Raw genomic sequence first — 57,671 nt, forward strand, 5'->3', positions numbered from 1 at the left:
ATGAGAGATGGCTGAACGTGTTGAATGATTCTTTTAGCAGAGCATCTATTAAGTCATCGTCATAGGAACGCTGAGTTAAGTTTTGAACAGGTTTGCCCTTGCCAGTAATAAATTCATTCTTCAAATAATCCCGAATATCTTTATCATCTTTATATACGGTTAACGCATAGCCTAATGTATCGTAATCGAGACTTGTAAATGTAGTTGGCGCCTTTTTCACCAGGGATTTTTCGATCGCTTTACTAATTTTGTATTGATCCTCTAGTGATACGAAAGTTTTGCTCTCATTTTTAGCATTTGTTTCTTTTTCATCATAGTAAAGTTCGTTAAAACGTTCCTGATCATCTAGCTTTAATGTTTTCCTGATGTCCTTATATTTCACTTCTTTTTTGGCAAAAAACTGTTTAAGGACTTGTTCTCGCTCTTCTTTTGTGAGTTCTCTTATATTTTTGTCTAGCGTAATGATTCTTAAGCGATTAAGCTTGTCTAGGGAACGAAATCGTTGGAAACGATAGGAGGCTTTTGGAGCTCTTTTCTCTCCTTTTTCGAGTGAACACGTTCCAATTTTGCTAAAGATATCGTCTTTTGAAGCAAAAGGACGCTGCGATCCCCATGTCGTTATGTAATGTTCTTTATGTTTTTCTGTTGCAAAGGGATGTCCTAGTTCCTGTTGTTTATCAAAAATAGCCTCAATCTCTTTTTGGATATCAGATCGTAATAATACACCAGAGTAGTCTCCGCCTTTATTACGAAGTGGTTTATTCTCTTCAATAAGCATATGTGAAATGGAACGATAGCCTTTTTCGATCATGAGGTTGTGATTTTCTTTGACGGCAGATAAAACAGCGCGCCCTTCCTCATCGCTGCCTTCTTCACTTTTACGATTGGAGCGATAGCCGCGGTGTTTGGCACAGTGGATGAGCATGCGGGCAAATTCGCGATTGGTCAGAAGTCGTTCGGTTCCTTGTTTGCGGACTTCCCATACATCAAGGTCTTCACTCGTTAGCGGAGACAACTCGTCAAGTTCTTCTTTAATAAGAAGGTTTTTTTCTAACATTAGATTATGTATACGATCGACTCGGTGTCTTCGTCTTCTTAGACGTCGGCTCACTGAACGTGCTTCACGGCGTGGGGCAGCCAGGGAGGAGCCGTCCTTAGGGTGCTCGGCCACTTCAAATAGCCTTACGCCCCAATCTTCCAGACGCTTCTTATCCAAATTAATAACAGCCCAGCCAACGGAGGTGACGCCAATATCCAGTCCAATATCGTATTTCATATAGTATCCGCTCCCTCTTAAGGATAAAAATTACAATTAGATATGAAAAAAATGACTAAATTGCTTTAGTCATTTTGACGGGGAGAAGCCGGCTGAACCGGCAAGGCGATCCCCAACGCCTCGGCTTATAAAGCCTTACCATAATAACTTCCTGTAAACCTTGGTATGATACGATAAGTGGGTTCCCCAACCCACACGTATATTTTATCTCAAATATAGGACTTTGCAAACAATTTGTTGGAATTTTTTAAAAATATAAGTTAGCGAGGCATTATATTCCATCATATCCCTATCGTTGCCCCATCGATCCGCTTCGCCCCTCTAATTTTCGCTACATCTTCAACTAACTGCAGAACAGCCCTATCCTTCTTTTTCGCCTCGATCATAAAATCAACATCCACCTGTTGAGACTTCAACACTTTAATCAAAGGTTTAATAAATTCAATATCAACAAAATCAGCATGGCTGCGATAGGCTTTTTCCGATTTTGGTGAAGAAACATGCATTTTAGGAGGAAAAGGATTGTTCGACCATGTCTGATAGAAGCGTGGGAGTATATCTTCCAGCTCCTCCTCCTTCTCATGGTTGGCCATATAATGATGATAATCAAACATCATTGGGACTTTTTCTTTTTCACAGATGGATAACGTCTCTGTAGTTGTGTAGGTTTTATCGTCATTTTCAAGAGTCATTTGTCCTTTAATAGGGGGTGGCAGCTGCTTAAGGTTATCGTGAAACCGTTCTATAGCCGAGGGTTTATCCCCATATGCCCCTCCCACATGAAGGTTGATATGCGATTCTTTTTCAAGTCCCATCGCCTCAAGTAATGCATAATGGTAGTCCATGTCCTTAACTGCATTCGTCGTCACATGTGCTTTATCACTTGTAAAAAGGGTGAATTGATTAGGATGGAAACTTGTCCGCATTTGATGCTTTTTTACAAGTTTTCCAATTTCCTTATACTTTTCTTGAAAGGGTGTAATGTAATCCCACTCGGCTTCCTCGTGAGTGGCAAGTGGGACGAGTGATGAGGAAAATCGATAGAGATGAATTTCATGGGCAATATTATAATGAAGCGCACGTATTGTATGTTCTAAATTTGCTCTGGTAATTTCTCTAAGTTGCTCGGCCCGCTCTTCTTTGCCAAGTTGTTTGTACCGGGAAAAGGTCATCGTTTTAGATGGGCTTGCATCATATAGTGAAGTGGCCATTGCTACATAGCCAAAACGAATAATCATAAGTAAAACTCCTTTTATTAACCAGCTATTCCCCAATTTTTAAAAAAGAATCCCAATAAACTGTCCGACTCCTCTTTCTAACAGAAGCACATCGCCATCTATCATGCAAGCATCCTATTTTTTCACGAATACCTAGCTCCTGTATTATGCAAAGCAATACTTTTCCTATTTTCAACTAAAATTCCTGCAGTTAATGTCCAGTAGCCTTCCTGTTCCGAAATTTGGATTAACTTTTTAAGCAGTAGCCCCCCTACTCCCTTGCCCATGCTTTCACCCCATTGGAAGTGGTATTTCATATTCTCTATCTTTATTGGCCCCTATTTTCTTACCCCCTAATTTGACTAACAAACGTTTGACCGTGTCTCCCGATCTAATACCTAAGTACTTTCTGGCTTGTTTGTTTGATATTTGGGGGTGACAGAGATAAGCATAATCCTGTAATGCTTGAATATGAGAATCAGTGAATCTCATTCCACATGACGAACACTGCCATTTTCTTTTCACCCAAACCATTTGCGCAGAGCACGTGGAGCAATATACCCCGAGCAGTAATTCAGACTCCCTTATGCCAAACGACTCCAATAAATTTTGTTGTAAGTCTTGATGAGACTGGATTAACCGATAAGCCATTGAATTTAGTTGATCCGCAGTGAGCTGAGATGTGTCATGTCTTAGTTCTATCTTATTTAATCGATTCGTTAATCCTTCACTTTTCATAACGCTCGCTGAATCTTTATCATTCTTTAAATGGAGAATAGCATGTTTATTCGTGAACAAAACTAGTGCTTCAACAGGGATAGTAGTTGAGAAGCGATCTTCTATCCACTTAGTTAGTTGTTGCTGTTGACGTTCAATCTGGAGGATGGGATCTGGAAAAGACTCTTCTTTTCCATTAGAGTTGTGAATTAATTGGTGAATATCACTGTTTAAATATAGAGAACCTGAAATATTTTTCACTTCTAGGATGAGAATGAATTTCTTTGAGAGAAGAACGGTATCCAATTGAAAAAAGTGCTGACCGTCAAATATGCGGAGATCATTAATAATGAGGTAGTCTTTAGGAGGGATAAAATTCAGATGGAAATCTAATGACCTTTCCCCCTGATAACCAGCACGCGTGCGAGCAATTGCATCCTGAACAAGGGTTTTCTTGGGATGGTGCAGAGGAAGTCTTCTCAGAAGAGCTTCTAACTTTCTCAATCTCAAAGGATAGATCCGGGGTTTAATAATCATGCGTTTCTCCTTTTTATTTGTAATTATAATCCTTTCCTTGAAAAAGTAAATGTGTGACCTGCTTTTATCAGCGCTCTCTCCCCTTTTATCGGCGCTCACTCCGCTTTTATCGGCGCTCACTCCGCTTTTATCGGCGCTCACTCCGCTTTTATCGGCGCTCACTCCGCTTTTATCGGCGCTCACTCCGCTTTTATCGGCGCTCACTCCGCTTTTATCGGCGCTCACTCCGCTTTTATCGGCGCTCACTCCGCTTTTATCGGCGCTCACAATAAAAGGACGCGCACGGCGCGTCCTTTTATTCGTTATTCTAAGCTAGCATCTACTTCATCAACCATTGCCGACACGGATTGCAGTCCTCCTCCGGACAAGTACCAATATTCAGGATCAAGGTAGGTGATCTTGTCATTTTGATAGGCGTTCGTCTTCATGACCAACTCATTTTCCACTACTTGTTTCACCGAAGATTCCCCGCCAACGACGGCTCCACGGTCAATTACAAATAGATGGTCCGGATTTTTCTCAGTAATGTATTCGAAGGAGATGCTTTGTCCGTGGGTCGATGCTTCTATGGTGTCGTCCACTGGCTTGACTCCAAATACGTCATGAATAATCCCGAAGCGTGAGAAGGACCCGTATGCGCTCACTTTTCCATCGTTTGCTAGGATGATTAATGCTTCCTCATCCATGTTTGAAGCTTTATCGTTTACTTTTTCGATATCAGCTTTAATGCTAGCTACTTCTTCTTCTACTGCATCTTTTTTGTCAAAAATTTCACCAAGTGTCATCATATTTTGCTCAAATGATTCCATGTAATTGGTTGTGTCCACCCCTAAGTGGACAGTTGGGGCAATTTCGCTAAGCTGCTCATATACAGAGGCTTGGCGGCCGGAAATAATGATCAATCCCGGCTCCATTTGACTGATTTTCTCAAAGTCAGGCTCCTTCAATGACCCAGCATTTTCATATTCATCACTATCATAATGACTTAAGTATTCTGGAAGTGAGTTCTTTGCGACAGCTGCAATATCTACACCTAATTGATCAAGACTATCTACGATACCGTAATCGAACACAACAACATTGTCCGGATTCTTAGGCACCTCTGTTTCGCCTAATTCATGTTCAACTGTAATCGTCTCGCCCTCTTGAGCAGCGGAGGTTTCCTCGGATTCTCCACACGCTGATAAAACCACCAAAACCAATGCTGCACTCATCAACAATAACCATTTTTTCATAAAAAATCACCTCATCCTTTTCATTAAAAATAGACGCAAATTCTGTTGTCATTAATCGTTCGAATAGCAATATCCATATCATAGATTTCATGCAAGACATTGGACTGGATCATCTCTTCGGTGGAACCCTCCCGGACAATTTCGCCATTTTTTAGAGCCACAATGTAGTCGGAGTAGACTGAGGCGAAATTGATGTCATGAACGACAAGGACAACGGTTTTCCCGAGTTCGTGAACAAGTCCCTTCAATGTTTTCATTACTTGCACGGAATGGTTCATATCTAAGTTATTTAATGGCTCATCAAGTAACACATAATCAGTATCCTGGGCGATCACCATGGCGATATAAGCTCGTTGCCGCTGCCCGCCGCTTAAATGTTCAAGGTATTGATCTTCCCTATCTTGTAGGGCCACAAATTCCAAGGCCTCATCGACCTTTTCCTCATCCTCTTTTGTCAATCGCCCTTTTGAATAAGGAAACCGGCCAAATGAAACGAGCTCCCTGACTGTTAATCTTAAATGGATGTGATTGCTTTGCTTTAGAATGGCTAGTTTTCTTGACAAATATTGGGTTTTCCAATTACCAATCTCACTTTCTTCGATATACACCTCTCCTTCGTCTCTAGTAATGAGCCGGCTGATCATCGATAACAAAGTACTTTTCCCAGCACCATTTGGACCGATGAAAGTGGTGATCTTCCCCTTAGGAATTGAAACAGAGACATTGTCTACCACAGGTTTATCACCATATCTTTTAAATAAATTTTTTAGTTTGATCATGCCTTATTCTCCCTTAGTAATAGATAAATAAAGTAGATTCCACCAACAAAATTAATCAGCACGCTAATCGTCGTTGAAAAAGTGAATACGCGTTCCACGATAAGCTGACCGCCAACGAGTGCTACGATGCTGAAGAAAATCGATACGAGAAATAAATAACGATGCTTATACGTTTTCATAAATTCATGGGCTAGGTTGACCACGAGCAAGCCTAAGAACGTAACTGGGCCAACGAGTGCTGTCGCCACCGAAATAAGAACCGCTACAATAATTAACAGCCTTTGCACGACCTTGTCGTAAGGGACACCTAAGTTAACAGCCTGGTCCTTGCCGAGTGCCATCACATCGATGTATTTATGCAATGGCAAATAACTAACGAAAGCTATGAGCATGAGCAGAATGGAAATCCACAGTAAATTGGTATTGATATTATTGAAGCTTGCAAACATACGGTCTCTGACCATCATAAACTCATTAGGGTCAATCAACACTTGCATAAAAGAAGACAGACTCGAGAAAAATGTGCCGAGAATGATACCAACTAATAGTAAAAGGTAGACATTTTCTCCTCTCCTAAATAGCCATTTGAACAACAAGAAGGAAAAGATTATCATGGCTCCGACAGAAAGCAAGTAGTTATATTGGCTGTCCATCATTACGATGGAGCCAGATCCAAACCAAAAGATCACACCTGCTTGAACGAGCAAGTACATACTATCTAAACCTAGAATGCTCGGAGTTAAGATTCGATTCGTGGTGATAGTTTGGAAAATGACCGTTGAGAAGGCAATCGCCCCTCCTGTAACAATAATCGCCAGAACCTTCATCCCTCTACTAGGCAGGATATAATCCCAGTTGCTGCTTATTCCCGTGAACAAATAGATGGCAATGAGCAGAAGTGCAAGCACACCAATCGCTATGGTCTTTCTCCTAAGCTGCATACGACCGCCTCCTCATCAGTAGGTAAATAAAGATTCCGCTACCGATGACGCCAACGGTTACACTGATTGAAATCTCATAAGGATAAATGATCACTCGACCTAAGACATCACAGGCCAGGACGAATGCAGCACCGATAATCGCTGTTTGAATGATACTCTTCTTCAAATGATCCCCGTAGTAGTACGTTACGATATTTGGAACGATTAAGCCTAAGAACGGGATCATGCCTACTGTCAAGACAACAGATGCCGTCACCATCGCAACAATAGCTAATCCAATGTTCACGACCTGCTTATAGTTCAATCCCACATTTTTGGCAAAATCCTCCCCTACTCCCGCTATGGTAAATTGATTTGCGTATAGATAGGCAATCACCAGAAAAGGGATCGAAATGAACATCATTTCATAACGACCTTCCATAATCATCGAGAAATCACCATGCAACCAGGACGACATGTTTTGAACAAGGTTGTATTTCAACGCGAAAAATGTAGAAATTGAACTGATCACATTCCCAAACATTAAACCAACGAGAGGGATGAAAATTGTGTCCTTGAAGGGAATCCGCTCTAAGATTTGCATGAAAATAAACGTGCCTAAAAGAGCAAAGCCAAACGCCACCATCATTTTCACCAAAGGACTTGCCGATGTAAAAACAAGTAACGATACCAATACACCAAGTCGTGCTGAATCAAAAGTACCCGCCGTTGTGGGTGAGACGAATTTGTTCCTTGTCAGCTGCTGCATAATCAGTCCGCAAATACTTATGCTGGCTCCAGCAATAAGTATGCTCACTAATCTTGGAAAACGGCTGATCAGTAAAATATCAATCTGTTCCGGGGTTAGTTGAAAAGCATCCAAGATCGACACATCCGACACGCCAACGAACAGGGAAACAATACTTAAAATGATAAGAATGGAAAGTGTGTACCTAAATTTCATGCCTATATTCCCCTTAACTCTGTCCCATTTGCATTTTTCTTGTTATAATGAAATTGAAAATCATTATCATTTAGTGAGATCATACTTATTGTATCAAGGGAAAAAATAACTTCAATAGCATTCAGAGATAATAAACAGATTTCTGCCCGATGTTGCTTAACTTTATAACAAGGAAAGGATGAGTGGGTTTTGGTGAGAAGAAAAGATGCTCGTATTTTACGCACTCAAAAGTGGATTAAGGAAGCCTATTTGCGATTACTTGAAGAGGTCCCTCATGAGGAGATATTGGTTAAGGAGATTACTGCTGAAGCTGACATTAACCGTGCTACTTTTTATAAACATTTTCATGATAAACACCATTTGCTGCGTGAAATGGTGGATGAATTGTTTGCGCAATTGATGGTTGAAATTCAATCGTGTGATACTGAGGTTGACTTTGTGTCATCTAAACAGCCACACCCAAGGTTTGTCCAGCTACTCACTTCCATTAAACAACGTGCTCTATTTTTCTCAGTGATGTTAACGAAACAGAACAACATTCATTTTCAGCAGAGATTTGAAGCATTCATCAAGGATTCCTCTTCCTCCATCCTTGATATCGCACTGAATTACAATCATAAAATTAAATGTACTGAACAAATCACCCGTACGTTTATATCGATGAGCATTATCGGCACAATTAAATGGTGGATTGAGGAAGACTTTCCAGGTGAACCAGAGGAACTTGCTCGGTATTTAACTGAGATGATCGACGGCGGAATCTATACTTAATAAATATGGAAACGCCCTCCTAAGTGCACTCGACTGAGAACGGCACGTCGTCCTATACTCTAATACAAACGAGGTCACACATAAGTGTTTGCCTCCATGATTGGTTCCTTCCTTACGAAGGCAAATCGGTATTTTTTGCAGGTTTTTATTGCCTCACTGCCATAAAAGTTCAGGATTTATATTCTCTTAACACATAAAAAGGACGCAATGTGGGCGCCCTTTTCCATAATCATACCGTCTCTTCAGTTGTTACATAGTCAACCTCAAATCCCAAATCCTCGAGCATCTGGTGATCTTTTGTTCCTTCTTGACCAGCTGTAGTCAGGTAATCTCCTACAAAAATCGAGTTGGCAGGGTATAGCCCGAGTGGCTGGAGACTCCTTAAGTTGACCTCTCTTCCGCCGGAAACGCGGATTTCTTTTGTAGGGTTAATAAAGCGAAATAGACTAAGTACTTTTAAACAATAGATCGGCGTTAGTTCATTCGTTCCTTCTAATAATGTTCCATCAATGGCATGCAGAAAATTAACGGGAAGGGAATCCGCATCAAGTTCTTTTAACGCGCGTGCCATATCAACGACATCCTGCTTGGATTCCTTCATTCCAACGATGACACCCGAACATGGTGAAATGCCGGCTTCTTTTGCATGATTAACAGTGGCGACCCGATCATGGTACGTGTGACTTGTAGTGATGTTATCATGATGCTGTTCAGAGGTATTGATATTATTGTTGTAGCGATCCACTCCAGCTTCTTTTAACTGTCGTGCTTGTTCAGGCTTCAGTAAACCAAGACATGCACAAACCTTCATATCATATTTATCTTTAATTTCTTCGACAGCTGAGGTGACGATATCGAGTTCCCGTTTCGATGGTCCACGGCCACTCGCAACAATGCAATAGGTGCCTGACCTTAGACGATGGGCTTGCTCTGCCCCTTCAATGATCGTGTCCTTGTCCATCATACGATATTTTTGAATAGGTGCGGCAGAATCCCTTGATTGTGCACAATAGCCGCAATTCTCTGGGCAAAATCCTGATTTTGTATTGATGATCATGTTCAACTTCACCCGGTTCCCATAATAACGCTTACGAACCTGGTACGCACTATGTAACAGTTCCAATAATTCTTCATTAGAACATTCTAGAACAGCGAGTGCCTCCTGATCAGTTACTTCCTCACCTTGAAGAACCTTATCCGCTAACAGTTTCCAATTCTGCATACAATCCCACCTTTAAGCAGCCTTTTTCTGATTTCGAAAAGCACTTTTTGAAACGATGCTTGTCTCAAGACGATGAGCCATGACTCCTGCAAATATTGATAGGACGATATCTTTTGGCAAAGGAAAAACCATCCAGTACCAGGCCATTTTGTAGGTAAACCCCTCTGGGGCATCAAACCAGAGAACATAGGCTGCATACATCCAGTTGGTACCGAAAATATAATTGGTAGCCATTGCAAGGAGTGCTGCCGAAATGTACACAGCCAAGCTGCGTTTATGTTCTGCCATTTTACCAGCTATGTAGGCAATCAAGATAAACGATACGATGAACCCGAAAGTCGGAGATAAAAGGATAGCAAAGCCCCCTTTAAACTGGGCGAATATTGGCGCACCAGCCAACCCTAGCAGCATGTATGTAAACATGGATAGAGCTCCTAATCGACTCCCAAGAATCAATCCAGCTAATATTGCAAAAAACGTCTGTAGTGTAATGGGGACACCGCCAACCACCATAAACGGAGCAATAGACGTAATATTAGCGCCGACTGCCATCATTGCCACAAATAAACTCCCCATCGTTAAATCTAATGGACTCCACCTGTTCTTAGGGTTCCATGATTTACCTCCTCTCTAATTATAGAATAAGCATAGAAGATAAGTTCATTATATGTCAACCATTAAATTATAAGGTTAACATATTAAATATAAAAAAGGACGCTCGGTTAAGCGTCCCTACTTATACCTTATCGTACATTCATCTCACTTGGTTCAGGGCCTTTACGTTCTCCGCGATCGAGTTCATTGATTTCCTTCATTTCCTCATTACTAAGTTCGAAATCGAAAACATCGAAGTTTTCCTCAATACGAGAAGGTGTGATGGACTTCGGAATAACAACCGTTCCATTTTCTAAATGCCAGCGGATGATCACTTGAGCAGAAGTCTTGCTATGCTTACGCGCGATTGCTTGAACAACATCATCAGTTAGCACATCTCCTCCCTGCATTAATGGACTCCACGCCTCAAGCAGGATCCCATTTTTACGGCAAAATTCCTTTAATTCATTTTGTGCTAAATAAGGGTGGCATTCCACCTGATTGACGGCAGGCTTAACATCACACTCATCAAGTAGGCGCTGCAAATGATCAATGTTAAAGTTACAGACACCAATGGCCTTCACCTTACCATCCTTCTGCAGTTGTTCAAGTGCTTTATACGTTTCTACGTAATCATCAAACTCCGGCGTCGGCCAGTGAATCAAGTACATGTCTACGTAATCAAGACCCAACTTCTCTAAACTCACGTCAAAGGCTTTTAGTGTGTTGTCATAGCCTTGATCTGTATTCCATACTTTTGTTGTGATGAACAACTCTTCACGTGGCACATTGCTGTTCGCAATTGCCTCCCCCACTTGGCGCTCATTTCCATAAATTGCAGCGGTATCAATTGAGCGATAGCCTGTCTCAATCGCTTTTGACACAGCAGGTACAGCATCTTTTTCCTCAACTTGCCATACACCAAATCCCAACTGAGGCATGTCGACCTTATCATGTAGTTGTACTGTTTTCATTTGGATCTCTTCCTTTCCAATAAAGGGATACAATGGTAGTGTAGCACAGAATGAGTTGCTGAAGCGTATCGTTTGCTTGAAGGAGTAGTACACACTGTTGGTGCTGAGCGATTAGGAGGGGATTGGGAGCGCCTAGCAAAGAATCCGAGCGCTTGGTCTAAAATTTCGAACGTTCATGACAAAACCTGGAGCGTTCAGAATGAAATCTGAGCGCCTAGACATGATTAGAACATATTTAACGTATTTTATAGAGCATACCAGTCTCATTCAAGGGATAAGCTTTAAGTATACGCTTCATGGCGTGGCGTGAACTGATATGGAGAAAATTCCGTGCTTCCTGATTTGAAATGAGAGGGGATATTAAGTAGCCATAATCTTTGAGGGTTCGGTGGTGGGCTTCTCGACAATAGGTATCACAATTTTGACAATACCACCTTCTAGGCAAGCGTTTCATTGGTATGGTTTGACAACGTGGGCATTGAACGCCACTTATGATATCGGACTTCTTAACACCATAAAGTTTTAATAAATCAGAGTCCAACTCAACATGATGATGCAATAATTTCAGAGAGGTTCGCTTGAGATCACCCGTTTCGTAAAATCGCCTTGTGTATTTCTCAGCAAACCCATTTATAATTCGGGGCATAGCATTTTTCCTCACAACTCTCTCTAGAACCATTTCGTCATAATGCCCGTACGTTTTAATAACAGCTCGCTCATTGGCGAAAACAACCAAACCTTCAATAGGAATGTATTGGTCGACGTGTTCTTGAATCCACTTTTTCAATAATTCGACTTGTCTCTCTACCTGGTCAGTAGGGTCTGGAAAAGCTTCCTCCACGCCATCTTTCATCCGTATTAATTGGTGAAATCGTCGGTCAAAAGTTAGCACACCAGAATAATTTTTAACTTCAATAATTAAGATATAACAGGCGGTTAGCACCAGCGTATCTATCTGGAAGTAATGTTTTCCATCAAATAGACGCAGATCATGCAATATATAATGTTCCCCTTTTAAGTAATTTAGGGGGAATTCAATAGATTTTTCTCCTTTATACCCTGCTTCCATTAAACTATAGTCTTCGTTTATGCGCTTGTACTTAGGATTTGTATGTGAGAGTCTTCGCGAGAATCCCATCAAACCCCTCATTCTTGCAGATATTTCCCTTTCTTTGATAACCATTGATTCAACTCCTTATTTAATTGGAATAAAATATTATTCGACATGATCCTCTTTCAATCCTTCTTTTCTATAAATATCCCCGACCACAAATAGCGGAAATGGTCAGCGCCTAGTTTCTATCAAGAACGATCCAGTTTCACAGCCTTTCACTCACTTTTTGCCACAAGCGCTTCACTCATTTGCGCTAAACGACCAGTTCAGCTACTCAAACGCTCTGCGCTTACTTCTCCTTTTGGTCGCTTCAGTTTTCAGACCATGCACTCTACTTTTCTTTCCGAACGCTCCCCTTCTTTAACTAACCGCTCACTTATGCCCCTTAACCGCTCACCCACAACAAAAAAGAGGCCGTTCATCCTCACGGCCTCTACTCAGCGAAAAGCGCTAACTCCTCTTCAATTTTCTCCCTGATTTTATCTAAAGCCTCTTCAGGCGTTTTGCCAAAAATACGAGATCCATTGACGATCGCATAAGGCTTAATGGCACATAGCCCGCAGAACGATAAACATTCATTTATCAGCACAGCGACATCCGGATACTCTGATTCTATAATGGTTTCGACGTCGAGTTCGTTAATCAAATTTCCATCACAAATTTCAACTACGACTACCCCATGATGATTACCCCTTTATAATTAAATGACCGGCATTCCTAAAATGGCTCGTGCATCCCGTTCATCTTGTTTCATTTGTTCAACGAGAACATTGATCCCGTCAAAATTCTCTTCATCGCGCATATGGCGCAAGTAACTGACAGTCACCTTCTCCCCATATAAATCACCTGAAAAGTTCATTAAATAAGCTTCCACTTTAAATGTCTGGCCATTCACGGTTGGACGGTACCCAGCACTAATCAATGTGTAATAATAGGCCGGTGTCTCACCATGAACTTCTACAATGCCCAGATAAACACCAGGTTTTGGCTCGGCATATTCTTCGATACCACCAAGGTTAAGGGTTGGAAAGCCAAGCTGTCGTCCAAGTGCATCCCCACGGACAACGGTGCCTGTCGTCTGAAATGGACGCCCCAAATGTGCTTGGGCGGCTTCCATTTGCCCTTTTTGCACAAAAGCCTGAATGTCGGCAGCATGAATCCTTTCATGATTTAGGGTGGTGTGCGGTAAAATGGTAACAGGGAGGTGATGTGGATCGCAATGGTTAGCTAACACTTGTTCCATATCTTCTTCGATGACGATTCGCTTACAATGTAATTTTTGCACCTGTACATCACTATAATAATATCGGTCTGTCCCGAGTCCTTCCAGAATACGTAGTTTATCATCAAGGGAGGTGATGACTGGTTGCTCATCTGACAGATCCCATACGGCTAGTTGGTCGCCTGAGGTAACATAGGATTTAGCTTGTTGAATAAGCTGTTGATGCCCTCGATGAAGACCGTCGAATTTTCCTGCGACTAAAATGATTGGCTGATCGTCCATGTGATCGATTTTCATTATTTGCGACTCCTCCGCTCCGTTCGTATTTCACCTATTCCTATGGTATCTGCAAAGGATATATCGAGACAACTTTTACGCTTAAGAAGGAGTGTTGTTTATGATCGAAAAGGCGAAAGCTTTTGCTACAAAAGCCCACCAAGGGCAGAAGCGGAAGAATTCAGATGTTGATTATATTGTTCACCCCGTCCGTGTGGCTCATACGTTAGAAGCGGCAGGTTGTGATGCTGTGGTTATTTGTGCCGGCTACTTGCACGATGTAGTTGAGGATACAGCTTATGAGCTTGAAGATATCGAACGTGAATTTAACCAAGAAGTGCGTGATCTTGTGGCAGCCCATAGTGAAGATAAATCGAAGTCGTGGCAGGAACGCAAACAGCATACGATTGACACAATTCGAACGGGTAATTTAGAAGTAAAAAGTTTAATTGTTGCTGACAAATTGGATAATTTACTTTCACTGGAAAAAGATTTTGAGCGTGATGGCGATGCGTTGTGGAAACAATTTAACGCTGGGTTTGAACATCAGAGCTGGTACAATCAAGCGATTGCGGCCAATATGACCTCAGGAGTTGCCCGCAACTGTATTCCAGACTTCTTCTATACGTATCAAAACGCTGTAGACCGTTTTTTCCGTAACTAAGACCAGAAGCAGCAAGACTTCTGGTCTTCTATTGTAATCTATTGGGACTGAAAAAAGTGCTCTTGAATAATGGCTTCATCCGAATGTGGGATTTGCTCCCCCTTTACAATTTGCGCATTATTAATGCACCCGCTCGTTAACACAACAATATCACCAGCTTGTCCAAGGCCGAGGGAACGCCTGACTCCTTCCCCCGAGTTAAGGCGGAGTGGATATTGCTTGCTCGAGGTTCATTAAATCCCTTCATGACTTGATTTATGATGATTTGTGGATCATGGTAGCCTGGGTGATCAACGGTGACGATGACTTCATCTGCCTTCCCTTCAATTGTCGCTGCCATCTTTGGCATTTTATTAAAATCCCGGATTCCAATGCCTGCGATCATGACAATCAGACGTCGATGCTGCATTTTCTTCACTTCGTCAACAAGCTTCGTTAATGCAACAGGTGTATGGGCATAGTCGAGAATAACCTTCGTATCATTTGGGGCTTGTACAACCTGGAAACGTCCTTCTGGGCTTTCCAGATGCGGTAATACAGCAGCAATCGCATCCATTGTGTAACCGCACATTAAAGAAGCGGCTATGGCTGACAGCACATTAGCTACATTATATGCTCCGAACACCGGTGTAAATACTTGGATGCTTTTGCCCTTATAGTGAATCGTAAACATCGACCCTGTGTCCATTACTTCAATACCTGTTCCAATCAGGTCAGCTTCACTTGATGGAGATAAGCTATACGTAAGTTTTGGTCCTTTAAAACAATTGAAAAGGTCCATGCCCATCCCATCATCATCCAGATTGATAACGGCTTGTCTCGATTGTTCAAATAACTTCAGCTTACATGCTTTGTAATGGTCAATCGTTTTGTGATATTCAAGGTGTTCTTCTGAAAAGTTTGTGTGAATACCTATATCAAACACCATTCCGTCCACTCGTTTTTGATCTAAAGCAATTGAAGAAACTTCCATTGCAGCCGCTTCATCTCCCGCCTCCTTTAAATCATGAAAAACTTGATGGAGGTCAATGGCTTCAGGAGTCGTTGGTGTACTCTTTACGTAATTGAGTTTTTCTTTAGAAGACCATATACCTGTCGTTCCAATGGACCCGCTTCGAATTCCTAGCAGATTCAGCAAAGAACGCACATAGGCGGCAACGGTCGTTTTACCATTCGTTCCCGTTATCCCAATGGTTTTAATTTTCTCATCTGCATTGTTGAAGAAGTGTTTAGACATGTAAGCCATGACGCTCCTTACATCTTGGACAGCTACAAATGAACAAGATTTATAGCGCTCGCTTAGCCTTGAGAGCTGAACCTCATCTTCTCCAACTATTGCAGAAGCCCCATTTTGAATCGCTTCTTCGATATATTGATGGCCGTCTTCATTCTCCCCCTTCACACTAAAGAAAAGCGAGGAAAAAACAACACGTCTGGAATGGAATGCTAGACTAGATACAGCTTGTGCATTCGGACCAAATATTTGTTTTATTGCAATGCCTTTGATTTGATCGAAATTTATCATCATGGTTATTCCTCACTCATGTGTGTTTTTAGTCGTCTTCGCAATGATTATAAGTACCGACCTTTTCTTCCGTATATTATTTGCACTTTCTAAAATATTATTAAACCTTTGGATCATATAAAAAACTGAATATTTCCGGTATATTTCCATAATCCATTTACTATACAATAAGAGGAAAAGGAGGGGTTACGTGACACGAATAGTAAAAGATATCTTACTGATCATTATCGGTTCACTAATTTTTGCAATCGGTGTCAACTATTTCGCCATTCCTAACCGCTTATCTGAGGGTGGGGTCATCGGGATCACGATTGTTACTTATTATTTATTTGAGTGGTCACCCGGTATTGTCAACTTTGTATTGAATACGTTACTGGTAGCCGTCGGATATAAATTTTTCAATAAGCGCGTGATCATCTATACAATAGTCGCTATCATTTTTTCTTCACTTTTCTTACACTTCACGGTCGATTGGGGCAAAGAAATTAATGATGATACGCTGCTTGCTGCTCTCTTCGCTGGGCTGGCAGTTGGGCTGGGTCTTGGACTTATATTCCGTTCTGGCGGTACATCAGGTGGATCCGCAATCCTCGCTCGGCTTGGAAACCAGTATCTAGGCTGGAGCATCGGGAAAGGAATGCTTGTGATTGATATTGCGGTTATCGTCGGTTCCGCCTTTATCATTGGCCAAGAAAAAGCTATGTACACTCTAATCTCTGTCTACGTCGGTGCAAAAGTCATCGATGTCGTAGTGGAAGGAGCCAATGAACGTACTGCCGTTATGATCATTTCAAACCACCCGAATGAAGTATTGGATGCTGTTACCAACAAAATGGCTCGCGGTATTACAGTGCTTGACGGAAAAGGTGGCTACACAGGGTCGCAAAGAGAGGTCTTATATCTTGTTATTAACAAACACGAAATCGTACCATTCAGAAAAATCATCCTGAATATTGACCCAGATGCCTATGTCACGGTACATGGGGTTCAAGAGATCTTCCGTAAAGGATATAAAGGGAGATAGTTTTCATTAACAAAACCACACCATTATATTTCCAATTGAGAGGAATATTTTTATAAACATCCTATTCCCTCTTTATGGCTTATTTATGAATCGTTTAGCTTATTTTTTGTTTTTATAACATAGACTGCTTCTTATTTGGTAAAATTAGCATTAAAACTCTTCTTAATTTTAAACATAAAAAAGGTGTGCACAATATAAATGAAACTTGACCAACTATTACAAGACGTACCCCTTCAATATAAGGACAGGCTTGAATCAAATGACTTAGACATTCGTGGATTGACCGATTCTTCTAACGAGGTAGAGCCAGGGTTCCTTTTTGTTGCCATTTCAGGTTATCAATTTGATGGACATACGTATATTCAAGACGCCATTAGAAAAGGGGCCACAGTGGTTGTAGGCGATCAGGATTATCTAAGCTCGGACGTTCCTTATATACAAGTTCCAAACAGCAAACAGGCATTAGGAATTCTCGCACGCAATTACTACCATGATCCTGCCTCAAGCAAAATTATGGTTGGCATCACAGGTACAAATGGGAAGACGACAACCAGCTACTTAATGAAACATCTTCTTGAGGATATGGGTTACACTTGTTCCCTTTTAGGCACCATACAAAACGTCATCAATGGGCAATATTCAAAGACACTTAATACCACCCCAAACGCGCTGACATTAAATCAGTTAATTGACAAAAGCAGAGATGAAGTCGTAATTATGGAAGCTTCCTCGCACGGGTTAGCCGAATATCGATTAGAAGGTCTCCACTTTGATCTGTGCCTCTTCACAAACCTAACTCATGAACACTTGGATTACCATGGAACCATCGATCAGTACTATGAAGTAAAAAAAGCATTATTCCGTAAACTTAAGTCAAACGGTACCGCCGTCATCAATTCAGATGATGTATATGGTGAGAAACTAGCTAAGGAACTGAGTCAAAAAGGAATACGAACGTACACAGTCGGCCGATCAGCTGCAAACGACCTGCAGATCCTGGACCAGCTCTCTATTGACCCGCCATCCGTGAAAATAAAAGGCCATGAAATACATACCTTGCAGTCTCCGATGGCCGGCATGCATAACTTGTATAACACCCTTCAAGCTTATGCTGCAGCAAAACAGCTAGATGGAAAGACAACCACAGATATTTTCGAATCCATCCGTAATTTTTCAGGTGTACCTGGTCGTTTTACTACGTACCCTTTAAAAAGTGGCGCCACTGTAGTGATTGATTATGCCCACACAGCAGATGCCGTTATGAATTGTTTACAAACTGTTCATGACGCAAAAGCAAAGAAAATCACCCACATTTTCGGTTTTCGAGGCAATCGCGATCTCACAAAAAGGCAGGAAATGATGAACATTACTGCCGAGATGAGTGATCAATATTTCTTGACGTTGGATGATTTAAATGGAGTATCTGAAGATGATATGCTTCAAAGCCTTACTTTTCACCTCAGCCAAACAAAAATTGGAAAAGGTGAAATTATCCCCGATCGCACACTCGCTATTAAAAAGGCTATAAACAACAGTGAACCTGGCGAGTGGATCGTGATTACCGGCAAGGGGCATGAACAATACAAACAACAGTTTTCACTGCCTACCGATTCAGATGAAAGCACGGTAAACTATATAAGCAACAGTGAAATCATCGAATTCAATTAAAAGGAGCAGCTCATCAGGGCTGCTCCTTTTTACTACCTTTCCTTAAAATACCTGTATTTTTCATGTTTCGTAAATTCCAAGCTGCGGGAACAGTTAAATGTAGTTGGAAAGTTCAAATCGACGGTGATTTTTTCACTAATAGGAGGAAATTTAAATGCCTAAAAAAATACTTATGGTAGTGACAAACCATGAGAAAATTGCTGAAAACAAACCGACAGGAATTTGGTTGTCAGAATTTGGGGAGGCCTTTAATGAATTTAAAAACCATGGATATGATGTAACTGTAGCAAGCCCTAAGGGCGGAAAAGCGCCCGTTGATCCTGGAAGTGTCAGTGAGAATGAACCTCAGGAAATTCTCGACACGAAGCCTCACCTTGAAGATACCGTTGCCATCAATCAGTTATCTGCTGATTCCTTCGATGCTATCTTTTTACCTGGCGGGCATGGAACCATGTTCGACTTTCCGGACGATCAAAAACTTCAAGAACTCATTCGTGAAATGTATGAGTCAGATAAGCTTGTTGCTGCTGTCTGCCACGGTCCTGCCGGGTTAGTTGGAGTGAGATTGACAAGTGGCGAACTACTTGTCAAAGGAAAGCAGATCAATTCATTCACAGATGCCGAAGAGGCCGATACTGCTCTAGATCAATATATGCCCTTTTTACTGGAGAGTAAGTTGCGTGAACTCGGGGCACACTTCATTAAAAAAGGCAATTGGGCTAAACATGTTGAGGTCGATGGCAACTTAATCACAGGTCAAAACCCTCAATCTACTTTGGTCGTTTCTAAAGAACTTATGAATCAATTGAATGAATCATAGAGGGATATTAGGGTCCTGCTGTTTTGTAACAGGGCCCTTATCATTCATCTGTAATTTTTTTGATTTTAAATCAAGTTACAGAAATGTTACAATAACGCTAACAAAAATGTTAGTGTAGAAACTTACTAATACTTATTAACTACCACTCTTCTGACGTCCTAAGTAAACATAATTGGAATAGAGGTATGAAGCAATGTACAATCACTCTAATGACCTTAACTATCTTTCCGTAAAAGAAGCGGCAAACGAAATCCTTAAACATGTCAGCCAAATTCTAGATGTAAACACTGTTTACATTGCTAAAAAAGAAGATGGTTACGTGGATGTAATCGAGGCGTATAACCGTGATGAACACCTTCTCGATGCAAATGTGAAAATCAATTACGAGGAGACTTATTGTCAATTCGTCATTGAAACAGGTGGAAAAATTTTCACATCAACTAATATGTCCCAAGACCCCGTTGCAAAAAACCTAAATCTCTACCCTAGTGTTCAGGTTCAAGCATTCATGGGTGCGAAAATCTTTGATAAGGATAATAAGGAATTCGGTACGCTTTGTGTAATGGATCAAAAACCAAGAGAGTTCACAGAAAAAGATACCGACTTCCTCCGTTCCGTTGCGAAAGTCTTTGGTTATATTATCAGCTTGGACCAGATGCAGCAACGTGTTGATATGTTGTCCGTCCCGATTGTTCCTGTTACAGAAGGAGTTGTCGTCCTCCCACTGATCGGTATTGTGAATGAAGACCGCTCCAACCATCTGCTGGAAACGATCCTTCACCGCATTTATCAAAAGAATGTCGATTATTTTATCCTTGATCTCTCAGGCTTAGTAAGTTTTGATGATTTATTCACCAACCATTTATCCGATATTATCAAGGCTCTTGAGCTTATGGGTGTAACACCTGTTCTCACCGGAGTACGGCCTGATATGGCCATGAGCCACTTGAGTCAAGATCCCATCTATAAAAACCTGCGTATTACCCGGAATCTTGAACAAGCCTTAAAAAAAGTCGGTCTAAGCTTAATAAAGAACAATTAAAGCACAACCTAAAAAAGGTTGTGCTTTAATTGTTCTTATCCGCCTTACTTTCCTATGGCAAACGCAATTTTATAATCATCAGCATTCAGTTCCGTCGGTTCATCGAGAGCGAGCCTTGCTAATTCAGCCCCCATGTATGGCCCTGTCGTGAGGCCTGAAGCCCCCAGGCCGTTAGCCAACAATAGGCCTTTAAAGTTTGGCACAGCTCCAAAAACCGGAAGGGAGTCAGGTGTAAATGGTCTAAACCCTACCCTCGTTTCAAGCATCGTACCACGAGCCAATCCAGGAGCTATCGCCAACACTTTATTAAAAATTTCATGGAGTCCTCCTGCTGTGATACGCGAATCAAATTTTTCCTTCGTTTCATGGGTGGCGCCAACAACTACCCTTCCCCCATCAAAGCTGAGCAAATATTTATTCGTCGGCGGCATCACAACCGGCCAATCACTCGTGTTCGTCTCCGGCATTTCCAAATGGGCAATTTGAGCCTTTTGCGGATGAACGAGCAAATCAATCCCTAATGGCTTGATGAGTTCTTTTGCCCAGGCTCCTGCTGCTACGATCACTTGATCTGCATACAACGTCTCCGATTCTGTTTTCACACCAATAACCTGAGCCCCTTCGACCAATAGTGAAGCATCCCCTTTTACAAAAGCAGCTCCTTTTCGTTTGGCTGCACGTAACAATGCATCTCTTAGTGCACGTCCATCGACACGGGCCGCTCCGCTCATATGGACGGCTCCATATTCTTCGGCAAGCGGCGGAAACATCACCTGCGTTTCAGACGGCGAAAGACGGGTGATCTCGCCCATTTCTGGGGCATCCTTGCTTCGTTCAAGCGCTCGTTCCATCATTTCATCCAGTTTTTCTTCATCTGTATGCAGGCGAAGCGCACCGACACGCTTATAGCCTGTCTCTTTTTCCCCATCAGCTTCAAGCTCTTCAACTAATGCCGGATAATACCTCGCTCCCTCCATAGCTAATCGATACCAAGCTTTATTTTTTCGTTTAGTCAACCACGGACAAATAATCCCCGCTGCTGCATCTGTTGCCTGTCCCACATCCTTGCGGTCAACAACGGTCACATCCGCTCCCGCTTTTGCCAAATGATAGGCTGTAGAAGCACCCAGTACCCCTGAACCAATAACAAGATAACTTTTCACAAAAAACACCTTTTCCCGTTTGAAATTTAATCTATCCCTCATTCTACAGGATGCGAGGGCATGGCACAAAGTGTTCCACGTGAAACGCCTTGAACTTCTATTACACAAAAAGAACCCAAAGCCAATTTGGGTTTGGGTTCTTGTAAAATTAATTAGTCATTCAATCCTTCGATGACCATCTCTTCAACAGTCGCAGTTCCATTTTCCCTCGTCTTCACTTGCATTTGAACGTTATCTCCCTCACGTAAGAAGATCGATAACGGTTCTTGACTTACCGTCACGGTGTAAATTGTCGTTTCCCCTTTAAGTAAAAATTGTACAGCCTGCCTGGATTCTGTTGACGTGACGAGCACACGGTTGACTACCCCATTTTTTGCGGTCGCCTCAACACCTTCACTGCCTTCAACATTGCTTGGATCTTGTGCTAGCTGTAATCGGTAGGCATTTAGCGTTTCTTTAGCTGTTTCTCCAAAAACGGCAAAGTCAGAGTCGTTTGCTTTAATATAGGCGTATCGCTTAAATAAACCATTGGGATCCAACACGTTTACAATCCACGTAGGACTGCCGTCAACGTTGTACAAAACAGGCATCGATCCGGTCCAATTTTTCTCAGGGAATTGCTTATTAACAATTTGTCTGGCACCCTTACTGTCCATTATCCCATTGTTCTGTGCGCCATTATAATAAGTCAGTTCCCCTGTTCTGGCATCAATCAATGTATACCCTAGAGCTGAGTCAATATTTTCCTTCGGTGAAGCCATGTCTGTAAAATAATACATCTCACCCTGTTCTCCAAAAATCGGTGTCACACTGTTTTCCGTCCCTGATTCATTCGGGATTTTGACATCCTTTTTACCAAAAATGGAGTTGAGCAATCCATGAACATACTTCCCGAAATATTCGTTTTCATCCGTTGCAAGTTCAGAACTAATCGATCCTTCAATGAAGTCAGGTGCTTCTTTTGCGTCAAAAGCTTCAAGTTCACCCGTGACTGGATCCACAACGGCCACTTTTACTTCATCTAGGTCAGGGCGGTTCGTCAATGGAATCGGTTTGTAAATCGTTTGCACATACCATGGCTTGCCTTCATCATCCACTTCTATTTGCGCTTCCCCGCTCTGGATATAATTCGGAAAGCTTCCATAGACTTTTCGTTGAATATTGTGATGGAAATAGCTTGTGTTCGTATAGCGCATTTTACTTTCGATAAATTCAGGCTGAGCATTTATGTTCGTTGCCGGAATCGTAAAATACCCCTCTGTTTCCTTGCCGCGAAAGTATCTCCAAAAGCTAGTAAATTCTACAGGAGCCACATAAGAAATTTCACCATTGATCTCCTGAACCTGAAGTTTCCCCAAGTCATAAAATTGAGTGTTAGGCACAACACTCATTGATTTTTGCACTTTGTTCCGGGCCGATTCTGGTGCCACAGAAATCGGTGTATTCTCTTCATTTAGAGGCTTTGCTTCCCCTTCTTCTTGTTTAGAAATTGAATCATATGTTTGATTCACTGAGAAAATACCAACTACAAAAACCGCTACAATCGCAAGAGCTGTTATGAAAAATACAATGGCAGGCGTTGATTTGTAGGCCGTTTTTTTGTCAAAAACAGCCCCTGACCCTATATACATAGCAGGACCTAAAATAATCGCAACGAGTGCGTTCATCAGCAGCATATTCGGAACGGTAATTGCTGGCATCCACACGTAAGTAATGATAAGAACAATGATGTATCCAATAATAAATAATCCAAATGAACCTTGAAGAATTCCCTTTGACTTCGTCTTATTTTGGATGGCGGCAATGATGGTTAATAACAAAAACAATATAAATGAAAGTAAGGCAGTTAAAAATATTCCTGTCATCACATTCTCTCCTAAGTATGAATTTTTGTTGCCCCCTTTACTACGGGGCTGCCACCCATTTCGTTTCAAAAAAATAACAGAAGGCCTTTTTCATAAATATTTTCTGAATACTGTGATAATATGAAAACAACCTATACATACAGGAGGCATTCTCATTGAATTATAGTTATATTTCTCATCTATACTGTCCGAAATGCTTGCAAACCTATGCCAAGGAGGCGATCCATCACCTATGTGATTGTGGGGCACCACTGCTTGTTGAATATAACCTGGATCAATTGGCGAAAGACTGGAAGCCTACCGACCTGGTCCAGAGAAAACCAGACCTTTGGCGCTACCACGAGCTGCTTCCCGTTCAGTCAGAGGAACACGTCACAACGATGGGCGAAGGCATGACGCCGCTCCTTCCTATGCCAGCTCTTGGTGAAGATATGGATCTACCTCACCTTTTAATGAAAGATGAAGGCATTATCCCAACCGGCGCATTTAAAGCAAGAGGAGCTGCCGTTGGCGTGTCAAAAGCAAAAGAATTAGGTGTCACGTCCCTTGCAATGCCAACGAACGGGAATGCAGGAGCAGCTTGGTCCCTCTATGCAGCAAGGGCCAACATAAGCTCAACCATCGTCATGCCTGTCGACGCCCCATCGATCACAAGAAGTGAATGTGCCTTATCCGGAGCGAATCTTTTTCTAGTAAACGGCTTGATCAGTGATGCTGGAAAAATGGTGGGCGAAGCTGTACAAAAGCACGGCTTGTACGATGTCTCTACATTGAAAGAACCTTACCGTATTGAAGGTAAAAAGACGATGGGGCTTGAAATCGCCGAACAGCTCAACTGGCAACTCCCTGATGTGATCCTTTACCCAACAGGAGGTGGCGTTGGACTCATCGGTATTTATAAAGCATTACAGGAACTGCAGGCCCTCGGTTGGTTAGAAGGCCAAAAGCTGCCCCGGCTTGTCGCTGTACAAGCAGAAGGCTGTGCACCGATTGTCGAGGCCTGGAAACAAGGGAAAACTGAATCCATCTTTTGGGAAAATTCACGAACACAAGCCTTTGGCATTAATGTACCAAAAGCTATTGGTGACTTTCTCATTCTGCACGCAATCTATGAAACAAAGGGATGTGCGATCGCGGTTGAAGAAGAAGCGATCCTTGAAGAACAGAAGCGGGTCGCCCGCCTTGAGGGGTCCTTCGTATGCCCGGAAGGTGCCGCTACCTTTCTTGCCGCTCGCAAGCTAAGGGAGGAAAATTGGATTAAGAAAGATGAACAAGTCGTCGTCCTTAACACAGGGGCTGGAATTAAGTATCCTGATACCGCTGAGGTGGAGGTCCCTGTCCTTGAGCCCGGTGACTCGCTTCCCTTAGACGCCTCTTTTGTTAAATAACTGGACGAAAAGCCACAGGGCGGGATGATGGCCTGTGGCTTTTCTAGTTATTTACACGTAATTTGGATTAATTGCACGATATCTGAATTAATTGCACATAATTTCCGATTATTGCACGAAATTTAGATTAATTGCACATAATCCACAATTTATGCACGAAATCCAATTTTGACGGTACTCACAGGCCTAATTTTGCCAGAAAAAATCGAGATTTCGCCACTATAAATTTATATTAGCCGCTATTTTTGAGAATTAGCCGCTAACATGCCGATTCCCCGCGAAACCCCACTTTTTCACATAAACACACTTTTCTCAATCTGCTTCATCTCATAAAAGTACCCCTGCTTCTCCATCAGCTTATCAAAAGTGCCCTCTTCCATAATCTTCCCATGCTCCATGACAACAATGTTGTCCATTTTTTCAAGACCTGTGAGACGATGGCTGACAAGGATAAGCGTATCGTCCTTCGCTTGCTTAAACAAATGCCGATAAATCGCTTTTTCTGTTAGTGCATCGACAGAAGAAGTTGGTTCATCTAAGATCCACAGACGCTCCCCCTTGAGCATTGCCCGTGCCATGGCTAAGCGCTGTTTCTCACCGCCAGAGAGGTTCGCACCTTTTTCCAACACAGGATCTAATAAATTAAAATGATCTAAATCTACTTGAGCAAGAGCCGCCTCTAATTGTTCATCTGCCAAATCGTCTCGTGCAATCAGCAGATTTTCTCTAATCGTACCGTAGAAAAAATGGTTCTCCTGCAGAATGGCATTCGTGTTATGCCAAAGACTTTCTTGTTCAAGCGATGCAAGAGGTGTCTTTCCTATCCTGATCTCCCCAGTGTCGACGGTCTGCACTTTTAACAAGAGCTGCAGCAATGTCGATTTGCCTGATCCACTTGGACCGACGATCGCCGTTTTTGACCCCGCAGATAAGTGCAGGTTCACACATTCGAGGGCCAGTCTAGCTTCCCCAGGAAACGTGAAGTTTACATGTCGCAAGTCGATAGAATAAGCTTGTCCCCTTTGAAGCTGATTAGAAGACTTTACCTGTTCGGCCACTCCATCATGATCTCGAACAACTGAGAAAAGGCGATTCGATGCGCGGCGGCTATCTTCTAAGTGGAGCGGAAATACAGCCATTGGTGTCGTATTTTCAAAGACAGTTAACGAAATCATAACGAGCATCGCAAGAAAAACCCCATCCAATTTTCCTTCTGTGACGAGGTAAACGCCTAGGGCCAGCACAACCCAGGATACTATCAATGACACCATTGTATTGATTGCATGACTAAATGAGGCATGAATTCCCTCTTTTTCTTGCTCCTGAATGTAATGATCTGAAGATTGCTTCAACTGTGCCTTTTTCCCCGCAAGCTTTTGATAAATTTTCAAATCTCGAAAACCATACAAGAGCTCTGTCGTTTCTGTTGATAGGCTTCCGCGTTCTTCACGAACTTGCGCGTCTATTCCCCTCTGCCTAAGGGCAAATAAATATGGCACTACAAACCCTGTAATCAGCAGCCCGCCAAGGAGAACAAGCGCGATGGAAATAGAATAAAAAACGGTAAATACGATCGTACTTAGGAAGACAATCACGAGCACGATCGGCGGGTAAAATACGCGCAGAAAGAAGTTTTGCAGGCTCTCTACATCTCCTACAATCCTGGCAAGCAAATCTCCGCTTCGATACTTCTGAAAAATACCCGGCGCTAGTGGTTCCAATTTTTCATAAAAAGAAACTCTCAAATGGCTTAGAATCGTAAACGTAGCCCGGTGGGAGAAGTAGCGTTCGGCGTAACGACTGATTGCTCTAACGAATCCTAGCAATTTGACGATGGAGACGACAACAATAAGGGTATAGAGCGGTGGAATGAGGGCGGCTTTTGACACTAAATAGCCACTGGCTCCAAACAACCCGACAGCCGTGATTCCAGCCAGAAATCCGAACAGGATGGAGAGAAGAATGTCTCTTTTCTCCCTAACCACGAGCTTCATGACAATAGCTAAATCCTTCATGACGCGTCACTTCCTTGTTGAGCAGATACCATGTTCCGATATTCTGAAACGGACTGAATTAATTCATCATGCGTTCCTTGACCAATCAATTTTCCATGATCTAACAATAGGATGTTGTCCGCCCGTTTAATCGTGTGCAGCCTGTGTGCTACTGTAATTACTGTTGAGGTTTCCGACAATTCTTTAATCGATTCTTGTAAAATTCGCTCCGTTTGTAGGTCGAGACCTGTTGTTGGCTCATCAAATAAAATCACAGATGGGCGTTTCAGGAAGGCTCTCGCAATCGCAACCCGTTGCTGCTCACCCCCAGAAAGTCCACGGCCCGCTTCACCAACAGAGGTATCGAGCCCATTTGCAAGCGTCTCAACCAAACCAGAAAGTCCGGCTTTGCTGGCGGCTGCTTCAATTTCAGCTCGTGAAGCCCCGCTTTTACCGCCAACCGCAATATTCTCAGCAATCGATCCGGAAAATAAATAGGGATGCTGGGAAATATAACTCAACTGGTCAAACCACTCTTGCTCTTTGTAACTTGACAGAGGCTTACCTTCAACAAGCATCTCGCCTTCCGTTGGGTTCACAAGTCCAGCCATCATATGAAGCAAGGTTGTCTTCCCCGCCCCGCTCCTTCCAACAATAGCAATTTGACTGTAAGGAGGAATGCTCGTCTGAATATGATTTAACGTAAAACCGTCTTCCCCATAGCTAAAAGCTAAATTCCGTAATTCAATTACAGGGGGCTTTCCATCGCTTTGCAACTCTTGCTCGCCCCATTGCACCGCCTGTTCAGGTTCTTCCAATTCATCTGACACTTTCTTCGCTGCTCCCGCACTTCCTCGCCCTGTATGGAAGGCACTGCCTAAATCCTTTAATGCCGCAAAAAACTCAGGAGCCAACACTAATATAAAGAACGCCGTAAAAAAACTGATACTTTCATAGACAACAAGCTGAATGGCCACTTCAAGAGCAATCAATCCGATACTCAACATCGAAATTAGCTCGAGCATAAAAGAAGAAACGAACGCGATCTTCAGCACTTCCATCGTCGCTTCCCGAAAGTCGATACTACTTTCGCGTATTTTCCCCTTTTGACGTACGGAACGTCCAAACAACTTTAATGTCGTTAACCCCTGTAATGTATCCAAAAATCGTCCTGAAAAAGCGGCAAGCTTATCCATTTGCTCCTCTGATTTATCCTTTGTTTTCATACCAATGACAATCATAAAAAAAGGAATAAACGGGGCAGTCACAATAATAATTAATCCTGAATTAAGATGTTGGATAAACACAACGATTAAAATCATTAGCGGAACAATCGTTGACTGAATGATCTGGGGAATATAGCTGCTAAAGTATGGATCCACTTCATCCACCGCGTCCATGAGCACGCTTACCTTCTGCCCAGACTGACCCTTCAGTGATGCCTGAACAGGGTTTCTAGAAAACTTACTTAATAGCGATGCTCTGAAATCGCGCTTTGCCTTAGAAGCTATTTTTACACCTGTACGCCCGTTCATATGTGTAAGCCACGTTCTTACAATGATCACTAGTAATAATCCGACTAATAGTGGGATTATCCCTGCAAACGACTGACCCTCTAGGTAAATCCGATCGACAATAGCCACAAAGAAATAGGCTTGTCCAATAATCATCGCACCGATACATACAGCGGAGACGACTAGCAGTGTAATCATGTTTCTTTGTCCGAAAGCCATTTTACTCAGATGTTTCATAGCCCTCACTATCTCCCAACTCAAAGTAATTAGTGAAACATTTCACAATACCTTTATTATAATAGACTTTCTGCCAAAGATCTAAAGTTGAGACTGACCTTTTTATGACAGTTTAGCACGTTAAATTTACTTTACCTACTTTAAAAAACCTATCAATTGAACGATAAAGTAAATATAGTGTTCATTATAATCCGCTAAACGGTTTTAGCCTGATCCATGGGTCAATCAATAGGAGTGTATGTGTCCGTGCTCCCAACATTCAACCAAGAACTTTTTATATCACGTTACAAAAATAATTAAGAGGTGAAAAAATGGATAAATCAACGATTATCGGCATCATCTTAAGCATAATCGCGATTAGTGCAGGAATGGTATTAAAAGGGGTCAGTTTAGTCGCCCTCATTAACCCAGCAGCTTTGCTCATTATCTTTTTAGGAACAGCTGCGGCTGTGTTGATTGCTTTCCCCATGAGCACGATTAAGCGTATCCCTGCCCTTTTCAAAATTTTATTTAAAGAAACGAAAGCACATGACTTCAACCAGTTGATTCAGATATTCACGGAATTAGCCGACTTCACTCGAAGGGAGGGTTTGCTCGCCCTGGAGCAGCGAATCGACGAAATCGACGATCTTTTTCTAAAATCAGGTCTGCAATTAACCATTGATGGACAAACACCTGACTTCATTCGGGATGTACTAATTGAAAAAATTGATGCTATGGAATACAGGCACCAAAAAGGAGCAGCTATCTTCACCCAGGCTGGTACCTATGCTCCAACACTAGGGGTGCTTGGGGCAGTCATCGGCTTGATCGCTGCGCTGGGAAATATGAACGACACAGAAGCTTTAGGACACGCCATTTCAGCAGCTTTTATTGCCACACTATTTGGTATCTTCTCAGGGTATGTCCTATGGCACCCTTTTGCAAATAAACTTAAAGAAAAATCTAAAAGCGAAATTCAATATAAATACGTAATGATCGAAGGGGTTCTGTCAGTTACAGAAGGCGAATCTCCCCTCGTTGTCAAAGATAAATTAAGTGCCTACCTGTCTCCATCTGAGCTCGTTAAATTAAATAAAAATGAGGGAGCAGAACAGGAGGATATCGATGAGAAAAAAGAAACGGCAGGATGAAAACCATGTAGATGAATCTTGGCTCATCCCTTACGCTGACATGTTAACATTACTTTTGGCTCTGTTCATTGTTTTATTTGCCTCAAGTGAAATTGATGCACAAAAATTCAAAGAGTTCTCTGAAGTGTTCCGTAACGAATTTAGCGGCGGGCAAGGCATTATGGAGCATCAAGAAAGTCCGATTGAGCCATTAAGCGTGACGAATGAAGAGGAAGAGAAAAATGAGGAAGAATCCAAAGAAGAATCTCAAACAAAAAACGGAGCGCTTTTACCTTTAGAATCGTTGCAGAAAGAGATAGAAGGTTATATCGCCGAAAATCAATTGACTGGCGAATTAACAACCAACTTATCTGAGAGAGGCCTCCTAGTCGTCATTCTCGACAATGTATTTTTCGATTCCGGCAGTGCGCAAGTGAAAAGCGGGGGCGTCAATATCGCCAAGGACATATCGGAAATTCTACACACAAGGTCACCACATGAGATTGTCATCAGCGGGCATACCGACAACCGCCCCATTAATAATAGTGAATTCCAGTCCAACTGGGAATTAAGTGTAATGCGCGCCGTCAACTTTATGAGCTTACTTTTAAATAATGATAGGCTAGATCCGCTGCTCTTCAGCGCAAAAGGTTACGGCGAACACCGTCCAGTCGCCCCGAATGATACATCACAAAATCGACAGAAGAACAGACGAGTGGAAGTGTTAATTCTTCCAAACTCAAATCCATAACAACTTTATTCTGCCCAAAATGAAAAGGATTCCTACCTAAACGAGAAAGGATTCTACCCAAATAGCCGATGATTCTATTCAATTTCCGGTGGATTCTCACCAAATGGAAAAACATTCTACCCAAATGCTTATGCAGGCAAAATGGATCTGTCCATCCAGGACAGATCCATTTTAAATAGTAAGACATATTTCAGTTACAAACAAGCGCACCTAGACTTTATATTATCGCGACTACATACAGTGGTTTAAAGAAGAGGGCACTCGTTTTTCAATGCCCTCGTTTATCAGGGGAGTCCTTTAGAGGTTATACCACTGCCTTTTGTTGATTTGAATTCTTAGATAAGATTTGATCGACCGAAAATAATGTACTCCCATTTATCATGAGATAGATGGACATTGCCAGAAGGGTAAGGTCTAACTCAAAACCAGCTGCTTGTCCAGTTCCAAGTAATCCATTCGTAAATTTAACTTTAATGATAGCAACGGTCATAATCACCGCGAGCAGTAGAGATAAAAACCTCGTCCCTAAACCAAGGACTAATGCGACTCCTCCAATGAGTTCAGTAAAGGCGACTACATACGCTAAAAACCCTGTTAAACCTAAATCAGCAAACATAGTATTGGTATTTTCAATCCCCCCTTGAAACTTTGCCAATCCATGAAAAAAGAAAATAACCCCTAGCGTAAGTCGTAGGATTAATGCTCCTGCTTCATGCTTCTCTACCATAGTTAAGCCCCCTAATCGATCTTTTTTAAGATAAAACGCTTGTTAACCCATTTATATGGTACAAGGAATAAATTATACGAATAAGAACATACATTCCCATTTCAGGTAGGCTTGGCTCACCAAATATGGTATAATAATGAACAGATAATATTCCTTTTAGGGCGGTCGGCTAACCCCACGGCAGCGAGGGGGTGAGGCCTATTAGCATGTATGAAGTTCTGATGGTTTTATTTTCATTTGGGACGTTTTTAATTGCATTGCTCGCATTGATCATAAAAATGATCAATAAAAAATAGACCTCCCTATTAGCCTGACAAGTTAATCGGGAGAGGTCTATTTCTGCAAGAATGGCTGATCCCCTGGGGGAATCATTATCCAAGAGGTCGCAGTTCCAGCTGCGACCTTATTTTATTATATGTCTTCCTATATCTTATCATACCATGCTTATTACCTTTATACCACTATCCAAGATCATACAAACCCTATTTATACTCCTTCTTCAGCAAATGTTTGCATGCACTATTTGATCTCATACTCCTTGAAATCCTATCCCTTTTTCCCTAATGGATGCTAATGAAATGTTAACTATTTATTCTTGCTTAAATAGTCCATCAACCCCATCGCACACACTTCAAAATCAAGCTTGAGTACTTCGTAAACAGGGTGATCATCAGGAATACCCTGTTCCTTCAGATAGCCTGATACTTTTTCAAGTAAACGAAGTTGTGTACCTTCCATTCCATTTCCATTCTTACTGGATTCTTCAGCCGCCTCAACAAAAACAGGAATCCATTCAGACACTTGCATAAATACCTTCTCAGGTTCCTTCGATTCACCAAAGTGGCCAAAATAAATGCGATCTACCTTCATATCTTTAATCCGATCCATCGACTGCTGCATCGCCTCTGGATCAAATTGGTTAGGAGACGTAGATGGCAAATAAAAGGTTAAACCGTGATCCTCTGTTTGATGATAGCGAATGCCAATGGTATCACCTGTAAATATGCCATTGCTCACTGGATCATAAATGCCCAGATGGTGCTTGGCATGGCCAGGTGTATCAAAGAATCTCAATGTACAATCCGCTCCTATCTTCAGCGTATCGCCATCTTCCTTAATTAGTAAACGGTCTTCAGGGATCGGCAGAATTGGATCAAATAAGTCGTTAAATGACTCTCCGTAAACTGCTCGGGCACCCGTGATCAGCCGTGAAGGATCAGCCAGATGACGACTTCCACGCCTGTGGACAATCACTTGTGCTTGCGGGCATTCATTCAACAGCAAACCTGCTCCCCCAGCATGATCAAGGTGAATATGTGTCAAAATAATATACTTCACGTCAGCAGGATCTAAATTTAGATCCTTCAGTCCCTCAAGCACATGTGGAACAGACGGACTCGGGCCCGTCTCGACAAGCGTCAATTGTTCCTCTTGCAATACGTATGTACCTGTTCGCCCAGGAAGACCCAAGTCGAATCCATCAATTAAATGTATGCGGTTATCAAGATCAATCGGTGCTTTCTTTCCCAACAAAATCACCTCACCTTTATTGATACTTATTAGTTTACTAAAAATTGGATTAAATTTTAAGGATTAAGACTTCACGGAACATTTTGTAACACTTTAAAACTAGGTGCGTATCATGTTTTTGTAAAGGGAGGATGACAAATGGCCGAGGATCGAAGCATGTATGGGTATGGCTATGGGCACGGTCACGAAAAACCTACCTATAGCAAATGTGAGCAGTATAAGTACTATCACGTGTTAATTACACTTTCGGACGGTGCTTCTATTGATGGAATTATTGTGAATGTAAACGATGATGGGATAACGATATTAGTTGGTGAAGATGTCATGGTCGATGACAATGGCAATGAGGTCGAAAGCAGACAGTTCGATGATTACGGATATGGCTACGGTTATGGACGGCGAAGAGCACGCCGCTTTAGAAGACTTGCTTTTCCACTAGCGGCTCTGGCGGGGTTAGCTCTTTATCCTTACTATCGACCGTACTCCCCTTATTATCCTTATTACTAACGGAGAGAGCCATGCGCTTCTCTCCTTTTTTATGGAAGGGAATTTGATTGTAGGTGATTATGATGATAGAAGCATCGGAAAATTTACAATCGGATTAAATAGATTACAAAAATATTAAGATAGGTATTTTAAAGTTTCAAGGTACGTATACCCCGGGTAGTGTTATTGTACAAGCTAATAGAGAGCTTGAAAATATTACCGAGGAGGCATGATCAAATCATGTTAAACAAATTAGCTACTACTGGATTAGCACTTACATTGGGACTTGGAATAGCTGGAGCAGGATCTGTTTCAGCGGAGGAAGACGAAAGTACAAAGGTAAACGCTGGAACTAACGTAGATGCCGTTGTTCAAAGTGAAGAGGATTCTTCAAGCGTGAACCTTGACGCAGGTCTTGGTGTATTACTAGAAGGTGGTCTTGACCTAGACAATCTTCTAGAAGAAGATGAGTCTGAGGACTTTGAAGAACATGAAGAGGAAGATGGCCTTCTAGGCGGACTTCTATAAGATTACCGATGCTTGTGAATGATGAATAAAATGAAAAAGGCTCTCCTAGTTTAGGAGGGCCTTTTTCATTTTGAATAAGCTGCTAGAATTTTTCTAAACAGCAGAAGCCCGGAATTATCTGGTTCCGGGCTTCTCTTCTAGTGAACCCTAATATCTCACGGCATCTAGTGAATTAATTCGACCATGTTCAAAATAATACCCTGTTCCGCTGATCGGATCAGCAGTATTTTCGATCGCTGCACGGATTTGATCATTACTTCTTCCTTGACCAGCTAACAGTCCTGCAAGTCCAGCTACATGCGGAGAAGCCATAGATGTTCCAGACTTGTAAGCGTATCCATTATTCGGAACAGTTGAAGCAATTTGAACCCCGGGAGCTGTTACATCTACCCATGTACCATAGTTAGAGAAAGAGGCTTTACGATCGTTACTGTCAACAGCGCCGACTGCGATAACATTCGCATAAGAAGCCGGTTCAAAAGTTGTGGACACCCCATCGTTACCAGCCGCGGCAATCACTACGGAACCACTATTCCAAGCATAATTCACTGCGTTTTCTAATGTTTGCGTATCACAATTACAACCTAATGATAGATTAATAACCTCAGCACCGACATCTGCTGAATAACGAATAGCATCAGCGATATCTGCCAGAGAACCGCTTCCATTCGCGCCCAATGCACGAACGGCTAGGATACTAGTATTTGGGGCCATACCTGCAATACCTGTTGAATTATTCGTTTCAGCAGCAGCCGTTCCAGCAACATGTGTGCCATGACCACTCTCATCCATTGGGTAATAATCGTTATCTACAAAGTCATAACCTCTGATTGTTTTATTATTCAAATCGGGGTGAGTATAATCGACGCCTGAATCTATGATTGCAATTTCCTGATTGCTGCTCCCCCTCGCATAATCCCATGCTGATGGAGTATAAGTATTTTGTGGTCCATATTGTACACTGCTATAATAATAATCATTCGGTGTCCAAGTTGCACTGAAATTATAGTTTGGCTCGGCATATTCTACATTTGGATTATTGTTTAATGCTTTAACGACAGCTTCTACATTGCCAACTTCCAAGACTTTAAATTTAGAATCGACAGCATCCTCATCTGGAACGACCTTTGCACTCATTCCTTTTAATGCTTTCTGCTGGGCACTCTTCCCTTTGTCCTTGAACTTGACGATAACTTCACCTTTAACATAACTCCCCTTTTCAACTTGGGTGTTCACTTCCTTCGACTTCTCCGGTGCCTTGATCTGGCTTTCCGCAGATACATCCCCAATATTCGGCAAAATGGTCAAGGAAACGGCAAGCGACAATGTTGCTAAAGCTTTGAACTTCATAAAAATTCCTCCTTTTTTAGGGTTATATAATAAATTCCCTTAAAAACGAGGAAATCCTGCCATCCCGGGTTGGGAAACATTATATGAATATAGTACCTTTAAGGGAGGATTTAGTGACGGTGTTGTGCAGATTTGATAGATGCCCAAGACAAAAGCTCAGGAACCTAAGCCCTGAGCTCTTATTTGCCTTCTTAACTATTTTTTACTTTTACGGGACAATCTTAGTTCATCTATTCTATTTCAGATAATGTACCTCAGCCTCTTTTCCCGTAGAATGAAGTGAAAATTTACTTATAAGGCTCCCCGTAAATGAGGCCAATACTTGTTGAAACAACATTCCTACAATCACTGGAACAGCTGCAGCTGCAGGAAAATAGGTGATCGCAATAACTGCTCCCCCACTAATATTTCTCATCCCGCTATTAAACGTGAGTGATACGACAGTACCTTGATCTAATTTAATCAACTTCCCTGAAAAATAACCAATGGTATAGGCCATAACTGCTAGAACAAACACGATTACAGCGATTAATAGTAACTTTCCGTCAATATTTTTTAAAAGAGGGGCAACGGCTGAACTATTGATGGCAACAACTGTTCCTATCCCTAATTTAGTAAAAGGAGCCAAGTTAGACTCAAGCGTTCTCGTTATCTCTTTTTTCGCAAATTGGTTAACAAACATTCCTAATACTGAGGGAATAACGATCATCCACAACAACCCTGTCATAATCTCTCTGCTGTCTATCTCCACTGCATTGCCAACTAATAACTGCAGCATCAATGGAATAATGAAGGGAGCTAGTAACGTGTCCACTAGAATAATAGACAGTGTTAACACGACATTGCCTTTATAAATGGAAACCCAAATTAAACTGGTAATCCCCGTTGGAATAACAAATGATAGCACAAGCCCCATTGTTGTGTAGGTATCGTCCGGAAAAACGAGCGATCCTACCCCTAGAGCAAGGAGTGGCATAACGAGATGTAAAACAATTAAGCACACAAACATCGCCATAGGATTGCGCAGTACATTCTTCAAATCGCGAAAATTAGAACCGAGGCTTCCTGAAAAAGTCATAAATGTAAAGATCCATGGCACAAGAAAGACATACAAGCTAAGCCACTCAGCAAAAATCACACCAATCAAGACAGAGGTTGGTGTGATGTACGGCATTATTTTTTGTAGGTGTGTATTAAATGTTTGCAGCATTGGACCTTGCTCCCTTATGTTAATTCTATTTCCCGTATAGTAAAAAGCGCCTCCACCTCGGTTCTTCCGAAATAAAGAACGCCTTTTACTTAAAAAGGCGGGGCAAACCCTTTTAAAAATATTTGTTTATTGAAAGGCAACAATTGCTCCCATTGAAACATCGGAGTTAATACTATTATAAATACCAGTCAATCTGCAACACAAATTAAGTACTTGAGATGCTCTGTAATTTAAAGTCGATTAGTCCATTTGAGAAGTAATCAAGGGGGATTGCTATTCCTGCAATATAGATGAGGCAGAAGGAGAACGTAAACAGCCGTTAAGTACATTAGCAAAGTTTAAATAAATTTTCTATATATAGCGCAGTCTATGGTTAGGACCATTGATTGCGCTTTTCAATTGCAAGCACATTTATTGATTAGTGGAATAAAGAATTTTATCATTCGTTGTGTAACCGATGAAAGGAAGGGTGTTAACCGTGACCTATAGTCACTTATTTTCAGATATAAAACTAGCTGGCCATTCTTTGGATAATCGCTTTGTTGTAGCACCTATGACACGGATTAGTGCAAAAAGTGACGGTCGTGCGGATGATCGAATGAAACGCTATTATGAGCGTTTTGCAAAAGGCGGATTCAGTACAGTCATAACAGAGGGAATTTATCCTGACGACAAATACAGTCAAGGTTATTATAACCAACCTGGTCTTGCGAATGATGATCATACAGCTTCATGGAAGCCTGTCGTTGAATCCGTGCAGAAACACGGTGCCACATTTATCGCACAGTTGATGCATGCGGGCGGGCAAAGCCAAGGTAACGCTTATACAGACCAAACTGTAGGACCGTCAGAAATCGAACCTAAAGGCGAACAACTGGGATTCTACGGTGGCACCGGTCCATTCAAAACACCGAAGTCTATGACAGAACAAGACATTAAGGACGTTAAAGAAGCCTTTGTTCAAAGTGCTCTTCGCGCCAGAGAAGCAGGATTTGATGGTGTAGAACTGCATGGTGCAAACGGATATTTATTAGATCAATTCCTAACCGACTATTTAAATTCACGTGAGGATCAATATGGTGGTTCCCTAGAAAACCGCGTCCGCCTCATGTTAGAAGTCATTCAAGATGTACGTAAAGCAGTTGGCGAAGACTACACGGTAGGCATTCGTATTTCCCAAGGAAAAGTAGCAGATGCCGCACACAAGTGGGCAGATGGGGAAAAGGAAGCCGAATATATCTTCTCAAAACTCGGCGCAACGTCATTAAACTATATTCACGTGACAGATGGAGATGCTACAGAACCATCATTCGGAGAAGGAACACGTACCCTTGCAAAGGCAGCTAAAGACTTTGGAAAGCTACCTGTCATCGCAAACGGAAAATTAGGCGATCCGGACAAGGCCGAGAAGTTTCTTGAAGAGGAGCAGGCTGATCTAGTATCACTCGGTACAAGTGCACTTGCTAACCCAGACTTCCCTCACAAAGTCCAGCAAGAAAAAAGGCTTTTGGAATTTGATTTTGAGAATACTTTACTTCCTCAGGCTGAGATTAAAGATCACGAAATTAATATGGAGCTAGTGAAGTAAATGATAAAAGTCACTCCTGCACCTTAGGTGGGAGTGACCTTTTTCACTTGAATATTAAGGAGTATATTCTCCGAGAATCTCCACTGCTTTTTCCGTTATCGACGTATCGATGGCTTTTTCGAAATCAAACTCACCGCTGATCGCCCCATTATCCTTATACATCTCATATTGGCTCTTAATATCATCGATGAACATCTCGCCATTAGGATTTAATCCAGTAACAGCGACATCCTCCCACAACTTCGGATCCTCCAATGCTGTGTATTCAGTCATGATCTGAATCACTTCATCCGTGCCTTCCCCTTTGATGAAGGCATCATTATAATCGCGAACCCCTTTTAAATAAGCAGCCATGAATCGCAAGGAAATGTCCTTTTCTTCCGTTATAAATTTTGGCGATCCAAGTACCATGGCGATCTGAGCCTCTGGTGCATAGTCCGTCGTATCACCAAAGCGGGTATGGATTCCTTGTTGACTACCTTGCGTAATTAATGGCTCAATTTGAAGAGCAGCGTCAACCGAACCGTTGCCAACTGATGCTAACATGTTTCCAAAATCCGACATGAGCACAAACTCGACATCATCTTCTGTTAAGCCTGCATGGTCTAACATTTTGTGAAAAATATAATCATCAACCGCGTTCTTGGTAGAAACTGCTATGCTTTTACCTTTAAAATCAGCATACTCTTTTATTTCGCCCTCTAACTCTTTACTAATGACAAAAGAGAAGTAAGAATCCCCTTTTATATTGTGTCCTTTATCAGCAATAATTTTGACGTCAATTCCTTGAGCGATCGCATTGAAAAAGGATGCTGTCGAAATCCCTCCTGCAATATCCACTTCGCCAGACGCTAACGCAGGGAGCATATCATCACTGTTGGCAAATTGAGCGAACTCCACTTCAATATTGTAATCCTCAAAGTAACCTTTTTCTTTAGCAATATAAAAACCCGCTCCTGATGCCGATCCATCTTCAGCAATAACAACGGATGCCTTTTCCTCAAGTGGTGCCAAATCACCTGAAGGATTATCCTCACTTACTTCATTGATCCCCTCATCACCAGCATTACCTTTATCGTCCGATTCATCTGACTGACCTGATGAACAACCACCTATTACAAGAATGAACAATAACAACGGAATGAAATATAAGATATTCAATTTCCTCATAGTGGAACCCCTCTCTTACCTGCCTAAATTCTCGAACCTTGCACCTCATCGTGCAGGTGATTCCAAATCTCCACAAAGTTGTCTGCCATAGTTTGATCTGCACGTACTTGTTCCATATTTCTTGGACGCGGTAAATCTATAACCTTTTCATCGATAATTTTCCCGGGTTGGGAGCTCATCAATAAAATTCTGTCACTGAGCAACAAGGCTTCATCAATGCTGTGCGTAATAAAAAGAACTGTCTTCTTTGTTTCTGACCAAATATTTAATAATTCTTCCTGAAGAATAAATTTATTTTGCTCATCAAGCGCACCAAAGGGTTCATCCATTAATAAAATTTCGGGATCATTTGCAAAAGCCCGCGCAATACTTACCCGCTGTTTCATCCCTCCGGACAACTCCTTTGGATAAAGTTTTGCAAATTTATCAAGGCCGACTTTTGTTAAATAATAAGCGGTTCGTTCCTTTACAACAGGCTTCGGTAAATGCCTCATCTTGAGACCAAAGGCCACATTCTCTTCTACCGTTAACCAGGGGATAACCCCCCGCTCCTGAAACACCATCGATTGTAACGGCCGGTCCTTTTTCCCTTGTGCAATCTTAAATTCACCAATACTTGGATTTTCCAACCCTGCAAGAATACGGAGTAACGTCGTCTTTCCGCATCCACTCGGTCCGATCAAACATACGAATTCGCCATCCTTAATGTCTATGTTTATATCCTCTAGAGCTGTGACACTACTCCCTTTCTTATAAAAGGCTTTCGTCAAATTCTGAATCGAAATTTTAGGCTTCTCATTCATTGAATAACCCCCTCCCATCAGCTATCTCCACGGCAGCAGCTTCTTCTGAAGTCCTCTTAAAGCAAGCGAGAACAGGTAGCCGAAAAACGAAATGAGCACAAGCCCTACATACATTTCTTTTAGTAAAAAGGCACTGTATGAGGTCCAAATTAAGTAGCCTATACCTGAATTAGCCCCCATCATTTCCGCTGCGACAATCGTCAGAAGTGCAATGGCCTGCCCCATTTGAATTCCTTCAATCATTACAGGAAGGGATCCAGGCAAAGCAATTTTAAAGAAAAAGTCCTTAGAATTTGCCCCATAGTTTTTTGCCACATCCAAATAAATTCGATCTATATTGATGACCCCAGCTACCGTATTAATCACAACTGGAAAAAACACACTTCCCGCAATCGTTACAATTTTGGAAGTTTCACCAATCCCAAATATGATTAAAATAATGGGTAATAGTGCCAACGTTGGAATAGGCATGAGCGCCATCACAAGCGGAGAAAAGAAATGCCGTAGTGGTGAATATAAGCCCATTAACAAACCGAGTACGACTCCAGGGATCACACCTAACAAAAACCCGGCAAATATTCGAAATAACGAAATTCCAATATGGTTAAATAACTCGCCACTCGTTGCCATAGCTACAAACGTTCCGACTATTTCCGTTGGCGGTGGAAAAAACCTCGCATCGACTAAGCCAGTTCTAGATAAAAACTCCCATAAAATTAAGATAAAAATCGGCGATGATATGGTAAGTATTTGTTTAAACCGACCTCTTATTTGTCTTTTTTTCCATTCTTCTTGTTCGATTGCAAAAGGATCGTGTTCTATATTCACATCTTTTTCCTTCATCCTTCACCACCTCTTTATGCAAATAATATGTATTTTCGCCTATAAGTGTGAAAGATGTTAGAGGAATACTTTTACACGAGCCATTAAAGAAAGCACGTAGGCCGAACCTTCAATTGAATAAAGGTTCTGCTACGTGCTTACTGTCTTCTATGTCCACACCTCATCTGGTTCTGAGTACTAAATTTCATTCCCTTTAATGGAAGCTATCTACTATGAATAAGAGTTCTTCTCTAGTTAAAGGTTTCAGAAGTTCGATACTCACCCTCCAATTGGTTGTGTATTTTTTCAAACTCTAAGGAGTTAACTCTCCTACTGGGGAGCTAAAAGATGTTCTTCGTTGCCCAGTGAGATGAATTGGATCACCTTCATTACTTTTAATACTTAGATTTGCAGGGGGAGAGCCTTCATACCATATTTCACCATTACTTTTTTGAAGTTCTTCAGCACCTAAAAAATATACCTCAAACTATTTTCATTGTAAAATTCCACTAATTCCCTTTACACTTTTTATTTATGTATGGGTAATCTAGCTAGTTCACGTGATCCAATGGTGTTACACACTGTAATTAATATTCAAGTTTAGACACACTTACACATTTACCCGCGGAGGGTAAATGATGATTTTATTATCAAAATCTGATTAAGTCAAAATAATTTATTGTTAAGTCAGAATCCAGACGAAAATGGGAAGAATAACTCCAATTTTAGGGAGAATCTTTTACCATCTGGACAGAATCCCTTGAATTAGGGGAAGAATCTTTGGCTATTGCACCTGCCCCCTAGTACGTTAGCAAATTATCGCACCGGGGGCAGGCGACTTTATCATTCCTTTTGAGCGATTCTAATGTACTCGTGAATACGATGGTTGACTGATAGAATGGGTGGTTGTGATCAAACGCTGTAGCAGTCGCCGTGATTAATTCCTAGCGGATGCCGTTCTTTTTTTCTTACTGAGACGGGCTGGCCTGTATCCAGAAGGGAAAATGGCGCCATTAGTCGTTTTTGTTTTATCGAGTAGTTCATTTATATTCGACGCTGCGTGATATTCACAGGCTTTTAATAGTACAATAGCTGATGCCTCGGCATCTTCCAGGGCATGATGGTGATCAAGCTGAATATTTAAGTACTGCGAGAGGGTTTTTAAATTATAGCTAGTCAGATTTAACCAGGTTTTCTTTGCAATGTTTACTGTGCAATTGTATGTCAAGGTTGGATATGGTAATTGGTAGTCATCCAATACATTGCGAAGGACGCTCATGTCAAAGCTGGCATTATGGGCAACAACCAGTTTACCGTCCAGCTTTCCTCTTATTTCCTCTTCCCATAGTTGGTTAAATTCCTTCTCGTTTGCAACATCTTCTTCTGTTATTCCGTGGATTCCCGTGTTGATGCCATTAAAAAAGTTTTGTTGTGGTTTGACTAACGTATAATACTCATCAACAAGCTCCCCATTTACGTATTCTACTAGGCCGATCGAACAAACACTTGACCTAGAGGAGTTCGCTGTTTCAAAATCTATTGCTACAAAGTTCATTCTCCCACTCCCTATGTATCTTTCATCTGTAACGATTATTGATTATATTGTAAGGGAGAAGGTTTAAAACAACAAGGATGCCAAATGAGGATAGCAGATATTGATGGATCATCTCACGGTAATGGAAAATACTTACTTAAACTAGACGAATCAGCATAAAGCCATGCCTCTTTACCATTGAGTGTTTAATCCCTATATGTAAAAAGAAGAAGCTGCTCCATAACAGCTTCTTCACAATTGGAGTAGTAATCATAATACTTTTTCACGAGGCGCACAACTTTATTTTAGGGACCTACATATGATTATAAACCGCAATTAATAAGAACATATATCGTTCAAATGAAATCGAGGTTTCATTATGTGGGACAACGGCATACTGATATTTTACAAATGAGTAGTTTCGTGACGGCATCGAGAATCTCGCCAAGTGTTTAAATGCTGGCCTCTTGGCTCCATTTTCAAGATACGCCGATTGATTGGAGCCCGGTATTCTTCTTTGGTTGAGAGCCTGAATCATTTCTTCAGCTGTTCGGATCCCGAGTCCATGACCAAAATACGTACCATCCCCAAGCACCACAGCATTCTCTCCTCTCCACTGAGAAAGCTGGGGATCAAAGTCCGGGTTATTAAAATAGACAATATCCCCAGGTAAAAAATCATCGGTGCGAATGGTTTGTATCCCGAGGTCAGGATCAAAGTGCCAGCTGTATATATAAATATTTGGGAATAACTGATTAAAAGAATATTCGCCAATTGCATTTAAAACGGCATGGTAATAGATAATGATCATTGCCCCTGCACACTCAAATGCATATTGTGAGCTGTTCTTATAAATGTCTTGAATTGCGTCAGATGGCTTTACATCCTGTCGCAACCGGAACCCACCGATATCAGTCAAATGCCAGTACTGGGGTTGCAACGGGATGTCGCGAATACTGCAAACTCGGCACTACTTTGGTTCATGGCTTTTGCACTTAATATGATGTTTTTGCGCAATCTAAGTTCAAACGATAATTCATCTATAGTTGAATACGGGTAAACGATCGAATCTTCATTCATTCTTTGAATAATCATACTTTCAATACTTCCAGTCGGCCACATTCCATTTTGTTGAAAAGGTGTTCCCGATAATAGAATCATACGATACCTCTTTTCCAAACGTAGGTAATTTTTTGTATTATTATCTAGCCTATTCATACAACATTTTAATGTGTGGCTTTCACTAATTAAGCCTTTCTTTCTTTTCTACTTCTCAAAGATTGACTTCCTCCCACGTTCTAACTAGTCCGTCTACGATTGACGTGATCACATCCTTGTCGGTATCGTATTTGCTATGCGAAAAAGGTGTCCAGCTCGTTAAGAGACCGCCTGCATTAACTTGGATGTCTTTAGTGACGAAGGTTTGATAATGATCGTTTAATCCTTTTAAAGGGTATGCCAGAATATCATCCTTGTCATAGAAGTTCAGCCATTCACCCTGAAGATTCGAGTAGTACTTTTTAATCGACGGGGACGGGACATGGATAGGGAAGCCAAAATCAATAAAACGCAAAGACCACAAGGCCATTGGACTGCCCATTGTATAGAACAATGCTAATGTCTTTCCTTGTTCTAACCCCGTATTACTTGTGCTTCTTCTTGTATGGTCTCCGATATTTTCCTGCTTAAATTGTAAATCATAGAAATAATTGCTCGCTACTATGGAACCAAGACTATGACTGATCACGCACAATGGTGCATTCGGTCCTGTTTTTTCTTGTAACTTGTTCAAAGACTGTGCCAGCAAAGCATGTACCTTATCGTAGTTACTATCTGCTACCGACGTTGGCTGATAGGCGACAGCGTCTGCTAGAAACTCCACCGCAAAGCGGCGCAGTCTAACATAATCTAGATCAGTACCTTTTTGCAGCCTCTCCCAAAGTCTATTCTCCCCCGCTTCAAATATGGAGGACCAATACACTGGTTCAAATACCAACTCTTTTTCCGGGTTTTTAATTTTAAGTTTTTTTGCGAAGTTTTTATAAATTTTTCCGATCATTTTTTCCGCAAAATGTTCCTCTGGTGTGCCCGCACCGTGTAGAATAGCGACGGCAAGTTTCTGAGTCATATCCCCAGCACTCCTCCCAATAGCTTTTAGTTTATATAATAAACCATGTTAAATAATTCCTCTATATTATAAGTTTTTTTATTACAATAACCTTGCATTACAATGTACATCGTTATACAATGTTACCGACAAATACTGGAAGGGTCGTGATTCGATGGATCGCGAAATTATGAAGGGCAGCATCGACATACTCATGCTTGGCCTTGTTGCGAGACGTGACATGTACGGCTATGAAATCGTAAAAAGCTTAAAAGAGCAAAGTAATAATCTTTACAATATGAGCGAAGGGACATTATATCCTGCGCTCAAAAGACTCGAAAAAAAAGAATGGATGATATCCTACTGGTCGGAGACTCCAAGTGGTCGCAGGAAATATTATCAAATTACTGACGAAGGGCAAACCATTCTTCGACAAAAGCTTGGCGAATGGCAGAATGTCCATGACCTTATTATGAAAACCTCCGAGGATTTGTCATGAATCGGATTGAAAAACATGTCGATCGGATTCTTGAGCAGATGCAAAGTCCACCTGAGGAACGGGAGGACATTAAAGAGGAACTAATGAGTCATTTACAAACTGCCAAACTTCATTATATGGAAGACGGGGTACCTGAAAAGAAAGCAGAAAAGCAAGCGATCGATGACTTTGGTAAACCAGACACCATTGGTCATGGATTTCAGGAAACGATTTACCCCTATCAACGGAGTCTGTTATATGGGATTGGAATTGCAACACTTATATTTGGTGCCATTTTATATATAAGTTTAACGTTTGGGGTGGGGAAACAGAGCCTCTCTGGCTATTGATCCAAATGGTGGTCGGCAGTGCTGTCACATTATCAGCCATTAATATTGCCTTTATGGGAAGGCACTTTTGGTCCGTCAATGTGATTGTTTTGCTAACCGCTGTATGGAACTTCCTTAACCTCGTTGTAGTCGGATCGATGCCACAAGCCCAAGCAATTTCATTTAGTTTATATTTGGTGACCGTTATCATTCTGTGTCTCATTTTTGTAATTAGGAATTCCTATTACTCTTCAAACCTTTCAGAAACAAAACCTAAAGAACGGAATATCCAGAAGGTTAGTTATGTTGTCAATATCATATTTTTTGTCTTGATTTGTGCAGGGGCCTTGTTTTTCACTTGGGGGCTTATGTTTGCCGGCGGTTTTCAATGGAAGCTCCTATTGCCCTTATCTAGCATTGTAGCATGGTTAATCTTTTATAAATTCCAAATGAAATTAATAGTAAAGCGACCTGTTGCTTCTGTTTTAGTAGGACTAGTATTTTTAGTCTTAGCCTTGATAGCACCGTTTGCCATCGCCATATTCCTTACTTAGTAGGAGGTTATATAATGGAAGACCTTATTCAAATCTTTGCCTGGTTGATATTCCTTCTGTTCATCCTCGTTCAGCTCGCCCTTATAATCCTAAAGAAATGGGTGATTGTAATGTTTACATCAGGTATTATGACTGTTTACGGAGCACTTTCAATGGGGATTGGTCTTGTCTCTACCCTAAGGATTGAGATTTACGGGGTGCTGGTTCTGCTTGTTGGACTCGTCCTCTACATATCTACAAAGGATCGATTGGAAAGAGGTGAAGGGTTTCATGTCACTAAAAAAGAAGAATAGTATATTTATTGCTGTAGTTACTATCGTATCTGTCTTGCTCTACTGGGGCGGAACATTTGCAGATGGGCCTTCAGGGTACACTGGTTTAGGGCATGCCCCGGCGTTATCACCTGATGACACAACCATCGCTTTTTCTTACTTCCACAACGGAGAGGCTGCCCTTTATACTAGTCCTAGTTCCGGCGGGGAAGCTCAATTACTCCATAAACCTGATCAAGGCTATTCTTATATTAGGCCCTCCTATTCTCCAGGTAGCTCCAAACTAGTTTTTATTAAACAGTGGGAGGAAGAGGAGAGATTACGTAGTCAATTGATGATTTATAATGAGGACGAAGAAAAAGTGCGACCCCTAATAGGTCATGAAGAATTTGTTACCGAAGCGGTCTTTTCACCCGATGGAGAGCATATCTACTTTTTAAAAGCCGGGGTTTATAAAAATTACTCAGACATTGCACAGAAGAAACCACACGACTTTGATATTTTTAAAATGAATATCAAATCTGGCGAAATCGAGCAGATAACGAGTAGTAAGGCTTACACTATGTCCTCACTGCAAGTATCATCCGATGGTGAACAGTTATTGTATTCAACATTTGATGGGAAAGATGTAATAAAAATGATCAATCTGGAAAGTAAGAATACAAGAACCATCACACCTGGTCCTGACTACACATCTGCAGCGGCGCAGGGGCCTATTTTGTCTTCCCCATCCCTGTCACCAGATGGAAAAACCATTGCTTTTTCCGATGTAGGTTCGAAATCGGAGCATGGGACGTACCAATACGAGTTGTTTATGATGAACCATAAAGGGGAGAAAGTTGAACAAGTAACCAATTTCCATGAACACGTTAGCCAGCCGATATTTTTCCATCATAGCAGTGAGCTGTTAGTGACGATCAATAGAAACTTTGCCGGAAGAAATCCCGATAATGAGTATTGGAGGATGGAACAGGATGGCAGTCATGCGGAAGAAATTTTAATTGAGATACCAAGTAAAGGGTCATAACTTACATTCGTCTATTTTCAACAATAAAATACCCCACTAAAACTTCCGTATATAAAAAAGCATCTTTCTATTCATAGGCTATCGAATAGAAAGATGCTTTTAGTGTGTCTAATTGGAACCCCTTAACTAGTTATGCTCTGCTAACCTCACCGACCAGCTCCTCGTCCACTTCCTTCACACCTTCTAACCAGTATTCAACTAGTTCTACACCATCAATGAGTTCAATGTTCTTCAAACCGCGGGCATATGTCCTTGCATTTTCATTAAAAGACCCAGTTGTGATGATATAGCCGCCCGCCGCTTCTTCCTTAATCACATTAGAATGCAGCAAAGCAATCGGCTCGTACCCCATATCATCTTTGTAGCATTTGACCTGAGCTAAGTATTTTTCATCGTTCACTGTAAGGTCGAAATCGACACCAAAGTCCCAGGAAGGATTCGTAACCCACGCTGTACCATTGAACTTCACCTCGAAAACGTTCGCGACAAACCTTTCAAAACTGATCGGGTCTTCTTTTATAAACAAGTCAGAGTACTTTTCTGCGACTTCCTTTCCATCTCCTGTCTTTTCAAACTCTTTTTTCTTAAATCTATAATACAACCCCATGGCTAGTGTTTTCCTGATGTTTTCATCTTCTTTAATTTGTTCAGCAATCGTAAGTGCCTGATGATGATGTGACTTCCGTACAATCCATAAATGCACGAGCGCTATCGCTATAACAACAAATGCAGCAATTTCAATTAATCCCATACATCAGCCTCCTGTAAAAAGTAGGTACTACAATTAATTTTAGACAGTGTCACAATTTTTCATACAAAAGAGGCGATCCATGGTCAAAAAGGAGCGATTTTTAACATTCCTAAACGTAGGCCTATGGGAACACTACTTGTAAATAACAGGTATACGATACCCATTAATAAAATTTATCTCCCCTCTCATTTACCCATTTTCTGAAAATTTGTTAAAAAGTGGTCATAACTATGTTATATTTTTGGAAACTATTACACTAGGAGGAAAATAAATGAATAAAAAGTTCTTCTTAAGTTCAGCAATTGCAGGAGTGATGGCCTTTTCACTTTATGCTCCGTCCGCTTCCGCTCACGACATGCTTGATGGCTCGGGGATTCAAAAGGGCCCCGCAGAAGCAGATTTAACAGATGTTCCAACACTTGAAGGTGAGAAAAACCTTTCCAATTGGCATGAAGTGGCTGACGTGCAACTTAAAGAATATGATGGTGTCCAAAATTCAACAGCTGATGTATACGCCCATAAAGGGTATGCCTATTTAGGGACACATGTTGACGGGGGTGGAAACGGCGGTGTCCGTATTTTCGATATGCAAGACCCTTCGAACCCTGTAGAGATTGCCAAGTTCGCTGATGATATTCCCGGCACTTGGCAGGAAAAAGTTATCGTTAAAACAGTGAACACGAAGCATTTCAAAGGTGATTTAGCCGTGGTTAGTGTGCAACAGTTGAACCGAAACGCTGAAGGGTCTCAAGGCGGTTTTCTCCTTTATAATGTATCTGACCCTCATAACCCTGAAAAGCTTGGATTCTGGAAAGTGGACAAGCGTGTTCCTGGGACACATGAATTGTACTTAACTGAACAAAACGGCAAGCCTTTCGTGCTAGCAGCTAACCCTTATGCCGATTATTATACACACGGTGAAACAAAAGACTTCGCATTAGTTGATGTTTCCAACCCAGCGGAACCTAAAACGATCTATGAATTTGATCCCCGCTCCCTTCCAGAAGTCTCAGAGGACTTTGACGGATATAATTGGGAAGCACCTGATGGAAAAACAAGACCCGTGTTTAACCACAGTACGATGACCGATCGAAATGGAGATACCGCCTATTTATCCTTCTGGGATCTTGGAACCATTATTCTAGATATTTCCGATCCTTATAACGTCGAATATAAAGGACGGACGGACTTTGCACCAAAAGTCCAAGGATCAGCTCACTCCTCAGCCATCGCCAAGGGTGGAAACGTGCTTATTGAAACTAGAGAAGTCTATAACCCTACAAAAGAAGGGTATGAAGAATCTTACGGCTATACACGAATTTTCGATATTAAGGATCCTACTAACCCTCAGCTTTTAAGTACATTTAAAACCGATCTTGTAGATAATGTAGAAGATGGGGTTACTTTTGCAAATACCGTTCATGATCCAAAAGTTCACGGGAACACACTTTACCTGTCTCATTATGCAGGCGGATTGAGAGCTGTAGATATTACAGACCCGTCAAACCCTGTCCAAATTGGCAAGTATGTACCTAAAGATGCCTACTTCTGGGGTGTGTTCGTCGATCGAAACTACATTTTAGCTTCAGACATGGGAAATGGGCTGAAGGTTTTATTAAAAAACAACGGAAACACGAAAACGAATGTGCCAAAACACGAAGTCCAGCGCTAATAAGTAATGGAATGGAAAGAGAGAGGCAGGTCCTCTCTCTTTTTATGGTTGACTACATATCATGGGACGTTTTTTGCTTTTGACGCGAATGGTTAGCCTGCTTCACTTTATGTGAGCCTTTTAATGGCTCGCCATAAGGCTGATTAGGGCTCTTTGGTAAGTTTGGATTCTTTTGCTGCTTCGGTCCTTTAGGGGTAGACATGGTGTTCTCCTCCTTTCCTTTTATATGAATAGCTTTTGAAAATGGAATGATAACTATTCAATACGGCTGAATTTCTGATCATTGTTTCTGAGTACAGAATGGTATTTAACCACGTTTGGAAAAATAAGCTGAAAATAATTTACTTTTCTAAATTAAAAAATGCCTGTGAACCAATGAATTCACAGACAGAATATTTATTTTACTATGACGACTGGACACTCCGCACGTTTCGCTATTTTATGACTGACACTTCCAAGCACCATTTCCTGTAATCGATTTAACCCTCTGCTCCCTACTACTACAACATTGAATTGATTTTCATTGGCAAACTTTACGATGGTCGGGCCTGGATCGCCTTTGATAATTTGAACCTCGTATTCGATATCCTCACTTTGCAGAATGTCCTCTGTTGCATGTAGACGCTCTCTTCTTTTTTCTTGGAGAGCTGTGCTGTTCTCTTCTGATAACACATCGGATTTGGATGTGGAACCATCAATGGTATAAATGACGGTGACTTTTCCATGCTTTTCTGAACCAGTTAATTTCACAGCCATATGTGTGGCGCGTACAGCATGATCCGAACCATCTGATGCTAACAGAATTCGATCAAACATCGCGTATCCTCCCCGAGTCTAGAATATTTCTATTTATCAAAGGCAGAACGTAACAAATGACCTGCTTGTTCCAAAGCTCTTTTCCCCTGATCCAACTTATCCGCCATGCTGACAAATCCGTGGATCATCCCATCGTACCTTTCAAGAGTAACGGGAACTCCAGCTTCTTTTAAACGATGGGCATAGGCTTCCCTTCATCACGGAGTGGATCATATTCAGCTGTGATGACCGTTGCCGAGGGCAGTTCTGAGAGATCATCTATTAAAAATGGTGAAGCTAGGGGATTTCCAGCATCCTCAGATGTTCGCAAATAATGATCGCGAAAATAAAGCATGCTCCCTTTTGTAAGAAAGTAACCTTCTGCATTTTCCCGCATTGATGGGGTTTCTGCTGTGAAATCTGTGGCCGGGTAAAAAAGCAGCTGATGGGCCAAATTTAAGGTTCCCCGCTCCTTAGCCAAATGGCAAATGACTGCTGACAGATTTCCCCCTGCACTATCTCCACCGACGGCGACTTTGGAGGCATCAATGTTGAACTCAGAAGGGTGTTCAATTATCCATTGGGCCGACGCATAACAATCATCAACAGCTGCTGGAAACTTATGCTCCGGTGCGAGACGGTAATCGATTGAGATAACGACGCATTTTGCCAGATTTGTTAGGGCACGACATACATTATCATGGGTATCCAGATTTCCGATCACCCATCCTCCGCCATGATAAAACACAAGGGCAGGGTGTGGCCCTGCCCCCTCAGGTGTGTAAGCCCTTACATTTATATCCCCACTTGGTCCTGGAATAGATCGGTTTTCAGCTTTAGCAACAGGTTCCTGTGGTTCAGCCGAATTTGCTTCTAGCTCTTGAAACGCCTGGCGTGCATACACCGGGGGTAAACTTTCTAAAGGTGGAGCCCCAGCCGCTTCCATTTGTTGAAGTAAAACTTTCACTTGCGGATCTAATACCATTTTTTCATTCCCCTTTTTTGTAAAATGGTGACTTTAATCTGGTAACAAATCTAATTTCATTATAGATGGAGAACATGATTATTAGCAATTTTTTATTGTGAAATAAGATGTACTAGACGCCGATAAACCGTGAAAACAATAATCGAAATGCTGCTCATCCCTCATTAGAAAGCTTAAGATGAATATAAAATTAGTCTGAATTTTGTTAATACTTGTATGAAACCACTTAAGAATAGTATGATTAAGACAATACACATACTGACTAGTCAGTATCATCACTTAATGAGCTCGTCACTAATAAGGAGGTTGAAAAGTTGGAGGAAACGGTAAACAAGTATTGGCCAAGTAGCTTACCTAAAAGTTTATCCTATCGCTTAGGAGAAAGACCTCTACATGAATACGTTAAAGAGAATGCCAAAAAAAAGCCTGAAAAAAACGCATATAATTTTTATGGTCGAAAACTTAGCTGGAAGGAATTTGGTTTACAAATTGACCGTTTTGTCGGCTTCTTAAAAAATCGCGGAGTTCAAAAGGGAGATAGAATCGGACTTTATTTGCAAAATTGCCCACAGTATATCATTGCACATTACGCAATAGGTCGACTTGCTGCGATTGTTGTCCCTATTAATCCTATGTACAAAGAATCAGAACTTGAATATGTACTGAACGAGGCAGAGGTAAAAGGAGTCATTGCTGGTCAGGAGCTATACGAACGCCTTACAAATATCAATCGTCCCACCTCAACCTTACAATTTATCGTCACAACATGCTATGCTGACTATCTACCTGAACATCCTACGCTTCCTCTCCCTCGCGAACTGATTGAAGACAAACATAACTTTGACGATACCGCTGATATGAAAGAAATTTTAGATCATACAGCTCCCATAAGTGAGTCGTCTCCAATAGACATTTGGGAAGATATTGGCTTGATGGTATTCACTTCTGGAACTACTGGAAGACCGAAAGCAGCCATGCTCCCTTTTGTAAGCGCTCTATTTAAGACTGCCGCCACTTCTGAGGTGAATCAAGTAAAAGAGGACGATAGAGCTTTAGCCGTTGCCCCACTTTGTCATATCGCCGGTATGGTAATGGGAGTAAATTTACCAGTATATCGTGGATGTGAGTGTGTACTGCTAACTAGATTTGACACTGAAGCTGCCATATCTGCTATTGAAAAATATCGGATTACCACTTGGTATAGCATAGCTCCAATGAATGCCGCGATAATAAATGCCCCTGAGGTAGCACAAAGAGACCTAACCTCTTTAAAAAGAAACCTGGCAACAAGTTTCGGTATACCGGTTACTAAAGAGTTAGCGAGGAAGTGGAGTCATATTACCGATGGCTGCTTACTTTATGAAGCAGCTTATGGATTAAGTGAAACGCATACATGTGACACCTTTATGCCCGTAGACCATATTAAATATGGAAGCTGCGGGATACCGACCTATGAAACACAAATAAAAATTCTAGACCCCTTCACTAGCGAAGTCCTGCCACCTGATGAACAAGGAGAAATCGTTATAAAGAATCCGGGTGTATTTAAAGGGTATTTAAATAGACCTGAGGCAACCTCGGAGACACTCAAGGACGGTTGGGTGCATACAGGAGATATTGGTATGTTGGACAAAGAAGGGTATTTATTCTTTTCTGGACGAATCAAGGAAATGATTAAATGCTCTGGATACAGTGTATTTCCGGAAGATGTAGAATCCTTACTAAATGAACACGAGGGTGTTTTGCAAAGTGCTGTCATTGGGGTTCCAGATGAAGTCCGCGGAGAAAGTGTCAAAGCTTTTATCGTGTTAAAACCTTCTATTGCAGGCAAAGTTACGGAACAAGAGATGATCGATTGGGCTAAAGACAAAATGGCGGCCTACAAGTATCCAAGATGTGTAGAATTTCGTGAAGAATTACCTTCTACAAGCTCCGGTAAGGTGTTACGAAGAAAGCTCAAAGATTAGAAGCGGAAAGGTGATATTGGTATGAAAGATTATGATAAGAATCCTGTAATGGAAGCGGTCGAAGATTTAAACAAACGAAAGGAAAAGGCCAAATTAAATGGTGGAGTTGATAAAATCAATCGACAGCATCAGGAAGGTTTCTATACTGCCAGAGAAAGAATCGAATTACTAGTCGACCCCGACTCTTTTCTTGAACTTGGAGCCTTGAACTTTTCGGAGTTAGATGAAGCTGAAATGAAAAGCTCTGGTGACGGATTAATTGGGGGTATAGCAAAAGTAAACGGGAGACCTATTGTCGTTCAAGCTGGTGATAAAACCGTGTTTGCAGGTACCGAGGGGACTGTCCATATGCGAAAAGCTAAAGCGCTACACACTTATGCATTGAAGCGCGGCTTACCTATGTTTCATTTAAATGAAGGTGGAGGGCTGCGAATGCCAGACGGGATGGGATCAGACGGCATTAGTGATATGCTATTCCCCCAAGAAATGCTCGTCCATTCACGACAGGTACCTTTAATCAGTGCAATACTGGGAGACAGTTATGGTGGTCCGACGTGGACCGGCGTCTCCTCTGACTTTGTTTCACAATTAAAGGGAACATGTATGGCTGTGGCTGGACCCCGCATGCTTGAGATGGCAAATGGACAAAAGGTATCAACAGAAGATTTAGGTGGCTGGAACGTTCATATGAATTCAACTGGTCAAGTGGACAAGGTTGGTGATTCGGAAAAAGAGTGCATTCAACAAGTAAAGGATTTTTTTCAATATATGCCCTTAAATGCGGAGGAAGAGCCACCAACTAAACCAACAAAAGATGACCCGAATCGTTCATTACAGCACATCCTTAACGTTCTACCCAAGCGAAATAATAGAGTGTATGATATGAACAAAATCATTGCCGAAATAGTAGATGATGGAGAGTTTTTTGAATATAAACCCATGTTCGGACCAGCATTGCTGACTGTCCTTTCTCATCTGAACGGAAAGGTCGTTGGAATCGTCGCCAATCAACCAAATAAATATGCTGGTGCTGCCGGAGTTCAAGAATGTGAAAAAGCGGCCGACTTTATTTGTTTATGCGACTCCTATCATATTCCTTTAGTTTTCTTACACGACACCCCTGGTTTCCGAATTAGTATGGAGGCAGAAAAAGAAAAGGTCCCAACCAAAATAATGGTATGGAATCAAGCACTAGCCCAATCCACTGTTCCTAAATTGTCCGTGATCATCCGTAAAAGTATTGGGGCGGCCTACGGAAATATGTGCGGACCTTCTATGGGAGCTGACTTTGTTGTTGCCTGGCCAACAGCCGAAATTAACTTTACAGGCCCTGAAGTCGGTGTCAATGTTGTATATGGACGGCAGCTACAGCATTCGGAAAACCCAAAAGAAGATAGAAAAAAATTATTAGAGAGCTGGGCATTCGATAGTTCTCCTTATAAAGCGGCCTCCAAACATCTTATTGATGATGTGATTGATCCGAGTGATACTAGAAAATTTCTATGCCAGGCACTAGAATTTTCCTGTGTGAATAATGGGAGTAAAAGTGAAAGAAAACTAGCTAACTGGCCCACCGGTTTTTAAGTTAAGATCTCTCCTGAGCGCCGGATTATCTCAAAAAAGACGCGACATTTAAAAATGTCGCGTCTTTTTATCATATTCTTTATGTGTCTCCCCTACATCTAGGCTACGGGACTTTAGGTGAAACCCTTATTAGAAAACGGACTTAGTTCTTTGGCCTATAAGGAACGGCAAAGTGCTGTTTACTATCTAAAAGTGACTCCGCTAATTGCAACTGTTTACCTTGGCTTTTTGCACCTGGGAGTCTATGTGTTTTAAGCTCGTCCCAAATTAATTGACTCCCATTGATTTGATTAGATACAAGGCCGATATACTCTGGCGGTAAGTATTGTGGTCCACCCGGCCAAGTATGACCTGCTCCTTCCATCTTATAGAAGATAACCTCTGTACCGTGCTTTCCACCACTATAAACCTCACGGCGGATTTTCGTAGGATCACCTTCTGCTGTCTGAGGTAAATAAGTGACTCTCGGCTTCGAAGCCGTGTCGTTTGCCTCAACCCAATAATCTACAGTAGATTCTGCACCCAGAAGTACACTAGGTGCACCATTATATGGCACAATAGGGTCCTGATCCCCCATGAACAGAACAACTGTAATTGGCCCCTTTGGAGCTTTTTCGGCTATTGATGGGGCTAGTGGCCCTGTTACTGCCCCTATTCCAGCAATGCGGTCGGACAATTCTACGGCCAATCGATTAGAAAAGATAGAACCATTAGACATCCCGCTCGCATATATCCGGCTTGGATCAATATTGAATTTTTCTTCAAAGTAATCAATTAGCTCGGAAGTAAACGCCACATCATCTACCCCTGCCCGATACTGAGGTGTATCTGTTCTCCCATCGTTCCATTGAAAACGATGGCTCGGTGCTGTCAAGTTTCCATCATCTATTTCAGTACTATCGGGAAATACTACAATAAATCCTTCTTTTTCCGCTACTTTTTCAAACCCGGTTAATCCAATTTGTCCATCTGAATTACTACCTCTCCCGTGAAAAGAGAGCATAAGCGGAACTGATTTCTTTCCACTATAAGAACTTGGCACATAATACTGGAAGGTTCTCTCATATCCTTCAAATTCAAAGGAATCACTTTGGAAGCCGGCCGGTATTTGTTCATAATCGTGGGGCTTATCCGCTAGTGCCGTTGAGGCGAACGACATAATGAGTACAAGGCTCATGAATATAGAGATTGGTAATTTCCTTAGTAAAGTAACTTCAATCACTCCCTAACTCTTTTGGATTATAGTAATATAGATATTACTATAATAAAGAGGAAATTTGTGAATTAAGACAAAGGTTCACAAGAAACGTGCATATCATTGAAAATACTGCAAAACACAACCCAGAACAAGAATCCCTTGTTTAGGTGCAAACTCCAAGTGCAGGGATTTCCAAACTCCTATCGCACAAAAGAATCCTAACTATAAACGTTTAGTTAGGATTCTTTTGTGCGATATTCTGTTTCATAGCTTTTAGTCATTCACAAAACTACACCATTATTTATTTTCTATTTCCTCAAACAAATCTGTGAATTTAGCCACATTCTCATAGGTAAACTCAAACGCCATTTTAATCTCACCATACCCTGGGTGATAAACGTAACCTTGTACCTCATAGCTACTATCGTTCTCTCTAACCTTTGTTAGATGGAAATATCTCTGAAAATATTGTCCCATTTCTTCCAGTTTCTTATTACGTTTCCTTATCCATTGTTCCTTGTTTTCCTCTGTTGGAAAGTCAGATTCCCTAAACATAACTTCACCCCTCTGATATAGTTCAATGATAGATGATTATGATTCCTCAATCATCTTTTCTCCTATGCTATTTATATTATCATAATATTGCCGAGTATTTGAGTTAGACTTAAAATGATACTACAAATTCCTCTATGGCTATATTATTGAATGCTTTAACTAAACTTTCATCCTACTCGATTAATTTATCTCTCCCTTTATCTAAAAAAGACCTTAACTTTAGTTTCTAAGTTAAGGTCTTTTAAGATACATTTCGATTACTAGCTTTCTTGTATCTGATCAAGTCGTGTCTTCTATGCAGAAAGATTACTCAACTGTCACACTCTTCGCTAGGTTTCTCGGCTTATCAACATCACAATCACGGTGAAGCGCTGCATAATAAGAAATAAGCTGCAGCGGGACAACAGACACAAGCGGCGTAAGCAAGTCATGGACATGTGGGATGACGAATGCATCCCCTTCTTTGTCGAGACCTTTCATGCTGATGATCATACTGTTGGCACCACGTGCTTCTACCTCTTGCACGTTTCCACGGATGGAGTAGTTCACCTTCTCCTGCGTTGCGAGTGCGACAACAGGTGTACCTTCTTCAATTAAGGCAATGGTCCCGTGCTTCAGCTCTCCTCCTGCAAATCCTTCTGCTTGGATGTAGGAGATTTCTTTTAGCTTAAGTGATCCTTCCAAGCCTACATAATAATCGATGCCACGGCCGATGAAGAAGCAGTTGCGAGTCACTGACAAGTAGTCACGCGCCAGTTTTTCAAGATCTTCTTTTTGATCTGTTAAAGCTTCCATCGCATTAGCAACTATACCTAATTCTTGCATTGGATCAAAATCCAGTTCGATGTCTTTTGCACGGGCCGTATCAACGGCAAGAATAGCGAGTACCGCCATTTGTGCTGTATAGGCTTTGGTTGATGCTACGGCAATCTCCGGGCCTGCATGCAGGTGCATCGTGTAATCCGCTTCTCGGGAAAGGGTTGATCCAGGTACGTTTGTAATTGTTAGGGCTGGATGGCCTAATTTTTTCGTTTGAACTAGGACAGAACGACTGTCTGCCGTTT

General features: G+C 41.6%; 54 protein-coding genes and 3 pseudogenes (2 of these 57 cut by a window edge). 21 read left to right on the plus strand and 36 right to left on the minus strand.

Going from position 1 to position 57,671, the window contains the following annotated elements:
• From cas9 to MUO15_RS12600, 8 genes and pseudogenes are all read right to left on the minus strand, one after another.
• A pseudogene (gene cas9, locus MUO15_RS12565) lies at nt 1-1,276 on the minus strand (type II CRISPR RNA-guided endonuclease Cas9) (it extends 1,942 nt beyond the left edge of the window).
• 281 nt (nt 1,277-1,557) lie between these two features.
• Nucleotides 1,558-2,514, minus strand: coding sequence for a UV DNA damage repair endonuclease UvsE (uvsE, locus tag MUO15_RS12570; protein ID WP_245029633.1), 957 nt, complete (start codon nt 2,512-2,514; stop codon nt 1,558-1,560).
• A 122-nt stretch (nt 2,515-2,636) separates the two neighbouring features.
• Nucleotides 2,637-2,780: a GNAT family N-acetyltransferase gene (locus MUO15_RS12575; protein WP_245029635.1), complete on the minus strand. Its 144-nt coding sequence runs from the start codon at nt 2,778-2,780 to the stop codon at nt 2,637-2,639.
• A gap of 4 nt (nt 2,781-2,784) precedes the next feature.
• Complete coding sequence (locus tag MUO15_RS12580) at nt 2,785-4,014, minus strand: nuclease-related domain-containing protein (RefSeq protein ID WP_245029637.1); 1,230 nt, start codon at nt 4,012-4,014, stop codon at nt 2,785-2,787.
• A 35-nt stretch (nt 4,015-4,049) separates the two neighbouring features.
• Nucleotides 4,050-4,982 (minus strand): siderophore ABC transporter substrate-binding protein, encoded by a 933-nt coding sequence (locus tag MUO15_RS12585; RefSeq protein ID WP_245029638.1) that lies wholly within the window; start codon nt 4,980-4,982, stop codon nt 4,050-4,052.
• Nucleotides 4,983-5,005: 23 nt separating this feature from the next.
• A complete protein-coding gene (locus MUO15_RS12590) occupies nt 5,006-5,761 on the minus strand; it encodes an iron ABC transporter ATP-binding protein (RefSeq protein ID WP_245029639.1) in 756 nt (251 codons plus the stop codon).
• Entirely contained in the window at nt 5,758-6,702 is a 945-nt protein-coding gene (locus MUO15_RS12595; protein ID WP_245029640.1) for an iron chelate uptake ABC transporter family permease subunit, read from the minus strand. The genes MUO15_RS12590 and MUO15_RS12595 overlap by 4 nt, the downstream gene beginning before the upstream one ends.
• Nucleotides 6,692-7,645 (minus strand): ABC transporter permease, encoded by a 954-nt coding sequence (locus MUO15_RS12600; RefSeq protein ID WP_245029641.1) that lies wholly within the window; start codon nt 7,643-7,645, stop codon nt 6,692-6,694. Before MUO15_RS12600 ends, MUO15_RS12595 begins: the two co-directional genes overlap by 11 nt.
• 192 nt (nt 7,646-7,837) lie before the next feature.
• Between MUO15_RS12600 and MUO15_RS12605 the strand changes: the two genes are divergently transcribed.
• Complete coding sequence (locus MUO15_RS12605; protein ID WP_245036014.1) at nt 7,838-8,416, plus strand: TetR/AcrR family transcriptional regulator; 579 nt, start codon at nt 7,838-7,840, stop codon at nt 8,414-8,416.
• Nucleotides 8,417-8,645: 229 nt separating this feature from the next.
• Here MUO15_RS12605 and bioB read toward each other — a convergent pair whose 3' ends face one another.
• From bioB to MUO15_RS12635, 6 genes are all read right to left on the minus strand, one after another.
• Nucleotides 8,646-9,638 (minus strand): biotin synthase BioB, encoded by a 993-nt coding sequence (gene bioB, locus MUO15_RS12610; RefSeq protein ID WP_245029642.1) that lies wholly within the window; start codon nt 9,636-9,638, stop codon nt 8,646-8,648.
• Between the two features lie 12 nt (nt 9,639-9,650).
• Nucleotides 9,651-10,193, minus strand: coding sequence for a biotin transporter BioY (locus tag MUO15_RS12615; RefSeq protein ID WP_245036016.1), 543 nt, complete (start codon nt 10,191-10,193; stop codon nt 9,651-9,653).
• 188 nt (nt 10,194-10,381) lie between these two features.
• Nucleotides 10,382-11,206, minus strand: a complete 825-nt coding sequence (locus tag MUO15_RS12620) for an aldo/keto reductase (protein ID WP_245029643.1) — start codon at nt 11,204-11,206, stop codon at nt 10,382-10,384.
• A 235-nt stretch (nt 11,207-11,441) separates the two neighbouring features.
• Complete coding sequence (locus tag MUO15_RS12625; RefSeq protein WP_245029644.1) at nt 11,442-12,389, minus strand: nuclease-related domain-containing protein; 948 nt, start codon at nt 12,387-12,389, stop codon at nt 11,442-11,444.
• Between the two features lie 364 nt (nt 12,390-12,753).
• Nucleotides 12,754-12,981 carry a YuzB family protein gene (locus tag MUO15_RS12630; protein ID WP_256464190.1) on the minus strand — a complete coding sequence of 76 codons (228 nt, stop codon included), beginning with the start codon at nt 12,979-12,981 and terminating at the stop codon, nt 12,754-12,756.
• 39 nt (nt 12,982-13,020) lie between these two features.
• Nucleotides 13,021-13,839 (minus strand): riboflavin kinase, encoded by an 819-nt coding sequence (locus MUO15_RS12635; protein ID WP_245029646.1) that lies wholly within the window; start codon nt 13,837-13,839, stop codon nt 13,021-13,023.
• A gap of 100 nt (nt 13,840-13,939) precedes the next feature.
• Here MUO15_RS12635 and MUO15_RS12640 point away from each other — a divergent pair, with 100 nt between their 5' ends.
• A complete protein-coding gene (locus MUO15_RS12640; protein ID WP_245029647.1) occupies nt 13,940-14,482 on the plus strand; it encodes an HD domain-containing protein in 543 nt (180 codons plus the stop codon).
• Nucleotides 14,483-14,618: 136 nt separating this feature from the next.
• Here the strand turns inward: MUO15_RS12640 and MUO15_RS12645 are convergent, their stop codons facing one another.
• Nucleotides 14,619-16,010 (minus strand): UDP-N-acetylmuramoyl-L-alanyl-D-glutamate--2,6-diaminopimelate ligase, encoded by a 1,392-nt coding sequence (locus tag MUO15_RS12645; RefSeq protein WP_245029649.1) that lies wholly within the window; start codon nt 16,008-16,010, stop codon nt 14,619-14,621.
• A 187-nt stretch (nt 16,011-16,197) separates the two neighbouring features.
• Here MUO15_RS12645 and MUO15_RS12650 point away from each other — a divergent pair, with 187 nt between their 5' ends.
• The 4 genes from MUO15_RS12650 to MUO15_RS12665 all read left to right on the plus strand — a co-directional run bounded on the left by MUO15_RS12650 (nt 16,198) and on the right by MUO15_RS12665 (nt 20,561).
• Entirely contained in the window at nt 16,198-17,031 is an 834-nt protein-coding gene (locus MUO15_RS12650; protein WP_245029651.1) for a YitT family protein, read from the plus strand.
• Between the two features lie 198 nt (nt 17,032-17,229).
• On the plus strand, nt 17,230-18,699 hold the full coding sequence (locus MUO15_RS12655; RefSeq protein ID WP_245029652.1) for a UDP-N-acetylmuramoyl-L-alanyl-D-glutamate--2,6-diaminopimelate ligase: 1,470 nt from the start codon (nt 17,230-17,232) through the stop codon (nt 18,697-18,699).
• Between the two features lie 154 nt (nt 18,700-18,853).
• Complete coding sequence (locus tag MUO15_RS12660; RefSeq protein WP_245029653.1) at nt 18,854-19,519, plus strand: type 1 glutamine amidotransferase domain-containing protein; 666 nt, start codon at nt 18,854-18,856, stop codon at nt 19,517-19,519.
• 193 nt (nt 19,520-19,712) lie between these two features.
• Nucleotides 19,713-20,561 carry a GAF domain-containing protein gene (locus MUO15_RS12665; protein ID WP_245029654.1) on the plus strand — a complete coding sequence of 283 codons (849 nt, stop codon included), beginning with the start codon at nt 19,713-19,715 and terminating at the stop codon, nt 20,559-20,561.
• A 44-nt stretch (nt 20,562-20,605) separates the two neighbouring features.
• Here the strand turns inward: MUO15_RS12665 and MUO15_RS12670 are convergent, their stop codons facing one another.
• The gene (locus MUO15_RS12670) at nt 20,606-21,733 is read right to left on the minus strand and encodes an NAD(P)/FAD-dependent oxidoreductase (protein WP_305853246.1); all 1,128 of its coding nucleotides are present in this window, start codon (nt 21,731-21,733) and stop codon (nt 20,606-20,608) included.
• 143 nt (nt 21,734-21,876) lie between these two features.
• Entirely contained in the window at nt 21,877-23,589 is a 1,713-nt protein-coding gene (locus MUO15_RS12675) for a DNA-binding protein (protein ID WP_245029656.1), read from the minus strand.
• Between the two features lie 155 nt (nt 23,590-23,744).
• Here MUO15_RS12675 and MUO15_RS12680 point away from each other — a divergent pair, with 155 nt between their 5' ends.
• Entirely contained in the window at nt 23,745-24,977 is a 1,233-nt protein-coding gene (locus tag MUO15_RS12680) for a threonine synthase (RefSeq protein WP_245029657.1), read from the plus strand.
• 293 nt (nt 24,978-25,270) lie between these two features.
• Here the strand turns inward: MUO15_RS12680 and cydC are convergent, their stop codons facing one another.
• Together cydC and cydD are read right to left on the minus strand one after the other, a co-directional pair.
• Entirely contained in the window at nt 25,271-26,992 is a 1,722-nt protein-coding gene (cydC, locus tag MUO15_RS12685) for a thiol reductant ABC exporter subunit CydC (RefSeq protein WP_245029658.1), read from the minus strand.
• Nucleotides 26,989-28,722, minus strand: a complete 1,734-nt coding sequence (gene cydD / locus MUO15_RS12690; protein ID WP_245029659.1) for a thiol reductant ABC exporter subunit CydD — start codon at nt 28,720-28,722, stop codon at nt 26,989-26,991. The genes cydC and cydD overlap by 4 nt, the downstream gene beginning before the upstream one ends.
• Before the next feature lie 311 nt (nt 28,723-29,033).
• Here cydD and motA point away from each other — a divergent pair, with 311 nt between their 5' ends.
• Nucleotides 29,034-29,855, plus strand: a complete 822-nt coding sequence (gene motA / locus MUO15_RS12695) for a flagellar motor stator protein MotA (RefSeq protein WP_245029661.1) — start codon at nt 29,034-29,036, stop codon at nt 29,853-29,855.
• Nucleotides 29,830-30,585: a flagellar motor protein MotB gene (motB, locus tag MUO15_RS12700; RefSeq protein ID WP_245029663.1), complete on the plus strand. Its 756-nt coding sequence runs from the start codon at nt 29,830-29,832 to the stop codon at nt 30,583-30,585. The genes motA and motB overlap by 26 nt, the downstream gene beginning before the upstream one ends.
• A gap of 304 nt (nt 30,586-30,889) precedes the next feature.
• Here the strand turns inward: motB and MUO15_RS12705 are convergent, their stop codons facing one another.
• Nucleotides 30,890-31,312, minus strand: coding sequence for a DoxX family protein (locus MUO15_RS12705; RefSeq protein ID WP_245029665.1), 423 nt, complete (start codon nt 31,310-31,312; stop codon nt 30,890-30,892).
• 206 nt (nt 31,313-31,518) lie between these two features.
• On the opposite strand from MUO15_RS12705, the gene MUO15_RS12710 reads away from it, so the two are divergent.
• Nucleotides 31,519-31,608 (plus strand): putative holin-like toxin, encoded by a 90-nt coding sequence (locus tag MUO15_RS12710; protein ID WP_256464128.1) that lies wholly within the window; start codon nt 31,519-31,521, stop codon nt 31,606-31,608.
• A 289-nt stretch (nt 31,609-31,897) separates the two neighbouring features.
• On the opposite strand, the gene MUO15_RS12715 is transcribed toward MUO15_RS12710, so the two are convergent.
• Nucleotides 31,898-32,851 (minus strand): MBL fold metallo-hydrolase, encoded by a 954-nt coding sequence (locus tag MUO15_RS12715; protein ID WP_396266233.1) that lies wholly within the window; start codon nt 32,849-32,851, stop codon nt 31,898-31,900.
• A gap of 129 nt (nt 32,852-32,980) precedes the next feature.
• On the opposite strand from MUO15_RS12715, the gene MUO15_RS12720 reads away from it, so the two are divergent.
• Together MUO15_RS12720 and MUO15_RS12725 are read left to right on the plus strand one after the other, a co-directional pair.
• Nucleotides 32,981-33,349 (plus strand): hypothetical protein, encoded by a 369-nt coding sequence (locus MUO15_RS12720; RefSeq protein WP_245029669.1) that lies wholly within the window; start codon nt 32,981-32,983, stop codon nt 33,347-33,349.
• 219 nt (nt 33,350-33,568) lie between these two features.
• Nucleotides 33,569-33,856, plus strand: coding sequence for a hypothetical protein (locus MUO15_RS12725; protein ID WP_245029671.1), 288 nt, complete (start codon nt 33,569-33,571; stop codon nt 33,854-33,856).
• Between the two features lie 147 nt (nt 33,857-34,003).
• Here MUO15_RS12725 and MUO15_RS12730 read toward each other — a convergent pair whose 3' ends face one another.
• Nucleotides 34,004-35,206, minus strand: coding sequence for a S8 family peptidase (locus tag MUO15_RS12730; protein WP_245029673.1), 1,203 nt, complete (start codon nt 35,204-35,206; stop codon nt 34,004-34,006).
• Between the two features lie 235 nt (nt 35,207-35,441).
• On the minus strand, nt 35,442-36,416 hold the full coding sequence (locus MUO15_RS12735) for a bile acid:sodium symporter family protein (protein ID WP_245029675.1): 975 nt from the start codon (nt 36,414-36,416) through the stop codon (nt 35,442-35,444).
• 478 nt (nt 36,417-36,894) lie between these two features.
• Here MUO15_RS12735 and MUO15_RS12740 point away from each other — a divergent pair, with 478 nt between their 5' ends.
• The gene (locus MUO15_RS12740; protein ID WP_245029677.1) at nt 36,895-38,004 is read left to right on the plus strand and encodes an oxidoreductase; all 1,110 of its coding nucleotides are present in this window, start codon (nt 36,895-36,897) and stop codon (nt 38,002-38,004) included.
• 54 nt (nt 38,005-38,058) lie between these two features.
• On the opposite strand, the gene MUO15_RS12745 is transcribed toward MUO15_RS12740, so the two are convergent.
• The 6 genes and pseudogenes from MUO15_RS12745 to MUO15_RS12770 form a co-directional block, all read right to left on the minus strand.
• Complete coding sequence (locus MUO15_RS12745) at nt 38,059-39,174, minus strand: ABC transporter substrate-binding protein (RefSeq protein WP_245029679.1); 1,116 nt, start codon at nt 39,172-39,174, stop codon at nt 38,059-38,061.
• 23 nt (nt 39,175-39,197) lie between these two features.
• A complete protein-coding gene (locus tag MUO15_RS12750) occupies nt 39,198-39,977 on the minus strand; it encodes an ABC transporter ATP-binding protein (protein ID WP_245029681.1) in 780 nt (259 codons plus the stop codon).
• Nucleotides 39,978-39,998: 21 nt separating this feature from the next.
• Nucleotides 39,999-40,820, minus strand: a complete 822-nt coding sequence (locus MUO15_RS12755) for an ABC transporter permease (RefSeq protein ID WP_245029683.1) — start codon at nt 40,818-40,820, stop codon at nt 39,999-40,001.
• Between the two features lie 916 nt (nt 40,821-41,736).
• Nucleotides 41,737-42,354: a 3'-5' exonuclease gene (locus MUO15_RS12760; protein ID WP_245029685.1), complete on the minus strand. Its 618-nt coding sequence runs from the start codon at nt 42,352-42,354 to the stop codon at nt 41,737-41,739.
• Nucleotides 42,355-42,646: 292 nt separating this feature from the next.
• Nucleotides 42,647-43,551: pseudogene (locus MUO15_RS22190) on the minus strand (protein-glutamine gamma-glutamyltransferase).
• A gap of 55 nt (nt 43,552-43,606) precedes the next feature.
• Nucleotides 43,607-44,461 carry a chemotaxis protein gene (locus MUO15_RS12770; RefSeq protein WP_245029687.1) on the minus strand — a complete coding sequence of 285 codons (855 nt, stop codon included), beginning with the start codon at nt 44,459-44,461 and terminating at the stop codon, nt 43,607-43,609.
• A gap of 154 nt (nt 44,462-44,615) precedes the next feature.
• Between MUO15_RS12770 and MUO15_RS12775 the strand changes: the two genes are divergently transcribed.
• The 5 genes from MUO15_RS12775 to MUO15_RS12795 are packed head-to-tail and all read left to right on the plus strand — an operon-like array spanning nt 44,616 to nt 47,100.
• Entirely contained in the window at nt 44,616-44,939 is a 324-nt protein-coding gene (locus MUO15_RS12775) for a PadR family transcriptional regulator (RefSeq protein WP_245029689.1), read from the plus strand.
• Complete coding sequence (locus MUO15_RS12780; RefSeq protein ID WP_245029691.1) at nt 44,936-45,268, plus strand: permease prefix domain 1-containing protein; 333 nt, start codon at nt 44,936-44,938, stop codon at nt 45,266-45,268. The genes MUO15_RS12775 and MUO15_RS12780 overlap by 4 nt, the downstream gene beginning before the upstream one ends.
• The gene (locus MUO15_RS12785) at nt 45,265-45,801 is read left to right on the plus strand and encodes a hypothetical protein (protein ID WP_245029693.1); all 537 of its coding nucleotides are present in this window, start codon (nt 45,265-45,267) and stop codon (nt 45,799-45,801) included. The genes MUO15_RS12780 and MUO15_RS12785 overlap by 4 nt, the downstream gene beginning before the upstream one ends.
• Nucleotides 45,802-45,815: 14 nt before the next feature.
• Nucleotides 45,816-46,094: a hypothetical protein gene (locus MUO15_RS12790; RefSeq protein WP_245029695.1), complete on the plus strand. Its 279-nt coding sequence runs from the start codon at nt 45,816-45,818 to the stop codon at nt 46,092-46,094.
• Entirely contained in the window at nt 46,072-47,100 is a 1,029-nt protein-coding gene (locus MUO15_RS12795; protein WP_245029697.1) for a TolB family protein, read from the plus strand. The genes MUO15_RS12790 and MUO15_RS12795 overlap by 23 nt, the downstream gene beginning before the upstream one ends.
• 130 nt (nt 47,101-47,230) lie before the next feature.
• On the opposite strand, the gene MUO15_RS12800 is transcribed toward MUO15_RS12795, so the two are convergent.
• Nucleotides 47,231-47,851 carry a restriction endonuclease gene (locus MUO15_RS12800; protein WP_245029699.1) on the minus strand — a complete coding sequence of 207 codons (621 nt, stop codon included), beginning with the start codon at nt 47,849-47,851 and terminating at the stop codon, nt 47,231-47,233.
• A 271-nt stretch (nt 47,852-48,122) separates the two neighbouring features.
• On the opposite strand from MUO15_RS12800, the gene MUO15_RS12805 reads away from it, so the two are divergent.
• The gene (locus MUO15_RS12805) at nt 48,123-49,523 is read left to right on the plus strand and encodes an LVIVD repeat-containing protein (protein ID WP_245029701.1); all 1,401 of its coding nucleotides are present in this window, start codon (nt 48,123-48,125) and stop codon (nt 49,521-49,523) included.
• 52 nt (nt 49,524-49,575) lie between these two features.
• Here the strand turns inward: MUO15_RS12805 and MUO15_RS12810 are convergent, their stop codons facing one another.
• The 3 genes and pseudogenes from MUO15_RS12810 to MUO15_RS12820 form a co-directional block, all read right to left on the minus strand.
• Complete coding sequence (locus MUO15_RS12810; RefSeq protein ID WP_245029704.1) at nt 49,576-49,725, minus strand: small acid-soluble spore protein P; 150 nt, start codon at nt 49,723-49,725, stop codon at nt 49,576-49,578.
• Nucleotides 49,726-49,919: 194 nt separating this feature from the next.
• On the minus strand, nt 49,920-50,339 hold the full coding sequence (locus tag MUO15_RS12815; RefSeq protein WP_245029706.1) for a universal stress protein: 420 nt from the start codon (nt 50,337-50,339) through the stop codon (nt 49,920-49,922).
• A gap of 29 nt (nt 50,340-50,368) precedes the next feature.
• Nucleotides 50,369-51,303 (minus strand): annotated as a pseudogene (locus tag MUO15_RS12820) (alpha/beta hydrolase).
• A gap of 314 nt (nt 51,304-51,617) precedes the next feature.
• On the opposite strand from MUO15_RS12820, the gene MUO15_RS12825 reads away from it, so the two are divergent.
• Nucleotides 51,618-53,270, plus strand: a complete 1,653-nt coding sequence (locus tag MUO15_RS12825) for an AMP-binding protein (protein WP_245029717.1) — start codon at nt 51,618-51,620, stop codon at nt 53,268-53,270.
• Between the two features lie 21 nt (nt 53,271-53,291).
• Complete coding sequence (locus MUO15_RS12830) at nt 53,292-54,854, plus strand: acyl-CoA carboxylase subunit beta (RefSeq protein WP_245029719.1); 1,563 nt, start codon at nt 53,292-53,294, stop codon at nt 54,852-54,854.
• Nucleotides 54,855-54,996: 142 nt separating this feature from the next.
• On the opposite strand, the gene MUO15_RS12835 is transcribed toward MUO15_RS12830, so the two are convergent.
• The 3 genes from MUO15_RS12835 to glmS form a co-directional block, all read right to left on the minus strand.
• Nucleotides 54,997-56,076 carry a CE1 family esterase gene (locus MUO15_RS12835; RefSeq protein ID WP_245029721.1) on the minus strand — a complete coding sequence of 360 codons (1,080 nt, stop codon included), beginning with the start codon at nt 56,074-56,076 and terminating at the stop codon, nt 54,997-54,999.
• Between the two features lie 273 nt (nt 56,077-56,349).
• A complete protein-coding gene (locus tag MUO15_RS12840; protein WP_245029723.1) occupies nt 56,350-56,607 on the minus strand; it encodes a hypothetical protein in 258 nt (85 codons plus the stop codon).
• Between the two features lie 306 nt (nt 56,608-56,913).
• Nucleotides 56,914-57,671: the 3' end of a glutamine--fructose-6-phosphate transaminase (isomerizing) gene (gene glmS, locus MUO15_RS12845; RefSeq protein ID WP_245029725.1), read on the minus strand. It continues 1,045 nt past the right edge of the window; 758 of the gene's 1,803 nt are visible here — the last part of the coding sequence; its start codon lies off the right edge, out of view; its stop codon occupies nt 56,914-56,916.

Origin of the sequence: Halobacillus amylolyticus, assembly GCF_022921115.1 — a bacterium.
In the GTDB taxonomy this organism is placed as follows: domain Bacteria; phylum Bacillota; class Bacilli; order Bacillales; family Halobacillaceae; genus Halobacillus_A; species Halobacillus_A amylolyticus.

What these genes read in the sequence shown, in the direction of transcription:
- MUO15_RS12645 (WP_245029649.1), bottom strand. Translation starts at nt 16,010, where the DNA reads ATGATGATAAATTTCGATCAAATCAAAGGCATTGCAATAAAACAAATA.
- MUO15_RS12815 (WP_245029706.1), bottom strand. Translation starts at nt 50,339, where the DNA reads ATGTTTGATCGAATTCTGTTAGCATCAGATGGTTCGGATCATGCTGTA.
- MUO15_RS12805 (WP_245029701.1), top strand. Translation starts at nt 48,123, where the DNA reads ATGAATAAAAAGTTCTTCTTAAGTTCAGCAATTGCAGGAGTGATGGCC.
- MUO15_RS12780 (WP_245029691.1), top strand. Translation starts at nt 44,936, where the DNA reads ATGAATCGGATTGAAAAACATGTCGATCGGATTCTTGAGCAGATGCAA.
- MUO15_RS12575 (WP_245029635.1), bottom strand. Translation starts at nt 2,780, where the DNA reads ATGGGCAAGGGAGTAGGGGGGCTACTGCTTAAAAAGTTAATCCAAATT.
- MUO15_RS12795 (WP_245029697.1), top strand. Translation starts at nt 46,072, where the DNA reads ATGTCACTAAAAAAGAAGAATAGTATATTTATTGCTGTAGTTACTATC.
- motA (WP_245029661.1), top strand. Translation starts at nt 29,034, where the DNA reads ATGGATAAATCAACGATTATCGGCATCATCTTAAGCATAATCGCGATT.
- MUO15_RS12840 (WP_245029723.1), bottom strand. Translation starts at nt 56,607, where the DNA reads ATGTTTAGGGAATCTGACTTTCCAACAGAGGAAAACAAGGAACAATGG.
- MUO15_RS12725 (WP_245029671.1), top strand. Translation starts at nt 33,569, where the DNA reads ATGTTAAACAAATTAGCTACTACTGGATTAGCACTTACATTGGGACTT.
- motB (WP_245029663.1), top strand. Translation starts at nt 29,830, where the DNA reads ATGAGAAAAAAGAAACGGCAGGATGAAAACCATGTAGATGAATCTTGG.
- MUO15_RS12590 (WP_245029639.1), bottom strand. Translation starts at nt 5,761, where the DNA reads ATGATCAAACTAAAAAATTTATTTAAAAGATATGGTGATAAACCTGTG.
- MUO15_RS12665 (WP_245029654.1), top strand. Translation starts at nt 19,713, where the DNA reads ATGTACAATCACTCTAATGACCTTAACTATCTTTCCGTAAAAGAAGCG.
- MUO15_RS12745 (WP_245029679.1), bottom strand. Translation starts at nt 39,174, where the DNA reads ATGAGGAAATTGAATATCTTATATTTCATTCCGTTGTTATTGTTCATT.
- MUO15_RS12775 (WP_245029689.1), top strand. Translation starts at nt 44,616, where the DNA reads ATGGATCGCGAAATTATGAAGGGCAGCATCGACATACTCATGCTTGGC.
- MUO15_RS12810 (WP_245029704.1), bottom strand. Translation starts at nt 49,725, where the DNA reads ATGTCTACCCCTAAAGGACCGAAGCAGCAAAAGAATCCAAACTTACCA.
- MUO15_RS12620 (WP_245029643.1), bottom strand. Translation starts at nt 11,206, where the DNA reads ATGAAAACAGTACAACTACATGATAAGGTCGACATGCCTCAGTTGGGA.
- MUO15_RS12755 (WP_245029683.1), bottom strand. Translation starts at nt 40,820, where the DNA reads ATGAAGGAAAAAGATGTGAATATAGAACACGATCCTTTTGCAATCGAA.
- MUO15_RS12790 (WP_245029695.1), top strand. Translation starts at nt 45,816, where the DNA reads ATGGAAGACCTTATTCAAATCTTTGCCTGGTTGATATTCCTTCTGTTC.
- MUO15_RS12705 (WP_245029665.1), bottom strand. Translation starts at nt 31,312, where the DNA reads ATGGTAGAGAAGCATGAAGCAGGAGCATTAATCCTACGACTTACGCTA.
- MUO15_RS12770 (WP_245029687.1), bottom strand. Translation starts at nt 44,461, where the DNA reads ATGACTCAGAAACTTGCCGTCGCTATTCTACACGGTGCGGGCACACCA.
- MUO15_RS12710 (WP_256464128.1), top strand. Translation starts at nt 31,519, where the DNA reads ATGTATGAAGTTCTGATGGTTTTATTTTCATTTGGGACGTTTTTAATT.
- MUO15_RS12625 (WP_245029644.1), bottom strand. Translation starts at nt 12,389, where the DNA reads ATGGTTATCAAAGAAAGGGAAATATCTGCAAGAATGAGGGGTTTGATG.
- MUO15_RS12735 (WP_245029675.1), bottom strand. Translation starts at nt 36,416, where the DNA reads ATGCTGCAAACATTTAATACACACCTACAAAAAATAATGCCGTACATC.
- MUO15_RS12660 (WP_245029653.1), top strand. Translation starts at nt 18,854, where the DNA reads ATGCCTAAAAAAATACTTATGGTAGTGACAAACCATGAGAAAATTGCT.
- MUO15_RS12730 (WP_245029673.1), bottom strand. Translation starts at nt 35,206, where the DNA reads ATGAAGTTCAAAGCTTTAGCAACATTGTCGCTTGCCGTTTCCTTGACC.
- MUO15_RS12830 (WP_245029719.1), top strand. Translation starts at nt 53,292, where the DNA reads ATGAAAGATTATGATAAGAATCCTGTAATGGAAGCGGTCGAAGATTTA.
- MUO15_RS12760 (WP_245029685.1), bottom strand. Translation starts at nt 42,354, where the DNA reads ATGAACTTTGTAGCAATAGATTTTGAAACAGCGAACTCCTCTAGGTCA.
- MUO15_RS12720 (WP_245029669.1), top strand. Translation starts at nt 32,981, where the DNA reads ATGGCCGAGGATCGAAGCATGTATGGGTATGGCTATGGGCACGGTCAC.
- uvsE (WP_245029633.1), bottom strand. Translation starts at nt 2,514, where the DNA reads ATGATTATTCGTTTTGGCTATGTAGCAATGGCCACTTCACTATATGAT.
- cydD (WP_245029659.1), bottom strand. Translation starts at nt 28,722, where the DNA reads ATGAAACATCTGAGTAAAATGGCTTTCGGACAAAGAAACATGATTACA.
- MUO15_RS12655 (WP_245029652.1), top strand. Translation starts at nt 17,230, where the DNA reads ATGAAACTTGACCAACTATTACAAGACGTACCCCTTCAATATAAGGAC.
- MUO15_RS12600 (WP_245029641.1), bottom strand. Translation starts at nt 7,645, where the DNA reads ATGAAATTTAGGTACACACTTTCCATTCTTATCATTTTAAGTATTGTT.
- MUO15_RS12635 (WP_245029646.1), bottom strand. Translation starts at nt 13,839, where the DNA reads ATGAAAATCGATCACATGGACGATCAGCCAATCATTTTAGTCGCAGGA.
- MUO15_RS12640 (WP_245029647.1), top strand. Translation starts at nt 13,940, where the DNA reads ATGATCGAAAAGGCGAAAGCTTTTGCTACAAAAGCCCACCAAGGGCAG.
- MUO15_RS12615 (WP_245036016.1), bottom strand. Translation starts at nt 10,193, where the DNA reads ATGATGGCAGTCGGCGCTAATATTACGTCTATTGCTCCGTTTATGGTG.
- MUO15_RS12595 (WP_245029640.1), bottom strand. Translation starts at nt 6,702, where the DNA reads ATGCAGCTTAGGAGAAAGACCATAGCGATTGGTGTGCTTGCACTTCTG.
- MUO15_RS12675 (WP_245029656.1), bottom strand. Translation starts at nt 23,589, where the DNA reads ATGACAGGAATATTTTTAACTGCCTTACTTTCATTTATATTGTTTTTG.
- cydC (WP_245029658.1), bottom strand. Translation starts at nt 26,992, where the DNA reads ATGAAGGATTTAGCTATTGTCATGAAGCTCGTGGTTAGGGAGAAAAGA.
- bioB (WP_245029642.1), bottom strand. Translation starts at nt 9,638, where the DNA reads ATGCAGAATTGGAAACTGTTAGCGGATAAGGTTCTTCAAGGTGAGGAA.
- MUO15_RS12585 (WP_245029638.1), bottom strand. Translation starts at nt 4,982, where the DNA reads ATGAAAAAATGGTTATTGTTGATGAGTGCAGCATTGGTTTTGGTGGTT.
- MUO15_RS12800 (WP_245029699.1), bottom strand. Translation starts at nt 47,851, where the DNA reads ATGGGATTAATTGAAATTGCTGCATTTGTTGTTATAGCGATAGCGCTC.
- MUO15_RS12750 (WP_245029681.1), bottom strand. Translation starts at nt 39,977, where the DNA reads ATGAATGAGAAGCCTAAAATTTCGATTCAGAATTTGACGAAAGCCTTT.